Genomic DNA, 55498 nt, shown 5'->3' on the forward strand with positions numbered 1-55498 from the left:
CCTCTGCCACCCGCCCTCCTCGAAACACCCTGGGACCTTTTCCCCCTCGAAACCCTCTACGCCCCTTGGGCCCCCGGCGGTCCCCCCCCCTTTTCGCCCCCCGTCCCTCCTTGCGGCCCCTGCGCCCCCCCGATCCCCGGAACCCCCTGCGGGCCGCTGTTGCCCTGGGGGCCCTGGGGGCCCTGCGCACCGGGGACGCCCTGGGGACCCTGCGGGCCCGGACGCTCGTGGTGATCACGCCCTGGCGGGTCGTCACGCCTGAGCAGCTGCGTCGCGCGGTGGGCGATGTCGGCGCTCAGGGCGCCGTTCGGGCCCGGCACCACGTGAGTGTGGTGGACACCGGGCTTTTCGATCGCCTCGGCCACAGCGATCGTCGTCGAGGCCAGGTTGACCACCATCGCCAGCGCACTCGCCGCCGACACCATGGTGGCGGCCCTGATATGAGATCTGCGGAGCGAATTCTTCTTCATTCCGTGCCTTCCTGCAGAGCTGAGAGTGAACACGCAGGCCACGCATAAAAGTTCACGACCGCGCACGGGCACTGCGGTGCTTGCCGAGCAAGGAAATTATGTGTGCGCACCACCGACCCGCGGTGGCACCGGAGCTCCGCCTTTAGTAGATCACCCGGTCAGCCCCGACGGAATTCGCCGACGCGCGCCGGGCCGTGCGGAGAATCACCTTTTTCCCCATCTCGCGGCGACAACGCCCTTGCGTGTCGCGGTGACTGTGGAAGTGTCAGATCCTCAAGGCCCGCCCGTCACGGGAGATGACTGGGCGAAGCCAGGTAGGACCGGCACACCTCGTAGGAGGGCAGCAGTCCGGCCGCCACCGCTTCGGCCATGGTCGGCGCCGCGGCGTCCCTGGCGGAGAGCAGCGGCGTCGTGCCGGGCCACTCGATACCCAGTTCCGCGTCGAACGGATGCACCGCGTGTTCGGCGGCCGGGTTGTACGTCGCCGAGCACAGGTAGCTCAGTGTGGCGACGTCGGTGAGCGCGCAGAACCCATGGCCCAACCCCTCCGGCAGGAAGGCCGCGTGGCGCTCGACGTCATCGAGCCGGACGGCCTCCCAGCGACCGAAGGTGGGCGAACCGACCCGCAGGTCGACCACCACGTCCAGCACCGCACCGCGCACGCAGGTCACGTACTTCGCCTGCCCTGGCGGCGTGTCGGCGAAGTGGATACCGCGCACCACGCCGCGGGAGGACACCGAGAGGTTGGCCTGGGCGAGTCGCAGCGACCGGCCCGCCGCCTCGGCCAGCCGATCGAACCTGTACCACTCGGTGAACAGTCCCCGCTGGTCGCCGTGGAGTTGCGGGACGACCTCGAAGGCGCCCTCGATGGTCAGCTCACGGATGCGCACTGCTTGTCCTCCTCCAGCAGGTCGAGCAGATACCGGCCATATCCGCTCTTGAGCAACGGCTCGGCCAACAGCTGTAGCTGAGCGTCGCCGATCAGCCCGGCCCGCCAGGCCGCCTCCTCGACGCAGCCGACCTTGAAGCCCTGACGCTCCTCGATCACCCGGACGAATTCCGAGGCCTGGACCATGGAGACGAAGGTGCCGGTGTCGAGCCAGGCCGTGCCCCGGTCGAGCCGGGTGACGTACAGCTCACCCAGTTCCAGGTACCTGCGATTGATGTCGGTGATCTCCAGCTCCCCACGGGGGCTGGGGCGGAGACCCCGGGCGATGTCGACCACCCGGTTGTCGTAGAAGTACAGCCCGGGGACCGCGTACCTGGACCTCGGCCGGCTCGGCTTCTCCTCGATGGAGAGCACCTGGCCCGCCTCGTCGAACTCCACCACGCCGTACGCCGAGGGGTCGGCAACCGGGTACGCGAAGACCCGACCACCCTTCAGGTCCGCTTGCCGGGCCAGCCGGGTGCCGAGCCCGCTGCCATGGAAGATGTTGTCGCCCAGGATGAGGGCGACCGCCTCGCCGCCGATGAACTCCGCGGCGAGCAGGAACGCCTGGGCGATGCCCCCCGGGCTCCCCTGTACGACGTACTCGAGGCGGAGGCCGAACTGTCCGCCGTCGCCGAGCAGTCGGCGGAACTGGGGCCGGTCCTCGGGCGTGGTGACGATCAGGACTTCACTGATTCCGGCCATCACCAGAGTAGCAAGTGGATAGTATACTATCGGTTTGTCGAAGACCGGCAGCAGTTGCTTGGACACCGATCGGGTCACCGGCCAGAGTCGCGAGCCGGTGCCACCGGCCAGCAGGATTCCTCGCATGGCAGGGCAGCGTAGTGCGCCGACGGTCGATCGGAAATCTTCTGACGGAGATTCATGTCGGCTATCCAGAGCCGAGCTAGACTTCGCCACCATGCGCATCCTGGTCACCGGCGGTGCCGGTTTCATCGGTTCCGAGTTCGTCCGACACCTACTGAAAGCAGACCCCAGGGCCGGCATTACCGTCCTGGACAAAATCACCTATTCGGGCGTCAGGGAGAACCTGGCGCCGGTGGCCGATCTCCCCGGATACGCCTTCGTTCATGGCGACATCTGCGACGTGCGGACGGTGAACGACGTGATGTCGGGTCACGACGCGGTGGTCCACTTCGCCGCCGAGACGCACGTCGACCGCTCGATCTCCGGAGCGGCACCGTTCGTGCGGACCAACGTGGTCGGCACCCAGGTGCTGCTGGACGCCGCCGTCCGGCATCGCGTCAGCAGGTTCGTCCAGGTCTCCACCGACGAGGTCTACGGCTCCATCGACGACGGTTCCTGGACCGAGGAGTCGCCACTCGCCCCCAACTCGCCGTACGCCGCCTCGAAGGCCGGATCCGACCTGCTGGCCCTGGCCTACCACCGCACCCACGGCCTCGACGTGTCGGTCACCCGCTGCTCCAACAACTACGGTCACCACCAGTTCCCGGAGAAACTGATCCCGCTGTTCATCACGAACCTGATCGACGGCAGGCAGGTACCGCTGTACGGTGACGGCGGCAACGTGCGCGACTGGCTGCACGTCTCCGACCACTGCCGTGGCATCGAGCTGGTGCTGCGCGGCGGCCGGGCCGGCGAGGTGTACCACATCGGCGGCGGCACCGAGATCACCAACAAGGAGCTCACCGGCCTGCTGCTGGAGGCCACCGGGCACGGCTGGCAGATGGTCCGGCAGGTGCCCGACCGCAAGGGGCACGACCGGCGCTACTCGCTGGACTTCGGCAAGATCCGACAGGAACTCGGCTACCGGCCACAGATCTCCTTCGCGGAGGGCCTGGCCGATACCGTCGCGTGGTACATCGACAACCGCGCCTGGTGGCAGCCGTTGAAGACCCGGGCGGCCCTGTCGTGACCCGCTGGCTGCTGACCGGCGCCGGCGGGATGCTCGGCCGCGAGCTGCGGACCCTGCTGGCGGACGAGCGGACCACCGCACTCGACCGCGCGGCGCTGGACATCACCGATCCGGAGGCCGTCCACCGCGCCGTCGCCGACCACGACGTGGTGATCAACTGTGCCGCCTGGACGGACGTGGACGCCGCCGAGAGTGCCGAGGTCGCGGCAACCGCCGTCAACGGAGGGGGAGTTCGCCAGCTGGCGCTCGCCTGTCGGGCGACCGGAGCCCGCCTGCTGCAGGTGTCCACCGACTACGTGCTGTCCGGCGACGCCATCGAGCCCTATCCCGAGTCGGCCCCCACCAGCCCGATCAACGCGTACGGCCGCGGCAAGCTGGTCGGCGAACGGGCGGTCGCCGAGCTCCTGCCCGACACCGGGTACGTCGTCCGCACCGCCTGGCTGTACGGCGAGCACGGCCGCAACTTCGTCACGACCGTCCTTGGCCTGGCCGCCCGACGTGACACCATCGACGTCGTCGCCGACCAGTACGGACAGCCCACCTGGACACGCGATCTGGCCCGGTTGCTGGTCGCGCTCGGCCGCACCGACCAGGCTCCGCCCGGTGTCTACCACGGTTCGGCGTCCGGTCGCACCACCTGGTACGAGCTGGCCCGCACGGCTTACGAGCTCGCCGGCCTCGACCCCGACCGGGTCCGTCCGACCACCTCGGCGGCCTTCCCCCGCCCTGCCCGGCGGCCCGCGTTCAGCGTCCTCGGCCATGCCCGCTGGGCCACGGTCGGGATCGCCGAACCACCCGACTGGCGCGAATCGCTGACCGAGGCGCTGCACCGGCCGGCGTTCACCACCCCCGTCCGGGGGACGTCGAAGGGCCAAGCCTGAGCGGCCACTTGGCCGCGCCGCCTCGGCCGGCCGAACCGTACCTTCAACATCCCCGGACCGCTGACCATTTCGCGCGAGCTCGGGCCCAATCTCGTATGATATGAGAATTTTCCGGTCAAACGTCGATGCCGAAGTCACACTTGGCGGCATGCGAACGTTTGCAGCTGAGCGCTCACCGCTGCCGAACGCGCCGGAACGGCCGACATGCCGACGCCCGGTGACTGCGCCATGTCCGCCCTACGAAGGGAGAACCATGCGGTTCACGAACCGGATCGTGATGCTGACCGCCGCGTTTCTGCTCGTCCTCGCGTTCCCCGGTCGCGCCGGCGCCGCGGCCACCATCACCCAGGACAGCCTCGCGCCGATCGGTGTCGCGCCGAACACCCCGGTCACCGCCACCTTGACCGTGCACTCCTCCGCCTGCGAGACGGTCCTCCAACTCGGCGTCGCGGTAAGGGACTCGGCCGGCAACAACTACGACTACCCGGGCTCGACCGGCGCCGTCACGATCTGCCCGAGCGGCTACACGCTGGTCACCGGCTTGCGCGCCTTCCCTGCCGGCAGCTACACCGAGTTCGGCTACTACCTGGACTCGGCTGGCTACCACGACCTCCCCCCGCTCACGCGGACCGTCTCCTCGGGGGGGCACGCCGGGGACGCCCACGGCGGGGAAGTCCCTGGTCTTCGACGAGGAGTTCACCTCCCCGATCGTCTTCGGCAGCCGGTGGGTGGCCAACAAGACCAGTGCCTACCAGTACGGCAACAGCAACCCGAACGATGACAAGCTCGATCTGCTGACCCCCAGCGCCATCACCTCGGGCAACGGGACCGTCACCTTCACGGCGCAGCCCAGCAGCACCATCCTGGCAAACGGCAAGAAGGCGTGGACCACCGGGCTGCTCACCACCGAGGGGTCGACCCAGGGCTTCCAGGTCCAGACCGGCGACTACATCGAGGGATACGTCCTTATGCCGCCGAGTTACGGCGCCTGGCCCGCCCTGTGGAGCTGGAAGAACGGCGACACTGAGATCGACAAGTTCGAGTACCACCCGGACAACCCGAAGCTCCTGGAGCTGACCAACCACATCAACGCGGCCCACGACTACTACACCAGCCCCAGCTCGGTCTCCGCCAACCAGTGGGTGAAGATCGGCGCGTACTACGGCGCGACCTCGGTCGACTGGTACGTCGACGGCGTCAAGATCTACTCCGACGGGACGGGCGTGGGGACGAACTTCCAGGCGTACATCATCCTCAATCTCTCCATCGACGCCGGCAACTACCACCCGGCACCGCAGAACAACAACCCGATCACCTTCTCCGCCCACTACGTCCAGGTGTGGCGATGAGGACGCCCGCCCACCTCGCCCGGGCACCTCGGCGAACCCGGCACGTCCGCGCCGGGACCCGCGCGATCGAACTATCGGAAAGACAGGTGGTAATCATGACCCGCAGGTCAGGTCCGCTCCGCCGAGCGCTGCTCTGGACGGTACTGACGGCATGTGCGCTGACGGCGGCCCCGGCCGCGGACGCGACCGTGCCGGCGGACGACCGCGCCACGGTTCCACCTCCGGCCCCGGCGAGTGTCCCGGTGGCGCACCTCGCCCCCGTCCCCGACCCCGCACCCGTCGGTGGTGAGCTGATGGTCCACGTGCTGCTGGTCAACCAGGGACCCAACAGGACGCTCTCGCCGACCACCGTCACGGTGAACCTGCCCAGCGGCACCGCCGCCATCGGCCCGTACTTCCCCACCTCGTGTACACCCAACTCGGGCGGCCTCACCGTCACCTGCACGTTTCCCGCAGGCCTCAACCCGCTGAGAAGCGCGGCCGTGCTGATCCCGACGCAGGTCTCACCGAGCGCGCCGGCGCACTCGAAGCTGTCCGGTGGCGTGGCGACGGTCATCAACCCCGACGACCCCCAGGCCAAGATCCGTTCCGTGAATTTCGACCTCAAGACGGCCTGACGCCGCGTCCGCACGTTCCCACCGGGTCCTCCGCCGGGCGCGCACAGGTCACGGCCGACGGCTCGGCGGGGCGCCGGATTATCTCCCGGTAGATCTCGTTTTCATAACGGTCCGGGTCGGCATATGCCATAGATCTTTGCCAGGGTTTCTCATGGTGAGTCATGACGGAACGACGGTAGGGGAGAATGGCAGAGTGCACATTAAATACGACTACTCCTCGGACGATGGCTCGCTGGCCGAGCTGGTCGCGGAAGCCATTCGCCTGGACTACGGAGGTGCTCGGGCACGCTCGACTCTAGCCGCAGGACCGATCCCGGAGGACGGTGATCCACGAAGTCTCCGCCCGCCCGCCGGGGTCTCGCTCGTGGCCCATCGCTATCTGCGAATAATCGGGGGGGCATAGCCTGCCGGAGGCCTGCCGCCCAGAGGGGGCAGGCCGTTTCCGGGATCGCCGGCCACCACCCGCACGGCGACCGCTCCACTTGTCGCGTGCTAGCGCCGCGCCCGATGGGAGCGGCGGCGGCCGATCGGCCTATTCGCCGGCGGTTGGCTACCGGACAGCTGCCGCACCAGCTGATGGAGCGAGATGACTCCGGTGATCGGCGGCAGGCCGGCCACGACGATGTCCGCCGCCGTGCGGTGAACGTCGAAGATGCAGAGGCCGGTGGCGACGCCGGAAAAGACGACGACCACCGCCCAGGATTGGGTGGCGCGGCGCCGGTCCAGGGCGGTGCGCAGGACGGAAAGACAACCGGTGAGCCACGGTCCGTAAACGATTACCGGCCAGAGCTGGGAAAGCCCGCGTGGCGTCCGCGCCGATGCGACGTCCTGCAGGGGGTGATAGGTGAACAGCCAGTCCAGGAGGCAGACCACGGTGACCGTCAGCACCGTCAGCAGACCGAACAGGGATCCGATGACACGAGTCCAGGAAACCCCCGAGAACCAGGCCGGTTGCCGGTGCCGGGGGGACGGTCTCCCAGCCGGATCGAGGTTCGGCCGGTGCTGCGCGGAACGCGCCCCGGACACCTGCTCCGCGAACCAGGACGTCGGAGCCGTTTCGGCACCCGTGGCCTCGCCGGCGGCGCCGGGCCCGGGCGGCGGATCCTCCCGAAGCCGGTCGTCGGTCGCGCGGAACCAGGTGTGGTCGACCTCCCCCCAGGACCAGTCCAGCTGATCGAGGAAGAGCTCCTCCCCCAGCGAGTGGCCGCCCAGCTGGGCGGTGTGGCCGAACCACTCTCTTATGTCGTCCGTCATGTTTGATCGTTCTCCTTTCAGTAGACGCTCACCGGCGGAACGGCGACCGTTCCGTCACCTTCGACCGCGGAGGGGCGCGCACCGCAGCGGACCGCGAATTCCTCTTCCATCTCACGAATTTCTCGCATGAAATCGGCCAGCAGACCCGACGTGTACGGGAGCGGCACTCGCACGCCGTTTCTGCTGAGATATCCGGTACTGACGTCGCCGGCCATGTTCCTGCGATCCGGGACAAAGAGCCACCTGCCACAGCTGGTGACCGGTTCACGATAACGAAGAGTCGGCACGAAAGCCGGTCGAAGTGCGTTCACACCTCACCAACGAGAGCCCTCGACGTTGGTTTCTGAAGCCTGCCCGAGTCGTTTGATATGTGGACCCCGGGCACGCTCACCAAAACTCCGCTGGGGTGGCGCGAGGTGGCGCTCATCCGGGCTTCCTTGTCTGGTATGCCTGGATGCCGTGTCGTTCGATATGCAATACCCGACGCGCTCTACGAAAATACCCCGCCGGGACGACAGGAGAAGCGTTTTTTCACCTTCCAAGCAGATGTCATCCGTGTTACGGTTCGGACCTCCAGCGAAAAGGTCGCACGATTTTTCTGGTGACGATCACGAAAGGGCTGAGGACGGTTACATGCTGACCTTGGACGAGTACCTCGAGCTACTGGCGCTGAATCACCAGGGCTGGTCCATTGCGGAGATCTCCCGCCGACTCGGGCGGGATCGCAAGACGGTTAGCTCCTACGTCAAGGGCAGACGCGTTCCGGAGAAGCGCAGGACCGCCCAGGACGAATCACTGAGATATCTCTCGTACTGCCGCCAGCGGCTGGCGGAGGACCCCCATCTGCCGGCCCGCTGCCTCTACACTGAGATCGTCGAGCTGGGCTACCCGGGGGCGTACTCCACCTTCACGCGCGTCCTGCGCAACCAGGGCCTGCGCCCCCCCTGCCCGGAGTGCGCCGGGCGCACACACGGGGGTGAAGGGGTCGCCTCCGCTCCGTCCGAGGCAACCGTGCGGTTCGACTGGGTCGAGCTTCCGGAGTCGCCGCCGGGCTGGGGCCGGGCCGGTCGGGCCCATCTGCTGGTCGGTCTGCTTCCACACTCCGGCCGGTGGCGGGCGACCCTGGCGGAGGGTGTCGACCTCGCACACCTCGCCGAGGCCATCGACCAGGTCCTGAGACGGTTGGGCGGCACTCCGGGCTGCTGGGTGTTCGACCGGGCCACCGCCGTGTTCTCAGCGGACAGTGCCAAGGTGGCTCCGCCGTTCGCCGCCGTCGCCAGGCACTACGGCGTCCGCGTCCTGGCCGGGCCGCCCGGCGGGGGGCGCTGTGCGGCGTGCGGCGCGATCCGTGCGACCATCCGGCGTTGGTGGTCGGGAACGGTGGCCGCCGGCTGTAGCGTCCAGGCCGCGCAGCGCACCCTCGACCAGCTCGCGGCCTGCATGGACACGGCCGGCAGGCTCGGCAGTCACCTCTGTGTCGCCGGCCAGAAGGTGGCCGGCAACGGACCGCTGCTCACCCTTCCCGACAAACCGGTTCCGCTGTGGGTGTGTTCGACCAGCACCGTCAGCGCCGACGGCCTGGTCCGGTACCAGGGAAACTCCTACGCGGTGCCGGGGCATCTGGCCGGTGCCCGGTTGGAGGTTCGCCGCCGGCTCGACCGACCGTACATCTCGATCGCCACCGCCGGCGGTGCGGTCATCGCCTGCTACGAACTCGCCGCGCCGGCGCGCGGGTTGACCGTGACGAACCGATGCGACGCGATCACGCTCCAGCGTCCGTACAGCTCGGCTCCCCCAGCTGCGGCACGCTGCAAGGCCGCGACCCGGAGCCAGCGCCCCACCGATGCACCGGCCCAGGCCGGCTTCCCGCCACAGCACGAGTGGGCGGCAACACGGTCCTCGGTGTAGCCCTGGATGAGGGAGCGGCGCTGAGGAGCGGGCGGAGCCCACGGCCGACCAGACCCAGGTCGCGACTCCGACGATCGCGGTTCGCAGCCGAGCCGGCCCGGGGTGCGCTTCCACGGTTCCCGGGTGCGGCGACGAAGGACTGGGCCATGGACGGCGAGGAGGCACTGGTCTGCGCGTTCTCCATCCGAAGTTCCGCTGGGGGACGCGGAGTTGGACTCGGCAGAAGCTGGCCTGCGGTGAACTGTCCTACTACTTAACGGCGTTGGCCGTGGAGCGCCGCAACCGACCGAGGAGCGATCCGGTCAGCGCCCTGGTCCGGATGGCGGATCGGGGCGTGGTCCCGCTCAGCGACCACGAGTTGCCGGCCGCCCCGCCGCTGGCCCGGCCGGGACCACGCGGGCCGGCGGCCGACCGGCCCGCCTCCACCGTTTCGTGCCGCGCGGCCACCGGTCGCCGCCGGTGACGCCGCGCCGAGCGCGGGATCCCGTCGCGATCATCCGAAGTTCGGTCACGATCCCGCACCGGCTCCGAGAAAAGCGGAAAATCCCTCAAAAGCCTGGTCGCACGCCTGTTTCATGGCGCCCGGCAGGACGTTTGGATATCCTGCTCGAGACGGAAGCCGCATGGCATGTGGATTCCCCCGGACCGCCGGAATTCCGGCGATTCGCAGTCGATCGTCACAGCTTCCGCGATGGAATCCGAAGGCGGGTCCGATGGATCCAGAGTCACTGTTATTCTCGATCTTCTCCCCGGCCGGCCGGGAGAATCCCTACCACGCGCTGGCCAAGCTGAGACGGATCGAGCCGGTCCACCACAGCAAGACCCTCGACACCTACTGCCTGACCCGGTTCACCGACTGCCAGTCGGTGCTGACCGACCCGCGGTTCCTCGCCCCCGACCTCAACTGGTGTGAGCGCGAGCTGCCCGACTGGCGGGAGCACCCGGCCGCGGACTTCTTCTACTCCTCGATGCTGCGTAGCAACGGCTCCGTGCACGAGCGGCTGCGGCGGCTGGTCGCCGGCGCGTTCAGCGCCCGTCGGGTGACCGCGCTGCGGGCCCGGGTCGAGGAGATCACCACGGGCCTGCTGGACCGCTTCGCCGACGCCACCGCGGCCGGCGGCGCCGCCGACTTCCCCGAGCTGGTGGGCTATCCGCTGCCGGTCGCCGTGATCGGTGAGCTGATCGGCGTGCCGCCCGCCGACCAGGCGCGGTTCCACCGGCTCGGCCAGGACGCCAGCCGGCTGCTCGAGCCGGTCCGCACCGCCGAGGACTGGCACGGCGCGGACCGGGCCGTGCTCGCCCTGCGCGAGTACCTCACCGTCCTGCTGCGCGAACGGCGGCTGCGTCCGGCCGAAGACCTCACCAGCGCGCTGCTGGCGGCCTCCGACGCGGAGGACCTCCCGCTCACCGAGGCGGAGTTGACGGACACCCTGCTGCTGACCTTCGTCGCGGGGTTCGAGACCACCACGGCGATGCTCGGACTGACCGTCTTCGCCCTGCTCTCCCACCCCGGTCAACTGGAACTGGTGCGTGCCCAGCCGCAGTTGGCCGGCGCGGCGGTCGAGGAGTCGCTCCGCTGGGACACCCCGGTGCAGATGACCGAGCGCGTCGCGGCGGAGCCCGTGGAGGTCGGCGGGACGCGGATTCCCCAAGGGGCCAACGTGACCACCGTGCTGGCCGCCGCCAACCGCGATCCGCGGCGGCACCCCGACCCGGACAGCTTCACCGTGCGGCGGCCGGACACCAGGGTGCTCAGCTTCAGCGCCGGCCCGCACTACTGCCTCGGCGCCGCGCTGGCGCGGATCGAAGGGGGCGCGCTGGTGGGCCAGTTGCTGACCAGGTTTCCCCGGCTCACGCTGGCCCGACCGCCGGTGCGGCGCGCCTCGATCAGTCTGCGCTCCTTCGAGGAGCTGGCTCTGCTCGCCAATGGCTGAATCCCGTCCAGGACGTGACCTCCGATTCTGGCCGACTCCCGCGAAGGGACCCGCCCGTGAACTTCCTGCACACAGAGCGCGCCACCCTGGAAGCCCTGCTCCCCGGTCTGGACGAGACCCTCGCGGGTTACCCGCTGGAGGAGCTGGAGGCTTCCCCGAGTCCGGCGATCCGCGCGTTCCGCGAGGCCGGCGGCCCCGCGCTGCTGGTCCCGGCACGGACCGCCGGGATCGGCGCCACCCCGCTGCAGGCCGTCCGGGTACAGCGCGCCGTCGGCGCCCGCTGCCCGTCACTCGCGGTGGCCAGCACCATGCACCACTTCTCGGTCGCCGGGCTGGCCCGGGCCGCCGAGTACGGCACCGGCCTGGAAGGGCTGCTGCTGGAGGCGATCGCCAAGGAGCGGCTGCTGCTCGCCTCCGGCTTCGCCGAGGGCAACACCGGTCAGAACATCCTGCGGCCGCACATCACCGCCGTGCGCCGGGACGGGCGGGTGGTGCTGAACGGCAGCAAGATGCCGTGCAGCCTGGCGCGTTCGATGGACCTGCTGACCGCCTCGGTGGCGCTGGCCGGCGAGGACGGCGTCGACCGGCTCGCCGTCGCGGTGATCCCTGCCGGGACACCCGGCCTCCAGGTGCGGCCGTTCTGGCGGACGCCGATCCTGGCCGGGGCCGAGAGCGAGCAGGTCGTCCTCACCGAGGTCGAGCTGGACGAGCAGATGGTGGTGGTCACCGAGGTCAGCGCCGACGCCGTCCCCGACGACCTGAACATCGCCGGTTTCCTCTGGTTCGAGCTGCTGCTGACCGCGGGCTACCTCGGGGTGGCCAGCGCCCTGGTCGAGCGGGTGCTCGACCGCCCGGGCGGGGCCGGGGACGACCCCACCCCGTTCACCGTGGGCGTCGAGGCGGCGATGCTCTCGGTCGAGGCGGTCGCGCGTGCCATGGCCGACGAAGAGTGGGACGACCGGTTGCTGGTCGCCGCCCTGACGGCGCGCTACGCGGCGCAGGAGGCCATCGCGCGCACCAGCCGGGCCTGCCTGGCGGCCTTGGGCGGCATGGCGTTCATCAGCTCACCCGACGGCGTGTACCTGGCCTCGGCCGCGGCCGCGCTCGGCTTCCACCCACCGTCCCGCAGCCGGATGGGCCCGCCGCTGCGGGAGTTCCTCGACGGGCGGCCGCTACGGATCGGCTGACCGCCGACCGCCCCCTGAGACGCCACCCGACGACCCCGAGCAGGTGATCCCCGTGGAACGAAGTGGCTACCAGGTCGAGGTGCTGTCCGGCATCGACTCGCTGCCGCCGGAGGTCTGGCAGCGGCTGGCCCCCGCCGACGACCCGATGTGGTCCCGCGCGGTCTTCGGCGCCATGGAACGCAGCTCCATCGGCCCCGACGGCTACGCCTACCTGACGGCGCGTCGAGACGGCGAGGTGGCCGCCGTACTGCCGCTCTGCCTCTTCCGCGAGCTGCGGCTCGACGCCGTCGTCGGGCCGCGCGAACGCCGGCTGCTGGCGCCGGTCAGGCGTCTCCTCCCCCGGCTGCTCCGGGTGCCGATGCTGTTCTGTGGGAACCTGCTCGGCCAGGGCCACCTGCTCTCGCCCGACCCGCCGTCCCCGGAGCTGTGCCGGCTGCTGGTAACCGCGACCCTGGGCTTCGCCCGACGGCAGCGGCTGGGCACCGTGGTGTTCAAGGACTTCACTCCCGTGGAGCTCGACCCGCTGCGTCCGGCCCTGGAGAGCTCCGGCTTCTTCTTCCTGCCGAGCCTGCCGGACACCGAGCTCCCTCTGGCACGAGGCTCGTTCGAGGAGTACCTGGCCGCACTGCCGGCCAGGCCCCGACGCAACGCCCGCGCCAAGATCCGCCGCTTCCAGGCCCGGCCGGAGCTGCGGATCGAGGTCCTGGACGACTTCGCGCACCTGCTGCCCGAGGTCCTCGCGCTCTACCGCCAGGTGATGGACCGGGCCGACCAGACCCTGGACGTCCTGGACGGCCCCTTCTTCGCCGCCCTGCACGCCGACCGCGAGCTGCGCCGACAGCTGGTCGCCTGCTTCGAGGGCGAGCGCCTGGTGGCTTTCCTGCTCTGCCTGTTCACCGGCGGCGGGGCCACCGGCGCCCGGATCGGCCTGGACTACCGGATCGCCCACGACGCCCGGCTGTACCACAACGTGCACTACGCGGCGATCAGGCTCGCCATCGCCGCGGGCTGTGAGCGGATCCGGTTCGCCCAGACCGCGTACGAGCCCAAGCTGGAGCTCGGCTGCCACCTGGTCGAGCAGGGCCACGCGATGACCCATCTGCGCCCGGTGCCCCGGGCGATCCTGCGCCGACTGCTCCCGGCCGCGCTCTCCGCCGCGCTGGCCCGGGCGACGAAGGCGGCCCGGACCGGCCGTCCGGAGAAGGAAGGACACCGTCATGCCGTGCGTTGAAGTGGACCTGCGGATCGCCGCGCCGCCCGAGGCCGCCTGGGCCGCGGTGGTGGACGTGGAGAGCTACCCGGACTGCATGGAGAGCGTCGACTCGGTCGTCCTCACCGAGCAGATCGACGAGCTGCGCCGCACCACCGCCTGGTCCGTTCGGCTCAAGGGATCGGTGCTGCGCTGGACCGAGGCGGAGGTGCTCGACCCGGTCGCCCGCCGCTTCGACTTCCGTCAGGTCAGCGGGGACCTGGGCGAGTTCGTCGGGCACTGGGCGGTCAGCCCCGCGCCCGACGGCAGCACCGTCTCACTGCACGTCGAGTTCGACATCGGCATCCCGCTGCTCGCCGAGATGCTCAACCCGGTGGCCGCCGACGCGCTGCGGGAGAACGCCGCCCAGATGCTCTCGGCGCTCGAACAACGGCTGACCGCCGGCCGCCCCCGTTCCGGGGCCACGGCATGACCGCGCCGCCGCTGGACGCCCGCGAGGCCTTCGACCGGTTGCGCCGCCACCTCTCCCCGAAGCTGGCCCTCACCGGGACGTTCGCCGGGCGCGGCGCGGTCGAGGCCTCCGCCGGCGGCTGCCGGGTGGTGCTCTCCGACGGCCGTTCGGTGCTGGACTTCGGGTCCTACGCGGTCACCCTGCTCGGCCACCGCCATCCGGCCGTGCTGGCGGCGGTCCGCCGTCAGCTGGACACCATGCCGACCTCCACCCGGAGTCTGGCCAACCCGGTCGCGGCCGAGGCGGCGGCCCGGCTGGCCGAGCACTTCGGCAACGCGCTGCCGAAGGTGTACTTCGGGCTGAACGGCGCTGACGCCGTGGAGGTGGCGGTCAAGCTGGCGCGGGTGGCCACCGGGCGGGCACGGGTGATCGCGGTCCACGGCGGCTTCCACGGCAAGTCGCTCGGCGCGCTCGCGCTGACCCACAGTCCGCTGTACCGGGTGGGGTTGCTCGGTTGCGCGGTGGACGTGGTCCATGTGGACCCGGCGGATCCCGACGCGGTCCGCCGCGAGATCGCCGCCGGCGAGGTGGCCGCCGTCGTCTTCGAACCCGTCCAGGGCGAGAACGGCGCCGTGCCGCTACCGGTCCCGGTGCTCCGGCAGTGGTGCCAGGACGCCGCCCGGCACGGCGCGTTCGTCATCGCCGACGAGATCCAGTGCGGCCTGCGCCGGTGCGGCGAACGCTCGGTCGCGCTGGCCGAGGACCTGCCGGTGGACGCGGTGCTGCTCGGCAAGCCGCTGGGCGGCGGGGTGGTACCGCTGTCGGCGGTGCTCTGCTCCGAGGAGCTGTACGCGCCGCTGGCGGCCGATCCGTTCCTGCACTCCGCCACCTTCGGCGGCCATCCGCTGAGCTGTGCGGCGCTCCCGGCCGCACTCGGCGTGATCGAGGAACTCGCTTGCCATGGCGCCGAGTTGGCCAAGGCCCTGGAGATCGCACTGGGTGAACTGGGCCGCCGTCACCCGCAGTTGGTCGGCGAGGTGCGGGGCCGTGGACTGCTCTGGGGGGTCGACTTCCGCACGCCGCAGGCCGCCGGCTCGGTGGTGGTCGAACTGGCCGGCGCCGGGCTGCTGGTCTCGCCCTGTCTGGGGCGGCCGACCACCGTCCGGCTGCTGCCGCCGCTGGTCGCCACCGAGGCGGAGGTCGCGGAGGCGGTCGGGATCCTGGACGCCGCGCTCGCGGTCGCGGCCCGCACCACACCCGACACGCCGGTTCCCGTGCGCCCCCAGCGGAAGGAGTGACCGCCATGCCCACCCGCGAGCAACTCGCCATCGCCGTCCGGAAGACCATCTCCGATGTGCTCGGCACCGAGATGGCCGAGGTACAGGAGCAGACCAGCCTGGAGACCGACTACGGCATCGACAGCCTGGAGTTGATGGAGATCGGCGCCCGCCTGGAGCGCACGCTCAACCTGCGGATCGAGGTCGAGGACCTGACCCGGGCCCGGACCGTCGGCCACGCCATCGACCTGCTCGACGCCCGTCTGGCCGGGCGACCTTGAGCGGCCGCGACGCCCGCGGCCGGCAACGCGTCGCGGTCACCGGCATCGGGGTGAAGTCGCCGGCCGGCAACAGCGTCGAGGAGGCGTTCGCCGCCGTGCTGGCGGCGCGGTCCGCCGCGGCGCTCGTGCCGCAGCTGGCCGGGCGGGACCTCCCGGTGCGGTTCGGCTGCCTGGTACCGCCGTTCGACACCGGCGACTACGTCAGCCGGCGCGAGGCGCACCAGATCGACCGCGTGACCGAGCTCCTGCTCTGCGCGGCGGCGGACGCGCTGGGCGGGGCCCCGCCGCCGACCGCTCTGCCGCCGGAGCGGATCGGCGTGCAGATCGGCACCGGGATCGGCGGCCTGCCGAGCATGGAGGCCACCACCCGGGACCACGACGCCGACCCGATGGGCATGCCGGTGCACACCGTCCCGAAGACCATGGCCAACTCGGCGGCCTGCCGGATCGCCCTGCGCCACGGCTTCCAGGGCGAGTGCACCACCTACTCGACCGCCTGCGCCAGCGGCACCACCGCCATCGGGGAGGCCGCGCGCCGGATCCGGTACGGCGAACTCGACCTGGCGGTGGCCGGCGGCGTGGACGCGGCCGTCACTCCGGTGATCATGGGCGGCTTCGCCCGGCTGCGGGCGCTGTCCACCCGTACCACCGCCCCCGAGCTGGCCAGCCGTCCGTTCGACGCGGACCGGGACGGATTCGTGCTGGGCGAGGGCGCCGCCGTGCTGTTGCTGGAGCGCTGGGACTCGGCACGAGCCCGCGGCGCGCGGATCCTCGGCGAGGTCACGGGCTACGCGAACACCTGCGACGCGTTCCACATCGTCGCCCCGCACCGCGACGGCGAGGTCGCCGAGCGCTGTATGCGCCTCGCCATCGCCGACGCCGACCTGACACCGTCCGACATCGGCCAGATCAACGCGCACGGCACCTCGACGGTGCTCAACGACCGCGCGGAGGCGCACGCGATCGAGCGGTGCTTCGGCGGCCAGTCGCCGCCGGTGACCGCGACCAAGGGCGTCACCGGCCATCTGATCGGCGGCTCGGGGGCCTTGGAGGCCGCCATCGCGCTGCTCTGTGCCGCGCGGGGCGTGGTCCCGCCGATCGCCAATCTCGCCGCCAGCCCGGAGGGCGACCTGGTGGACCTGGTGGCGGGCACGCCCCGCACCGTCGCCTCCGCTCCGGTGCTCTCCAACTCCTTCGGCTTCGGCGGCCAGAACGCCTGCCTGGTGCTGGCCGCGCCGCCGTGAACCCCCAGCAGCCCACGGTCCACCCCTTCGACCCTTCGAACCGGAAACGAAGCCCATGCGAACCCTTGTCACCGGTGCCACCGGCGTGGTCGGCGTCGAGCTGGTGGACCAGCTGGGTGGTGCGGACGGCGGACCCACCGTCGTCCGCACCGCCCGGCGGCCGACCGACCCCGCCCTGGTGAGCTGGCGGATCGGACACGAGCCACCGCCCGCCGAGCTGTCCGGGCACTGGGACGTCATCGTGCACGCGGCGGCCTCCACCCGCTGGACGCTCAGCCGCTCGGAGGCCGTCGCCGCCAACATCGAGCCGCTGCGGGCGGTGCTCGCCCTGGCCGACGCCGACACCCACCTCGTCCAGGTGTCCACCGCCTACGTCGGCGGGGTCCGCAACCCGGAGGACCCGCGCGGCGAGGAGTTCGCCGGCTACCGCAACGGCTACGAGTGGTCCAAGGCGGTCTGCGAGGAGATCGTGCGCGAGGAGCACCGGGGACCGCTGACCGTGGTCCGGCCGCCGCTGATCGTGGGACGGCGGACGGACGGCGGGATCTCCCGCTTCTCCGGCCCGTACACGCTGTTGCAGGCGCTGGTCTCCGGCCTGGCCGCCGTGGTGGTCGGGGATCCCGGCGGCCGTGCGGAGATCAGCCCCGTGGACCAGGTCGCCGCCGTGATCGCCGGCGCCGTGCGCGGCACGCCGCCGTCGTCCCCGCGCACCGAGGTGATCGCCGGCGGGCAACGGAGCCTGCGACTGGACACCCTGCTCGACGTCGCCTGCCGGACCATCAACGAGTGCCGGGCGGCGCACGGCGCGGCGCCGATCGAACGGCCGCCGATCGTCCCGGTGGACGGCTGGAACCGGTTCTTCCTGCCGCTCGCGGAACGGTACCTCTCGCCGCTGCAGACCCAGGCGGTCAAGCTGCTGGCGATGTTCCAGAGCTACACCAGCATGGGTGAGCCCTTCGAGCCCACCCACGCCGTCGCGGACCCGGCCGCCGTGATGGCCGGCGCGGTCCGCTACTGGGCCGCCCGCCGGCCCCGGCTGGCGCTGGCCCGGCCCACCCCGTGGACGCTGATCGCCGCCGACTGAGCGGCTCCGGGCCACCGCACCGCTCACCGGGTGCGCCCCGAGGACCGGGCAAGTCCCGCTGGTGGTGCGCTGCTTGGCGCCGGTCGACCGGTAACCGGCCGGCGTGGTGGGCGCGTTGTCCACGCCGGCGAGGTCCAGCTCGCTCCGGGCGCCGTCGCGAACCGCCACGACGCCCACCACGCCCGGCCGGACGACGGAAGCCGGACCAACAAGGATTGCATACGCACCAGTTCCATTGGCTTCAGTATTTCTTGGGTTAACTTTTATGATTCTCCCGGCACTTCTGCGGCTTTTCACCCGGGCGATGGCACTCCGGTTTCCGTCGTGACGGCCCGAGTCGCATGGTGGGCAAATGGCAACTGATATCACGTCACAGCAAATTCACGGCCAGCCACTGGACCGGGCCGTGGACCGGACCCAGGCGCGTTCGGGTTCACCGAACCTCTCCCGCGTCACGGTCGCGGCACTGGCCGGAACGGCCGTCGAACACTACGACTTCCATCTCTACGGGATGGCCGCGGCATTGGTCTTCGGCCACCAGTTCTTCCCCAAGCTCGGCGTGGCGAACTCCCTGCTGGCGTCCTTCTCGGTCTCGGTGGTGGCGTTCGTGGCCCGTCCGGTCGGAGCCGTGGTCTTCGGGCACTTCGGGGACCGCCTCGGGCGCAAGGGCGTCCTGGTGATCTCGCTGCTGCTGATGGGCCTCTCCACGGCGGCCGTCGGCGCGCTGCCCGGCTACCGCAGCTGGGGAGTCTGGGCCCCGGCGACCCTGGTCCTGCTGCGGTTCTGCCAGGGTCTGGGCCTGGGCGGCGAGTGGGGCGGCGCGGCACTGCTGGTGGCCGAGCACGCCCCGCACGGCCGGCGCGGCCGGTACGCGGGCTACCTCCAGCTCGGCAGCTTCGCCGGGTCGGTGCTCGCCACCGCGGTCTTCGTCACGCTCTCCGCCGGCCTGAGCGGGGCCGAGTTCGCCTCGTGGGGGTGGCGGCTTCCGTTCCTGGGCTCGATCCTCCTGGTGGGGCTGGGGCTGTTCGTCCGGCTGCGGATCGACGAGACCCCGGCCTTCGCCCGGCAGACGACCACCGGGCGGCCGGCGGTGCCCGTGTTCGAGGTGCTGCGCGATCACTGGCGGGGCGTGCTGCTCGGCACCGGCATGCTCGCCTTCGGCTATGCCTTCTTCTACCTCAGCAGCTCGTACGTCCTCGCCTACGCGACCGCGGAGTTGCGGGTGGACCGGACCCTGATGCTGGTCCTCCAGCTGCTGGTCGCGCCGGTGGGCGCGCTGGCCGTCTGGTACGGCACCGGACGGTCCGACCGCTGGGGGCGCCGTCGGGTCCTGCTGATCGGCATCGTGCTGGCGGCCGGCTGGTCGCTGGCGATCTTCCCGCTGCTGGAGAGCCTGCGGCCCGCGCTGATCCTGCTCGCGATGCTCGGCTCGGCGCTGGCACTCGGCGTGCTGCACGGCCCGACCGGCGCCTACCTGCCCGAGCTGTTCCCCACCCGGGTCCGCTACACCGGCGCCGCGCTCACCTACAACCTCGGCGGGGTGATCGGCGGTGCCACCGCCCCGCTGCTGGCCACCCGGATGACGGCGCACTACGGAACGGCCGCCCCGATGGGCTGGTACCTGGTGGGTCTCGGCGTCGTCTCGGTGCTCTGCCTGCGCGCGCTGCCCGAGACGATCGGCCGGGACCTGGCGGTGGACGTCAGCCCGGCGTGAGCGCCCCTCAGGTGCTCGGAGTGGGTCGCTCAGAGCAGGTCGGGGGCCTGGTTGCCGACGGCCTCGATCGCCCGGCGGACCGGGACCCGCACCAGCAGCGCGAAGCCGATGGCGAAGAAGATCAGCAGCGAGATGATCGCCACCCGGTAGCTTCCGGTGATCTGGAAGGCCAGGCCGAAGACCAGCGGGCCCATCCAGCTGGTCCCGCGGTCGCTGATCTTGTAGAGGCTGAAGTACTCGGCCTCCCGGCCCGCCGGGATCAGGTGCGAGAAGAGCGAACGCGACAGCGCCTGGCTGCCGCCGAGGACCAGGCCGATGGCGGCGGCCAGCGCGTAGAACCAGACGGGCTGGTTCGCCGGCATCACGTAGCCGAAGGCCAGTGTCACCACCCAGGCGACCAGCGAGCCGAGGATGGTCCGCTTGGCGCCGTGGCGCCGGGCGATCCGACCGAGCAGCAGCGCGCCGCCGATCGCCACGACCTGCACCAGCAGCACGCCGGCGATCAGCGTGGTCTGGCCCATGTGCAGCTCTTCGCTGCCGAAGAGGGAGGCCTGCGAGATGACGGTCTGGATGCCGTCGTTGTAGCAGAGGAACGCGGCCAGGAAGAGCAGGGTGAGCGGGAAGCGGCGCATCCCGCGCAGCGTGCCGGCGAGTTCGCGCAGGGTGCCGCCGGCGTGCTCGTCCAGCGGCTGCTCGTCCGCCTGCCCCGCGGGCGCGGTGGCCGGGCGGTGGGGCAGGCGGCGCATCGGGAACACCGTGAAGCCGGCCCACCACAGACCCGCCGAGGCGAGGCAGAGCCGCACCGCCGTCCCCGAGGACAGCCCCAGCGCGCCGTGGCCGAGGAAGAGCGCGAGGTTGAGCACGAGCAGCAGCCCGCCGCCCGCGTAACCGAAGGCCCAGCCCTTGGACGAGACCGCGTCCCGCTCCGCCGGCGCGGCCAGTCCGGGCAGGAAGGAGTTGGCCAGCGCCGCCGAGACCGCGTAGCAGATGTTCGCGACCACCAGCAGCGCGCCGCCGAGCAGGTAGCGGTCGCCGTCGAGGAAGAACATCCCGACCGTCGCCGCCGCGCCCACGTAGGCGAACGCGCCCAGCAACGTCCGGTGCCGTCCGGTCCGGTCGGCCGTGGCCCCCGCCAGCAGCATCACGACGACCGAGAGCAGCACGGACGCGGAGACGGTGTAGGGGAAGAACGAGCCGGCCCGCACCGGGATGCCCAGCGGGTGGACGTCGCCGTGGGCATCCGCGGCCCTGGTGGCGACGTCCGTGAGGTAGGGCCCCAGGAAGACGGTGAGGACGGTCGCCGAGAAGGCCGCGTTGGCCCAGTCGTTGAGGTACCAGCCGCGCTGGACACGCCGAAGGTCGGCCGGGGCGGCCGTGCCGCGAACAGAGGTGAGCAAAAGTCGGACTCCGCGCTCGATCAGGACATCGCGCAGGACGCCGATGCGATGCGCCATGATGCCATCCACCCGCGGGTTGGGGTAGTGCGGGCCGGCAACTCGGGGGCGGCGGTGTCAGCCGGCAGGAATGTTCGTCCACCCCCTTGTCAGCGGGCCAGAAGCGAGTAGCGTTAGTAACAGCCTGCAGGGCGAGCGAGGGAGCCTGGCCGCAGCAGCCCCGAGATGACGAACGGGCCATCGCGAGACAGCGTTCAACGACCAGCCTGAGAGGCCGGACGGTGCATGCAAGACCTGACGGCGACCTCCATCACCTGATCCGGACAATACCGGCGTAGGAAGCCCACCTTGCAGGTTCCTGATGGAGTGACGAGGGTCGGTGCGCTGTTCGCACCGGCCCTTTCGTGCCTGCTGGACCACGATCCCGGCTCGGCGGCCGTGGCCTCACCCACGGCGTCGGAGCGGCTACTCCTCGGGCGACCACTCGTCCGGAACCACCGCCACCGGGCAGCGCGCGTGCTGGACGACCGCCTGGCTCACCGAGCCGAGGCGCCCGAGCAGCCCCTCCGGCCGTCCGCGCCGACCGACCACCACCAGCCGGTGCCGCTCCGAGAGTGCCACCAGGCGCTTCGCCGGCCCGGCGCGGACCGCCTCGACCGAGACCTCGACCTCCGGGTACCGCTCCCGCCACGCCGCCAGGCGCTCGGCCACCAACCGCTCCTCCTCCGCCGCCACGTGCTGCGCCTCGTACACGGGCGGGAAGTCGTGCCCGGGCCCCAGCACCGGCGGAAAGCTCCAGGCGTGCAGCACGTGCAGCGCGGCCCCGCGCCGCCGAGCGCTGTCGAAGGCGAACGTCAGCAGGTGCTGGTCCGGCTCCCGTCCCTGTAGTCCCACCACGACACCGCCCGCCTCCCCCGCGTGGCCGTCGTGGACGACGACCACCGGGCCGACCGCGTGCGCGGCGACGTACAGGCCGGTCGAGCCGACCAGCAGGCCGGGAAAGCCGCCCGTACCGCGCGCGCCGACCACCAGCACCCCCGCCGCGGCGCTCAGCGCGACCAGCGCCTCGCGGGCGTCGGAGGCCACCACGCCACTGCTGATCTCCAGGCCCGGATGGCGCGCCCTCGCCCGCTCCGCGAGCGAGGCCAGCGCCTCCTCCCCCGCCCGCCGGGCCCGCACCGCGTCCAGCGACTCCGGCGCCTGGTGCGGCTCCCAGAGCCAGGCGTGCACCAGGTGCAGCCGCTCCCCGCGCAGCCGCGCCTCCCCCGCCGCCCAATCCACCGCGTCGCCGGCCGTGCGCGGATCGTCGACTCCGACGATGACCGGACGTGCCATGACCTGCTCCTCTGCTCCGACCTCGGCGGGCCGCCCGGTCCCCCGGCCGCGGCCTGGCGTTCCCCTCCAGCCTGCGCCCCGGCACGCCGCGCCGCACGGGCCGACCGGCCCCGGATCACGCGTCCGTCGGGTCCACGGCCAGATGGGCGAAGGTGCTGCGCCAGGTCGCGAACCACTGGCGGAACCACGGATGGGCCTGCGCCAGCGGGACGACGGCGCGGACCGTCTCCCGGTAGTAGGCGCCGCGCTTCTCCGGCCGGGGATGCGTGTCCAGGCGCTGCACGTTGCTCAGCCGGTCCGCCAGCTTGAGTAGCAGCGCCTCGGCCGGCGCGTCCCGCAGCCGGGCCAGGTACGCCGTGCGCGCCTCCTCGCGCGTCCGGCCCTCGACCGGGGCGGGCTTGGTCACCCACTCGACCAGGACCGCGACCCGGTCCCCGAAGCGCTGCCGCACCTCGTCCAGCGAGCAGTCGGTGTCCTCGACCACGTCGTGCAGGACGGCCGCCCGCAGCACGTCCCGGTCGGTCGTACCGACCGCCTCGACCAGCACGGACACGGCCTCGAACAGGTGCTCCGCGTACGGCTCACCCGCCGGTCGCCGCTGGTCGGCATGCCAGTGCGTCGCGAGGGCGACGGCTTCGTCCAGCAGGACGAGGTCCCGCTCCGGGAGACGGTCGGCCAGCCGCGCGCGCAGGGCAGGCCATCCGTCCTTCACCTCGAACGTCCGAAGCGCGACGACCACGCTCCCACCCCCTGTCCTCTCGTCCGTGCGCGCTACACCCAATCACGGGCCGTCGGCCCGCTCAACGGTCGTCCGACCGGTCGCGCCTCCGGCCATGGCCGCCCCGCCACCGCCGGTGGTGGTGGTGCCGATGGTGCCGGTGGTGCCGCCGCCCGTGGTGCCGCCGCCCGCCGTCCGACCGACCGTCGGAGGCCTCGTCCGACCGGTCGCCGGGATCCACCGGCGAGCCGGCCGGCAGGACGTCGATCCGGCCCATCTGACCGTGCGAGGAGTGCACCAGGTGGTGGCAGTGGTAGACGTACTCGCCGGGGTAGTCCGCCCAGGTCATGGCGATCCGGACGGTCTCACCGGGGTGGATCGCGACGGTGTCCTTCAGCCCCGCCTCGGTGGGCCCGACCGGATGCCCGTCGCGGTCCAGCACCCGGAAGTGCACCAGGTGGGTGTGGAAGGAGTGGGGGGCGTGGAAGACACCCGCGGGCTTGCGGGTGTGGATGTTGCGGATCGTCCAGATCTCGCTGGTGCCCAGGGCGGTCCGCACGTCGACCCGGTTCGGGTCGTACTTGCGCCCGTTGATCCTGGTGTCGGGGAAGGTCGCCATGTCGAACTCCCGCCGCACCGTGGCCTGCGGGATCGGCGGCAGGGTGGCCAGCACGGCCGGCACCCGGCTCGGGTCCTGGGCCGGCCGGGTGATGTCGAAGCGCAGCACCTCGGGCCGCTCGGAGGGCAGCGCGGCCGTGTTCTCCAGCACCACCGAGGAGCCCACCGGATAGCGGGAGAAGTCGACGATGATCTCGGCCCGTTCGGCACCCGTCAGCGGCAGTTCGCTCACCACCACCGACGCGGCGAGCAGGCCGGCGTCGGAGGCTATCTGCTTGAACGGCGCGCCGTCGGCGAAGCGCAGCGAGATGTGGCGGTTGGGGGACACGTTGTAGACGCGCAGCCGGTACCGGCGGGCCGCCACCGCGAAGTGGGGCCGCTCCTTGCCGTTGACCAGCATGTGCGGACAGTCGTACGGCCGGACGTAGTGCAGCGTGCCGTCGACGCCGATCAGCGCGTCCCGGATCAGCAACGGTATGTCGAACTCGCCGTCGGGCAGCCCGAGTCCGCTCTCGTGCGGGTCGCTGAGCAGGTAGGCGCCGCTCAGCCCGCGGTAGACGTTCTCGGCCTCCAGGCCGTGCGCGTGGTCGTGGTACCAGAGCGGGGCGGCCACCTGCTGGTTGGGGTAGCGGTACTCGCGGGTGTCCCCCGGCTTGATGAGGGCCATCGGCAGACCGTCGGAGTCGGACGGGACATGACCGCCGTGCAGGTGGACGGAGGTGTGCACGGTGAGGCCGTTGGTCTGCCGGACCACCACCTCCCGGCCGCTGCGGGCCCGGATGGTCGGCCCCGGGAAAGTGCCGCCGTAGGTCCGTACCGTGGTCATCAGCCCCTTGACGACCTCCACCCGGGTCTCGGTCATCCGCAGCTGGTACAGGTCCGAGGACGCCGTCGTCGACACCGGGCGCAGCACCGCGGGCACCGGCATGGGCTGGGCGAACGGGACGGCCCGGGCGGCGGCCGGCCCTTCGGCCGTCGCTGCCGGCGCGGTGCTCGCCAGGGCCCGTACCGGGTCGCCCAACAACGGGTACAGGGCCGCCACGCCGCCGACGGTGGCGGCTCGTAGGAGATCTCGTCGGTTCAGCATCCCGCGTCCGCTCTCCCTCTTCTCAGGCGTCCGGATGTCGCCAGGTTCGGTGGTTGATGCGCCGTGACGCTCGACGGCGACGCTCCGGGATCGTTCCATCACCACCTGTCGCCCCCATCATCGGAGCCGATCGCGCCACGTGCACCACGAAGGGACTCCGGGGCCCGGCCGAGGAATGGACACCTCTTGACGGAAATGTCCGTCTCCGCGAGCATTGCGCCCTATTGGTGCCCCGGGGGGTTCCGACGGTGAACCGCACGAGGAAGATCCGCAGGTGGGCAGCTCGAACCTTCCTTGACACTAAGGCTAGCCTTACCTAAGGATTGCTGTTATGCCCCAGACCCCCGCCGACCCCGTTGGCCCCATCGGCCCAGCCGAGCGGTCCGAGCTCGTCGACTTCGACCTCGACCTCACCCCCGACGAGACCCGCCGCCGCGCCCAGGTCCTCGCCGCCCTCGGGCCCGACTGGGATCCGATAGCCGTCATCCGCGGTGAGGACGAGGCCTACGCCCTGCTCTACTCGGGCCTCGACCCGCAGCAGCAGGCGACGTACGACAGCCTCGTCGAGGCCGGCGTGCTGCCCCGGGGGGAGCACGGCCATGCTGCCCCTTGACCCCGACGCCGACCTCGGCCGCCGCGCCTGGGTGGCCTGCCCCAACTGCAACGACGCCCACGGTTGCACCGCCTGTGACGAGCACCGCAACTGCGCCGACCACTGGCGCTACCTGCTCGCCAACACCGGCACCGTGCTCCACCTCCAGTGCCCCGGCTGCACCCACGTCTGGGACCACCAGACCCTGTTCGGCGCCGCCCGCCGACACCCCAGGCGCGCTGACACCGTCGACCCCACCGCCTGACCTCGGCCGCACCCCGGGGCGGGTCTCCGTGTAGCGGGCCAGGAGCCGGGCATCAGAGGGCCATGAAAAAGCTCCTGGAACTCCTCCTCTGCCTGATCCACCCGCTCGCCGTGGTCCTGATCTGGATCAACCTGGCAGGACGCCGTGACCTCGGCACCACCCACAAGATCGCCTGGGGCTTCCTGTCGCTGATCCCGCTGGTCCCCTTCGTCTACGTCCTGACCGGCGGCAACCTGTTCTAGCGGGCTCCCGCCCCGGACCCCTGTCAGATCTCCTCGGTAGCGTGCGCCGTATGAGTGATCTGTTCGAGCTGGTGGTGACGGTCGACCTGGGGGACGAGCTCTCCGAACAGGAGATCGCCGAGCTGCGTTGGCACCTGGGGCTGGGGCCGCAGCCGGAGCGCCTGACCATCGTGACCGCGTTCCCGTTCGTGGTGGAGGACGACGCGGGGAACCCGGTCGTCGAGGACGAGCCCTATCCGCTGCTGGCCGAGAGTGGCGCGGCCGCACGGGTGGGCGGGGCACTCTGCTCGGCCCTGGCCAGCCGCGCGGACCTGCCGCGCAGGGGCTGGTCGCTCACCTCCCGGCAGGAGGTCCACCCGGACGACTTCGAGAAGGTCGGCGAGCTGCTCTGCTGGCTGGCCGCTCGAGCCCACGACACCCACCTGCTGGTGGACGACGCGGTCTGGATCGGGTACCTCCGGTTCCACGAGGACCTGATGCCGGATGTGCTCGAGATCAAGAACCGGCAGGTCAACTGGCCGGCCTAGGCGCTCGCGCCGGGCGCGTCCCGGGTTCGGGTCCTGGCGCGGGACCAGCGCCGACGCTTCCGAGAGGCCAAGTGCGCCGATCGCAGATGACACTGAATGCCTGTCATACATAGCGACTAGTCACGGGTTTCGATCCAATCGGTACGCGCCGCCCCCCGATGCGCTTCCATGGTCCCGTGGCGGACACACCAGCCGGCGCGAAGGGCCGGCGCCGCCACCGGATCCACCGGATTGGGGACCCACGCGACATGTCACACACCGCCCGGCCGTACCGCGGCCAGCACCGGGGAGGGCGCACCATGGACGACCGAGGCGAGGCCCTCCCCGGCGGCGCGCTGCGACTGACGTTCGACGCCTTCTGCCAGACCCACGAACGTGCCTGGACCGGCTACGCCCGCACCCAGGTCGGCAGTGTCCAGGACGCCGCCCGGGTGGTCGAGGCCACCAAGGGGCACCTGGCCCGCAACTGGCCGCTCGTACTGCGCCAGGAGATCCCGGCCGCCTACGCCTGGCGGCTGCTCAAGGAACACGTCGCCGCCTGGATCACCGCGTTCGGTCGGCCCAGCGCGCTGGCGGAGACCGCGGCGTTCGACTACGTCGTCAGTCGGTTCGGGGGCCGTACCGACGAGAGCCTGCGGACGCTGCCCGAGCAGATCGGCCTGTGCGCCGCGATCTCCGAACTGCCCGAGCGCCAGCACGACATGGTGGTGCTCAAGTACCTGCTGGACACGGACGACCAGGAGATCGCGGACTACCTGGGCATGAGCACCGCCACCATGCGCTCCCACCTGCGCCAGGCCCGCCGGCGGCTGGCGAAGGCCCTGGGACGCCTGCCCGAACAGGAGGACGGGGAATGAGCGCCCGCCGCGAGAGCCTGCTGGAGTGGGTGCGCTCGGCACCCACCCCGGCGGCCCGGCCGGTCAACGACCCGGACCAGCACCACACCGGGCCGGTGGAGCTGCCTACCCAGGGGGTCGCCCGGATCGCGGCGGCCCCGGCCCACATGCCCTCCGAACACGAGCAGGCCGGCCACGAACTGCACCTGGCCACCTCTCTGGTCCTCGGTGCCTCCCAGGCGGCCGCCGCGCTGGACCGGTTCGCCGACGGTGATGAGCTCCGCCCCGACGGCGCGCTGGTCTTCGCCAGCCTGCTCCACATCACCGGCCGGCGGGAAGCCGCCCAGTTCTGGTGGCAGTTCGCCGCCGGCTGCGGCAGCGCCACCGCGGCCATGCTCCTGCACCTGCTCCACCTCCACCTCGGCGAGACCCGCGACGCCGCCTTCTGGCTGGCCGAGGCCGACTTCCTCACCACCACCCCCAAACCGGCGGGACGCCCACTGAAGGCCGCCCGCTCGCTGCTGCCCGACGAGGTCCGCCGGGACATCCTCGCCCGCAGCCACCACGGCCTCTCCCCCCGGCTCCCGGCCGCCATGGAGGCCGTGATCAACCGCCTGCCCGTCGACAGCGACGATGACGACTTCGGCGAGATCCCCCGGCCCGATCCGTTGCTCACCACCCGGCTCGGGTGCCGCCGCACCTGAACCGCCGGCCCGGTGGCCGCCACGACGGGTCCGACCGTTCACCCTGCTCGGCACGGGTTGACGAACACCGCGGCGGCCGGGTCGTGGGTGACCATGATCACGGTTCAGCCGGAGAAGACCGCGATCCCGTTGGGGACGGGGCGTTCCTCCTCGCGGTCGAGGTTGTTGCGGACGGTAATGCGGTGGGTGGTGGGGCTGCGGGTGACCAGGGTGGCGGAGGCGCCGCCGTCCAGGTAGACGGCGTCCGCGCAGCCCAGGGCGTTCAGGACGTCGGCGAGTTCGGCGATGGTCAGGCCACTGGAGGTGCCCTCGCGGCCGTCCGTGGAGAGCAGCCACAGCAGGCGTCCGCCGGACGCGAGGCCCACGGCGGTGCGGGGGTCGGCGACCGCGGTGTCCAGGCCGGGCCGGGGCCGGCCGTGGTCGAGCAACGGGTAGCCGCCCAGGGCGAAGGTGAACGGCACCGGCGGGCTGGACACGAGCCGGTAGTCGACGTCGACGGGGGTGCCCGGGGGCAGGGTCCGCAGCGCGTGGGCGCCGGCCTCGCGGCCCAGCAGGACGGTCGTGTCCGGCCGGATCTGTCCGCTGCCCGCGGTGGCGGCGGCCGACTCCACCCGGCCGTGCCGGACCGTCACCTCGAAGGCGTCACCGGTGCAGGGCGCGGCCCGGTCGTCGTCGGTTCCGCAGACGGCGCGCTCACGCGAGGGTGTGCCCCACTGCGCCGTGAAGGCGCCGATCGAACCCTCGGGGAGGGCGTACTGGTTGAGGCCGCCCAGTGGCAGCACGCCCCACGGCGTACGGACCAGGCCGCGCAGGGTGAGCCGTGCGGTGCGGGCCAGGCCGTCGGTGGCGACCCCGATGACGTCCTCGCTGGTGTCACCGGGGGGCGGGGTCCAGCCGAACCGCTGTCCCTGCGGGACGGCCGCCTTGAGCGGCTGCCCGTCCCTGATCACGGGACCGGAGGCGGCACCGGTGGCCTGGACGCCGGGGTGCTGGACCTCGTTGATGTCGAAGAAGTCGCCGTTGACGGCGGCGACGGCCCCTTGGGCCTCGGCCATCCGGGAGACCGGTGCCCGGGCGGCCACCGCGCCGGGGTACAGCAGGTCGGCTCGGACACCGGGGTGGCCCAGGTCCACCGTCAGGACGTGCAGCCGGGCGCTGCCGTGCGAGGTGGGCACGGTGAACGCCCGGTACGCCACGCCGGGCGCGACCGCCTCCTCCACCCGGAGCGTGGCCTCGGCGGGATAGGACGAGGAGGGGTCGGCGCCGGACGGGCTCGCGGCGGCGGTGAGGCAGACGAGCGCGAAGGCGGCGACGGTCGTCCTGGACGGTCCGAGCGGTCTCGGTGGCCGTTCGGGAGGGTCGTCCGGTGTGACATCAGATGTGATGGTAGGCGTGGTACCAGGTGTCATTCGGCCACCATGCAGGCGCGGCCGTGCTGCCGGACAGCCGCCGGCCGGGTGAACGTGGCACGTCCCACCGGGAGCGGAAAACCGGTGGCCGCGGCCCGGGTCCACCGGCTACGGTCCGGGCATGACCGAGCGCACCTTCCGTATCACCGTTCGCGGTGCCTTCGACGGGCTCAGCACCGAGCAGCGCGAGCGGCTGCAGGCCGAAGCCGCCGAGCACGACGTGCTGTACGCCGCCTACACCCCCGAGGGCCACCTCAGCTACGAGATCACGGCGCGGGCGTCGTTCACCTTCCGCTTCCTGGATTCGGGCGAGGCGGAGGAGGACATCGTGCCCGCCTCCGACCGGGCCCTCGCCGCGGCCGAGGCCTGGCTGACCGAGCACGAGTACGGCTTCAAGAACCTCCGCGTCCAGGCGGAGGACCTTTCCCAGGCCGCGCTCGGCAAGCGCCAGCGTCGCGCCCTCGCCGCGGGGTGACTGCCGTGGCCCGGACCGACCGGTCTCGGACCGACCGGTCTTAGGCGGACAGGTCGGCCAGCGGCACGTCGGGGTCGGCCAGCGCCGCCGGGTCCACCGGGCGGCGGGAGCGGATCAGGTCCTGGATCGGTTCCACCACGTCCCAGACGTTGACGTTCATCCCGGCCAGCACCCGGCCGTCCGCGAGCCAGAAGGCGATGAACTCCCGCCCCTTGACGTCGCCCCGGAACACCACCCGGTCGTACTCACCGGGCTCGACCAGGCCGGAGTACTCCATGCCGAGGTCGTACTGGTCGGTGAAGAAGTACGGCAGCCGGTCGTAGGCCGCGTCCCGGCCGAGCATCGAGCGTGCCGCCACCGGGGCCTGGTTCAGCGCGTTGGCCCAGTGCTCGACGCGGACCCGGCGGTCCAGCAGCGGGTGGATGGCGTTGGCCACGTCGCCGGCCGCGAAGACGTCCGGGTCGCTGCTGCGCAGCCGCTCGTCCACGCAGACGCCGTCGTCCACCACCAGGCCTGCGGCGCGGGCCAGTTGGTCGTTGGGTGCGGCGCCGACGCCCACCACCACGACGTCCGTGGGGACTTCGGTGCCGTCGTCCAGTCGCACCGCGGTGACCCGGCCGCCGGAGCCGACGAACTCGGCCACCTTGGCCCCGAATCGCAGCCGCACGCCGTGCTGCCGGTGCAGCTCGGCGAAGACCTCGGCGGCTTCCCGGCCCAACACCCGCAGCAGCGGCAGCTCCAGCACCTCCAGCACGGTGACCTCGGCGCCCGCCGTGCGCGCCGCGGCGGCGACCTCCAGTCCGATCCAGCCCGCCCCGATCACGGCCACCCGCACTCCCGGAGCGAACACCGCGCGCAGCGCCTCACTGTCGGCGATCCGGCGCAGCGTGAACACGCCGTCCAGATCCGCGCCGGGCAGCGGCAGTCGGCGGGGGGCGGCACCGGTCGCCAGGAGCAGCCGGCGGTAGCCGAGCCGGTCACCGGTGGAGAGGGTCAACTCGTGGGTGGCGACGTCCAGTTCGGTGGCCGCGACGCCGAGCCGCAGCTCGACGTCGTGCTCGGCGTACCACTCGGGCGAGTGCACGAAGAGCTCCTCGCGCTCCGAGGCGCCCAGCAGGTACCTCTTCGAGAGCGGCGGCCGCTCGTAGGGACGCTCGTCCTCCTCGGTGACCAGGACCAGCGGGCCGTCGTACCCCTCCGCGCGGAGCGTCTCGACCGCCCGCCCGCCGGCCAGGCCTCCCCCGACAACGACGAACGCGGCGTTCCCGGCCATCCTCGGCTCCTCCCACGGCAGCGGCCCGACCGGCCGCCCAGGACCTCTACCCATACCCATCGGACCGCCGACCAGGCCACCTGGCACGCCGCCCGGGGGCGAAAGTGGTGCCGGCGACGCGACACAATGGTCCTCATGTCCAGACGCCGCACCCAGCGACCCAAGCCCCAGTCCGCGCCCCGGCCCGAGCAGCTGTCTCCCACCGCGCCCTGCCCGTGCGGCCTGCCCGCCTCGTACGCCGACTGCTGCGGCCGCTTCCACCGGGGCGAGCTCGCGGCCCCGACCGCCGAGCTGCTGATGCGGTCGCGGTACAGCGCCTTCGCCCTGCGCGACGAGGCGTACCTGCTGCGGAGCTGGGACCCGGTCACCCGCCCGGAGCGGATCGACTTCGATCCCCGGATCACCTGGACCGGTCTGGAGGTGCTCGGCCACACCGACGGCGGCCCGTTCCACACCGAGGGGACCGTCACCTTCCGCGCCCACTACCGCGAGCAGGGGGATCCGGGCCTCATGACCGAGCGGAGCCACTTCGTCCGGCACGGGGGAGCCTGGGTCTACCACGCGGAGCTCAGCGACTGAGGCCGCGCTCCGGGCCGGGAGGCCGGCCCGGAGCCGCCGCTGGGTGCGGTGGTCGCCGCGGCGCGGGACGAGGTACGGCGAGCGGTGCGCGTGTGCCGACTACGCGAGGCGGCAGGGCACTTCGAGGTCCTCGGAGAGGTAGTAGATGGCGCAGACCCGGTGGTAGCCGTCGGCGATGACGAGCGGCCGGCCGCGGAGCAGCAGGACCGGGCTGAGCCGTTCGCCGTTCTGGACCTTGCGGATGTTCTCGGCGACGTGCCGGTTCTCCTGCGGCAGCAGCGGGAGGTCGCTCGACCGGAGGATGTCCTTGGCCTTCTTGACCACGGTCGGCGCCTGCTTCAGGCGGGCGACGGCCTCCCCGGCCTCCTGCGGTGACAGCAGCAGGTCGAGGTAGTCCAACGCCGCCGGGAAGTCGTGGGATTCCGGGTGGTCCTTCCAGACGGGTGCGGGCATCGCTGTCTCCTTCGGTGCAGCTGCGGCCGAGGTCACTCCTTACCTATTCCCGCCGACGGGCCGATCGACCGTCGGCCGAGCCCCCGGCCGTGGACGGCCGGGGGCTCGACTGAGGGGCACTCAGGCCCGCGTGGGAGCCGGGTGGTGCTCCGGGCTCGCGGCCCGCGGGCGCGGCAGCCGGGCGCCCTCGACGTCGAGGTCGGGCAGCACCCGGTCGAGGCGGGCCGGGAGCCACCAGGCGCGCGGTCCGACCAGGGCCAGCACGGCGGGCACCAGGGTCAGCCGGACCGCGAAGGCGTCGATCAGGATGCCGACGGCCAGCGAGAACGCGATCGGCTTGATGATCGCGTCGTCGGCGGGGAAGAACCCGGCGAAGACCGTGAACATGATCAGCGCAGCGGCGGTCACCACCCGGGTGTTCTGCCGGGCGCCCGCGACGATCGACTCGTGTGCCCGACCGGTGTGGATCCACTGCTCGCGCATCCCGGAGACCAGGAAGACCTCGTAGTCCATGGCGAGGCCGAAGAGCACCCCGATCAGGATGATCGGCAGGAAGCTGACGACCGGCCCGGTGCGGGCCACCCCGAGGACGTCAGCGAGCCAACCCCATTGGAAGAGCGCGACCACCAGCCCCAGCGAGGCGGCGACCGAGAGCAGGAACCCGGCGGTCGCCTTGACCGGCACCACGAACGAGCGGAAGACCACCATCAGGAGCAGCAGGCTCAACCCGACCACGATGGCGACGAAGGGGAGCAGCGATCCGGCCAAGCGGTCGGAGACGTCGATGTTGACCGCGGTGGTGCCGGTGACGGACACCTCGGCGCCGGTGGTGGCCTCCAGGTCGGCGGCCCGGTCGCGGATGGCGCGGGCGAGGTCGGCGGTCCGCTGGTCCTCCGGACCGGTGCGCGGGACGACCTGGATCACGGCCTGCCCCGGCGCACGGGTGGCCTGCGGCGGTGCCACGGCCGCCACGCCGGGCAGCGTGCCCAGGGTCCGGGCGACCTGACCGGCGGCCCGCGGGCCGTCGGCGGGGTCGGGGGTGTCGGTGAGGACGAGCAGCGGTCCGTTGAACCCGGGGCCGAAGCGGGCGCTGATGGTGTCGTAGGCCTGACGCTCGGTGGAGCTCTTGGCAGCCGACCCGTTGTCGGGCAGGCCCAGCCGCAGGCTGGCGGCGGGCAGCGCGGCGATGATCAGCAGCGCGGCGACGGCGAGCACGGTGAGCAGCGGACGGGCGGTGGCCAGCCGGGCCCAGCGGGCGCCGGCGGTGTCGGCGGCGTCGGCGACACCGGGGCCGGCCGCGGCGTCCCGCTCCCGGGCGGCGGCGGCCCGGCGGGCGGCGCGGGAGGTCGGAGCGGGAGCCAGCCGGGCGCCGGCGAAGCCGGCCAGCGCGGGCAGCAGGGTGACCGCGACCAGCACGGCGATCAGCACCGCGCCGGCGGCGCCGAGCCCCATCACGGTCAGGAACGGGATCCCGATCACGCTCAGGGCCGCCAGCGCGATGATCACCGTGGAGCCGGCGAAGACCACGGCGCTGCCCGCCGTGCCGTTGGCGAGCGCGGCCGACTCCTCGGGAGCCAGGCCGTCGGCGAGTTGGGCGCGGTGGCGGGAGAGGATGAAGAGCGCGTAGTCGATGCCGACCGCCAGGCCCAGCATCAGCGCCAGCGTGATCGCGGTGGAGGAGACCTGGACCAGCGGAGTGAGGGCCAGCAGGCCGGTCAGCGCGATGCCGACCCCGATCAGCGCGGAGACCAGCGGCATGCCGGCGGCGAGCAGCGAGCCGAAGGTCACCACCAGGACGAGCAGCGCGACCACGACGCCGACCAGCTCCGTCCCGCCGACCGCGACTCCCCGGCTGCCGTAGGCGGAGCCGCCCACCGAGACGGTCAGGCCGGACTGCTCGGCGCTCCTGGCGGCCGACTCCACCGCGTCCAGCGAGGACGGCTTCACCTCGGAGCGCTGGACCGGGTACAGCACCTGGGCCACCGCCGTCGAGTGGTCCCGGGAGACCGTGCCGGCCTGCTCCGGGGTGATCACCGCGACCACCTGCGGGCCGTGCGCCGCGGTTGCCAGGCTCCGGTCGATCGCCGCCGCGTAGGGGCCGGTGGTCACGTCCTGGCCGGGCGGGGCGGTGAAGACGAGCTGCGCGCTGGTGCCGGCGGCCGGCGGGAAGGTCTTCGCCAGGGTGTCCAGCGCGCGCTGCGACTCGGCACCGGGGACGGTGAAGCGGTCGTCCAGCTTGCCGCCGAAGGCGGCGACGCAGGCTATCAGGCCGGCCAGGACGGCCAGCCAGATGGCCAGCACCAGCTTGCGGCGCCGGTAGGCGCCGTGCCCGAGGCGGTAGAGAAGGGTCGCCATCTCGAATTCCTTGCTCGGATGATTCCTTGGGGGTGCGGGGGGCGGTCGTCAGCCGGCCGCGGGGTGGGCCGGGTCCTGCTGGGTCAGCAGCAGGCCGGCCACCAGCATCGACACGCCGTGGTCCAGGCGGCGCAGCGGCAGGTCGGCGCCCACGTCCTTCTCCAGGCCGCGGACGAGGGCCAGCAGCAGCTCGGCGAACTCGGCGGCGTCGGCGCGCGGCAGCTCCTGGTGCACGGCGGCGGCGAGCTCCTGGCGCAGCGTCGCGTCGAACTCCTGCAGCAGGTCGGCGGTCAGCTGGGCGCTCTCGCCGAGCAACTCCTCGGCGTGCGGCGGGCTCTCCCGGTAGATCCGCAGGACCAGGCCGAGCTTGCAGCCGAGCGCCGCGGCCAGCCGCCGTGCCAGCGGGCCCTCGGCGGCGAGTTCGGCGCGGAAACCGGCCAGGGTCGAGCGCAACAGCCGGTCGGCCAGCCGGTAGAAGGCGTCCTCCTTGTTGCGCACGTACTGGTAGACCGCCGGACGCGACATGCCGGCCCGCCGGGCGATGTCGTCCATGGTGGTGCGCCGGATCCCGTGGACCCGGAAGCACTCGTAGGCCGCTTGGAGGATGGCCTCGATCCGCTCGTCTTCGGACATGCTGACAATAATTGCACAAGATGTCAGAACGTCCAGAAGGGGGTGGTCAGCCGACCGGGGTGAGGACGGCGGCGAAGGCGTCCGGCAGCGCCCGCCAGCCGGGCTCACCGACCACGAGCTCGGCGTCGGTCAGCAGGCAGGAGTCGAGCAGCGCGACGATCCCGGCGACGTCCAGGCCCCGCGCGGTGAAGCTGAGCCGCTGGTTACGGTCGCCGCGCGGCGGGCACGGATCCGGGACGGCACCGGCGGACCAGTGCTCCCAGGCGGCGTCGGGCAGCACGGCGGGCCACGGGCCGCACTCCTCCACGGCCAGGCTCGCACCGGCGGCATCCCAGGCCAGCAGCAGCTCGGGACGGTTGGCCAGCCAGAACCGGCCACGGCTGCGCTGCGCCGCCGGGACCAGCACCTCCAGTGCGCGGTGCAGCCGTTGCGGATGCAGCGGGCGCCGCCGCTGCCAGACCAGGGTGCTGACGCCCGCCTCGTGGCGCTCCTTCGGCAACGCGGCCAGTGCCGGGTTGACCCGATGGCGGGCCGCGCCGAGGTCGAAGCCGGCCAGCGCGGCCCGGATCAGCGCACCGCCGCCGATGGTCACCAGCCGTGCGGTGGAGTGGAGTTGGCGGAGCATGGCGATCCCGGCCCGGAACTCCGAGTCGTCACCGGTGGGGCGACCCAGCGGCGCGCGCGGCACGGCCAAGACGGTGGCGTACTCGATCTGGTGAGCCAACGCCTCGGCCCGGGTCCGGGTGTCCCGGACGCAGCCACCCGGATGACACGCCACCAAGGTCTCCGGCACCGAGAGTTCACCGATCACCCGGAGCGGGTCGACCGCGGTGACCACCCCGGCCAGCTCGATCGACTCGGCCACCCGGCGCCCGCCGACCACGCCCCCGGCGATCAACTCGACCAGCGGGTGCGGATCGCCGCCGCCCCACAACTCGACCACGACTAGCCCGTACTGACCGGCGTCGGCGATCGCCAGCAGCTCGGGCAGCAGGTCCTCGCGCACGGTGCACCCGGCACAGCCGGTGGCCGAGTGCAGCACGGTGGGCGCGAACTCCCCCTCGGCGTCGTGGACCCGACGGGTGACCAGGCCGCCGGCGGCGTCCCACAGCTCGTGGTGGAGCACCACGGCGTCGATGCAACCGGCCAGCAACTCCCCCACCACCCGCCGACGTTCGACCTGATGCAAGCCGGACACCAGCACCACCGGCAGCCTGATCTGCTCGAACACGGACCCCTCCTCGGCTCTCTCGTCGACCGGGGCCACCCTACACTAAATGAAAACGACTTTCATTAGCGATGACTTGCCCCTTACGCGGACCACAGCCCGCCGACGCGATGATGGCCGCGACACGGGTGCGTGGACGCGCGCCGTCGGCCGTGAACCAGGAGGAACGGTGGGGGATTCGGGCGTGGGGGACGTGCTGGGCGGCGGCCGCCCGGGACTGGACGGACCCAAGGAGCGAGGTGAGCGCGGGCGGCGGCGCCCGTTCTGGCAGGAGCTGCCGATCCTCGTCGCGATCGCCCTGGTCCTGGCGCTGGTGATCAAGACCTTCCTGGTGCAGGCCTTCGTCATCCCCTCCGGGTCGATGATGAACACCCTGCGGATCGGCGACCGGGTGCTGGTCGACAAGCTGACCCCGACCTTCGGCGCCGAGCCCTCGCGCGGCGAGGTCGTCGTCTTCCACGACCCGAGCGACTGGCTCAGCGGGGAGCCCGGCGAACAGCCGAGCGGCGACAGCCTGGTGCGCGGCCTGCAGGACGCGCTCGGCTGGATCGGCCTGATGCCGTCACCCAACGAGAAGGACCTGATCAAGCGGGTCATCGCGGTCGGCGGCGACACCATCAGCTGTCATGGCACCGGGCCGGTGTACGTCAACGGCAAGCCGTTGAACGAGCCCTACCTCTACCCCGGCGCGACGCCGTGCGGCGACCGGAACTTCGGGCCGCTCACGGTGCCCGCCAACTCGATCTGGGTGATGGGCGACCACCGCAACGACTCGTGCGACTCCCGCTACCACATGGACGAGCCGGGCGGCGGCGCGGTGCCGGACAGCAAGGTGATCGGACGGGCGATCGTGGTCGCCTGGCCGGTCACGCACTGGAAGACGCTCCCGCTGCCCGCCACCTTCGCTCAGCCCGGGATCGGCGCCCGGGCCACCGGAGCGGTGCCGACCAGCCCCGCGACGCCCCCGCCGCCGGGGGAATGCTGACCGGCCCCACGGCGGCCGGCCTGGTCGGCGCCGTCCCGCCCACCCTGGTGCACCGGCGGCGAGCGCGTTGGCGCGCAGCGCGGCGAGCAGCGGCGGCACGTGGTCCTCGCCGCCGATCGTGAAGTCGAGGATCGCGTCGACGACGGCGCGGGCGATCTCCCCGGCCGTGCCGTCGGTCGCGGTGGCGGCCCAGGCCCTCAGGGTCCGGCCGGCCGCGGCGCACACCCGCATGGTCACCTCGTCCTCCGGACGCTCGGTCAGCTCCAACCGCTCGGCCGGACCCACCCGGGCCTCGAAACCGGTGGCACGGGCGGCGCGAGCCGGACCGATCCACCGCCGGGGGACGGCTACCCGGTGGCGATGCGGATCGGAGGGCGTTCACCGGGGGCGGTGGGCGTGTGGATCGGGCCCTCGGTCCGAGTCAGCCGGTGGCCGGTGCCGCCCCAGCGGGCGGCGATGATCTCGGCGGCGATGGAGACCGCGGTCTCCGCCGGGGTGCGGGCACCGAGGTCGAGGCCGGCGGGGGCGGCGAGCCGCGCCAACTCCTCCTCGCCCAGGCCGGCTTCGCGCAGCCGGGCGAGCCGGTCGCGATGGGTGCGGCGGGAGCCGAGCGCGCCGACGTAGGCGAGCTGCGGCAGCCGCAGCGCGGTGGTCAGCAACGGCACGTCGAACTTGGGGTCGTGGGTCAGCACGGTCACCACCGTGCGATCGTCGAGCCGGCCCGCCGCCGCCTCCTCGGCCAGGTAGTCGTGCGGCCAGCGCACCACGACCTCGTCGGCATGCGGGAAGCGCGCGGCGGTGGCGAACACCGGGCGGGCGTCGCAGACCGTGACCCGGTAGCCGAGGAACGCCCCCAACTCGGCGACGGACGCCGCGAAGTCGATCGCGCCGAAGACCAGCATCCTCGGCGGCGGAACGAACGACCCGACGAACACCGTGACTTCCTCACCCCGGCGCTCACCGGCCGTGCCGTAGCGGCGCGTTGTGGTGGTGCCGTGGTCGAGCAGGCCGCGCACGTCGACGGTGACCGCGCTGTCCAGGGCGGCCGACCCCAGGGTGCCGGCGACGCGGTCCGGCCAGACCACCAGCCGGCGGCCGGGCGTGCCCGGGCCGGACGCCGGGCCGGCCACCGCGGTGGCCACCGCGACCGGCTCGTCCGCCGCCAACGAGGCCATCACGTCCGGGAGTTCGGGGAAGGTCCGGCGGGAGACCGGCTCGACGAAGACCTCCAGGACACCGCCGCAGGTCAGCCCGACCTCGAAAGCGGCCTCGTCGCTCACTCCGTACCTGCGCAGCACCGGGCGGCCGGTGCTCCGGGCCGCCCGCGCCTCCTCGTACACGTCCCCCTCGACGCAGCCGCCCGACACGCTGCCGACCACGACGCCGGACTCCGACACCGCCATCGCCGCCCCGGGCGGGCGCGGCGCGCTGCGGAAGGTGCGGACCACGGTGGCGAGTCCGAAGCTCTCGCCCGCCCGGTACCACGGATACACCTCCGCCAGCACGTCACGCACGACGTCCCCCGCGGGCGCCGCAGCCGGGGCGCCCCCGGCGGCGCAGCCAGCACGCGAGGCCGAGCGCCAGGAGCGCGCCGGCGGCCACCGGAACGAGCCGGCGGAGCAGCGCGCCACGGGCGGCGCCGAGCAGGTCCAGCGGCTCCTGGTCGGCCGGGACGGCCGGCGGCACCACCGCCGCCGGTACCCCGCTCTCGGTCCCGGGCGCTTCCTCGGCCCTCCGGGCCACCGGCCCGCGTTCCGCGGCCAGCCGCTGCTCCAGGCAGTCGACGAACTGGCCCAGCAGCTTCCCGCTGACGTCCTCGACGACCCCCTTGCCGAACTGGGCCGCCTTCCCGGTGACGCTGAGCCGGGTCCCCACCGTCACCCGGGTGCCGTCGCCGTCCGGCGCGAGCCGCGCGGTGATGTGCGCGTCGGCGTTGCCCTGGCCGCGGGTCTCCCGACCGGCGGCCTTGACCCGCACCGTGCGCGCCGCCTCGTCGCGCTCCTCGAAGGAGGCGACGCCCTTGTACTGGACCGTGACCGGCCCGACCCTGACCTTGACGGTCCCGTGGAAGCGCTCCCCCTCGACCTCGGTCAGCTCCGCCCCCGGCATGCAGGGCGCCAGCCGTTCGAGATCGGTGAAGAGCTCCCAGGCCGGTTCCACCGGCAGGCTCACGCGGAACTCGTGGGTGAAGTCCATCCGGACGAGCCTCCTCGCCCCGGAACGCGGATCAGCGCCCCGGATCGCAGCTGAGCCCACCATCGGCGCACCGTCGTTGATCGTCAACGGGAACTTCACCGATCGCTTAAGACCGACCGGCAGATGGCGGGCCGGTCAGCTCCACAGGCTCACGTGCACGGTAGGCCGGAAGTGGCCGACCGGCACGCCGGCCGTCCCGGTCAGCAGACCCTGCACGGCGGCCGGCGTGGTCACGAACCGGCAGAGCGCGGACGCGGTCGGCGAGCGTCGCTCGCCACGCAGCGCGCTGGCCCGCAGCACGCCGTTGACCGGGGTGCCGGGGATGTCCAGCACGGTGAGCGTACCGTGCCGCAGCTGGTCGCGGACCAGGTAGAGCGGCGCGATGGAGAGCCCGTCCCCGGCCGCGGCGGCGTTCAGCGCCGCGGTGGCGCTGGGGAAGATCGACGCGGCGGCGGCGCCGACGCCGTGCCGGGTCAGGAAGGCACCGCCGGGCGTGCCGGGGTCGAGTTCGCCCGGGCCGAGCAGCCAGCGTTCCCGGGACAGCCGGCCGACCGGCAGGTGCAGCCGGCCACCGGCCAGCCGGTCCAGCCCGGGGCCGGCGTGCTGCGGCGAGGCCACCACCACCAGCTGGACGCGCAGGAACGGGATGTGCTCGACCGCCTCCGAGCCGCCGTTCGCCCCCGGGCCGCCGTTCGGTTCGGCGCTCGCGGGACCGATCGCGACGTCGGCCCGCCGGTCCAGCAGCAGCTCGGTGAGGACGGCCGAGGGCACCGCGAGCGTGGTGGTGTCCACGTCCGGCTGCCGGCGGACGAAGGCCTCCAGCAGCGGTGGGACGATCTGCTCGGCGCTCGGCTCGGTGGCGGCCACCCGCAGGTAGGAGGTCTCCGCCCCGGCCTCGCGGACCCGCCGGCGGGTCTCCTCGGCCAGCTCGACGATCTCCGCCGCGCCCGCCGCCAGCCGCCGCCCGCCCGGCGTCAGGGCGATCCCTCCCCTGGCCCGGACGAAGAGCGGGTCGCCCAGCTCCCGGCGGAGCGCACCGATCGCGCCGGAGACCGCGGGCTCACTGACCCGCAGCGACAGCGCCGCCGCCTTGACCGAGCCGAGTCGCGCCACCGCCACGAAGGCCTTGAGTTGCGTGAGGGTCATCGCCACCGCCTCCTGCGGTCACGGGTCCACTCCGATCAGCGGCGGGCGGCTCTTAACCATTCCCTTCAGTCGCCGTTGACCCGGGCGACCACCGGGGCGACAGTGCGCTCGTGCCTCGGTACCGCCCGGCACCGACAGCGGGCCGCGATCCTTCAGGAGGCCGCCGTGCAGGTTCCCGCGTCATTCGAGTACCGGCGCGCCGAGAGCGTGGAGGACGCGCTCGCGCTGCTGGAGCGGTTCGGGGAGGAGGCCCGGGTCATCGCCGGCGGACACAGCCTGCTGCCGATGATGAAGCTGCGGCTGGCCCGGCCCGAGTTGTTGATCGACATCAACGACCTGCACGAGCTGGACTACCTGCGGCTGGAGGGCGGCGAGCTGCGGATCGGCGCGCTGACCCGGCACCGCGACCTGCTGGAGTCCGAGCTGGTCGGCCGGCACTTCCCGATCTTCCACGACGCCGAACGGGTGATCGCCGACCCTCCGGTCCGCAACCGCGGCACCATCGGCGGCTCGCTCTGCCAGGCCGACCCGGCGGAGGACCTCGCCGCGGTCTGCGCCGCGGTGCGCGCGCTCGCCGTGGTGCTCGGCCGGGGCGGGCGGCGCGCGGTGCCGATGGACGAGTTCTACCGCGGCCCGTACGAGACCGTGGTGGGGGCCGGCGAGATGCTGGTGGAGGTCCGGGTGCCGATCCGGGCGAACGCCGGCAGCGCCTACCGCAAGGTCGAGCGCAAGGCCGGGGACTGGGCCGTGGCGGCGGCGGGCGCCGCGCTCGCACTGGACGACGGCGGCCGGATCGGCTGGGCGGGCATCGGGCTCGCCGCGGTCAGCACGTCGATGGTCGGCTACCGACGGGCCGAGCAGGCGCTACTCGGCCGGGAGCCGTCCGAGCCGGCCTTCGCCGAGGCCGGCCGGATCGCCGCCGAGGACTGCGATCCGCTCACCGACACCCGGGGCACCGAGGCGTACAAGCGGCACCTGGCCGGCGAGCTCACCCTGCGGGCGCTGACCAGGGCCGCCGAGCGGGCCGCCGCGGCAGTTGGAGAGGACGGCTGACGATGCAGGTCACCATCAACGTCAACGGCGAGGACCGGACCGCCGAGGTGGAGGCCCGGCACCTGCTGGTGCGCTTCCTCCGTGACGACCTCGGCCTGACCGGCACCCACTGGGGTTGCGACACCAGCAACTGCGGCACCTGCGTGGTGCTCTTCGACGACGAGCCGGTCAAGAGCTGCACCGTGCTGGCCGCCATGGCGGACGGCCACCAGGTACGCACCGTGGAGAGCCTGGAGACGGCCGACGGCCTCGACCCGGTCCAGCAGGGGTTCATCGAGCAGCACGGGCTGCAGTGCGGCTTCTGCACACCGGGCATGCTGCTGACCGCCCGCGCGCTACTGGACCGCGATCCCGACCCGTCGGAGCAGCGGATCCGCGAGGCGATCTCCGGTCAACTCTGCCGATGCACCGGCTACTTGAACATTGTCCGGGCCGTCCAGTGGGCCGCCCGCCACCCGAAGCCGGCCGGCACCACCCAGGCCGCGGGGAGCACACCGTGAGCACCGTTCGGCGGACCGCGCCGGACGTTGACCGGGCCGAGGCCGAACGCCCCATCGGCTACGGGCGGTTGAAGCGCAAGGAGGATCCGCGGTTCGTCCGCGGCAAGGGCCACTACGTCGACGACGTGCGGCTGCCCGGGATGCTGCACGGCGCCGTGCTGCGCAGCCCGCTCGCGCACGCCCGGATCGTCTCGATCGACACCTCGGCCGCCGAGTCGCACCCGAAGGTCCGCGCGGTGATCACCGGCGCGACCCTGGAGGGGCTCGGCCTGGCCTGGATGCCGACCCTGTCGATGGACACCCAGGCCGTGCTGGCCACCGACAAGGTGCGCTTCCAGGGCCAGGAGGTGGCCTTCGTGGTGGCCGACGACCACTACGCGGCGCGCGACGCGATCGAGCTGATCGACGTCGAGTACGAGCCCCTGCCGCCGGTGATCAACGCCCGGCACGCGCTGGACACCGACGCCCCGGTGATCCGGGACGACCAGGAGGGCCGCACCGACAACCACATCTTCGACTGGGAGGCGGGCGACGAGGAGGCCACCAACGCGGCCTTCTCCCGGGCCGAAGTGGTGGTCGCGCAGGACATGCTCTACCCGCGGGTGCACCCCGCGCCGCTGGAGACCTGCGGCTGCGTCGCGGACCTGGACCCGGTCGACGGCAAGCTCACGCTCTGGTCCACCACCCAGGCGCCGCACGCCCACCGCACCCTGTACGCGATGGTCGCGGGGTTGCCGGAGCACAAGATCCGGGTGATCTCGCCGGACATCGGCGGCGGCTTCGGCAACAAGGTCGGCATCTACCCGGGCTACGTCTGCGCGGTGGTGGGCTCGATCCTCACCGGGAAGCCGGTGAAGTGGGTGGAGGACCGCTCCGAGAACCTGATGAGCACCTCCTTCGCCCGCGACTACCACATGCACGGCGAGATCGCCGCGACCGCGGACGGCCGGATCCTCGCCGTCCGGGTCAAGGTGCTGGCCGACCACGGCGCGTTCAACGGGACCGCCCAGCCCACCAGGTACCCGGCCGGCTTCTTCCACATCTTCACCGGCTCCTACGACATCGAGGCCGCGCACTGCGGGGTCACCGGCGTCTACACCAACAAGGCGCCCGGCGGGGTCGCGTACGCCTGCTCGTTCCGGGTCACCGAGGCGGTCTACCTGATCGAGCGGATGGTGGACTGCCTGGCCGACGAACTGGCCATGGACCCAGCCGAGTTGAGGATGAGGAACCTGCTTCGCCCGGAGCAGTTCCCGTACCTGAACAAGACCGGCTGGGAGTACGACTCCGGCGACTACCCGACCTGCCTGCGCAAGGCGCTGGACCTGGCCGGGTACGAGGCGCTGCGGCGCGAGCAGGCCGAGCGGCGGGCCCGCGGCGAACTCATGGGCGTCGGGCTGTCGTTCTTCACCGAGACGGTCGGTGCCGGGCCGCGCGAGCAGATGGACATCCTCGGCCTGGGCATGGCCGACGGCTGCGAACTGCGGGTCCATCCGACCGGCAAGGCGGTGGTGCGGCTGAGCGTGCAGACCCAGGGGCAGGGCCACGAGACGACCTTCGCCCAGATCGTCGCCGAGGAGCTGGGCATCCCGCCGGAGGACATCGAGGTGGTGCACGGCGACACCGACCAGACGCCGTTCGGGCTCGGAACCTACGGCAGCCGCTCGACGCCGGTCTCCGGCGCCGCGGCGGCGGTGGTGGCCCGCAAGGTCCGGGACAAGGCGCGGCTGATCGCGGGTGCCATGCTGGAGGTGGCCCCGGACGACCTGGAGTGGGAGAAGGGCCGCTGGTTCGTCAGGGGCGACCCCACCGCGGCGAGGACCATCCAGGAGATCGCGCTCGCCGCGCACGGCTCGCTGCAGCTGCCCGAGGGCGTGGAGGGCCACCTGGAGGCCACCACGGTCTACAACCCGCCCAACCTCACCTACCCGTACGGGGCGTACGTCTGCGTGGTCGACGTCGACCCGGGCACCGGCGAGGTCAAGGTGCGCCGGTTCATCGCGGTCGACGACTGCGGCACCCGGATCAATCCGATGATCATCGAGGGGCAGGTGCACGGCGGCCTCGCCGACGGGGTCGGCATGGCGCTGATGGAGATCATCAGCTTCGACGAGGACGGCAACTGCCTCTCCGGATCCTTCATGGACTACCTGCTGCCCACCGCGCTGGAGGTGCCCGCCTGGGAGCTGGACCACACCGTCACGCCCTCGCCGCACCACCCGATCGGCGCCAAGGGCATCGGCGAGTCCGCGACGGTCGGCTCGCCCGCCGCGGTGGTCAACGCGGTGCTGGATGCCATCGGGGTCCGGCACGCCGACATGCCGCTCACCCCCGGACGGGTCTGGCAGGCGATGCACGGAGGTGTGGAGGCACCGCAGTGAGCGAGCACACCGCGCTGGAGCAGCGGATGGCCGACCTGAGCGCGGCTCAGGTGCCCTTCGTCAAGGCCACCGTGGTGCGCGCGCTGCATCCGACCAGCGCGCACCCCGGGGATCTCGCGCTGGTGCTGGAGGACGGCCGGATCGAGGGCTTCGTCGGCGGGGTCTGCGCCGAGTCGACGGTCCGGCTGCAGGCGCTGCGGGTGCTGCGCAGCGGGGAGTCGCTGCTGCTGCGGATCTCTCCCGACGCGCCGGAAGCGCGGGCGTCGGGGGGCGGGGACGGGACCCTGCTGGTGGCCAACCCCTGCCTGTCCGGTGGGGAGTTGGAGATCTTCCTGGAGCCGCGGCGGCCCGCGCCGGTGGTCCTGGTGCTCGGTGACACGCCCATCGGCCGGGCATTGGTCGCGCTGGGCGGCGGGCTCGGCTACGACGTCCGCGCCGTCGCCCCCGAGGAGGTCGCGCCGGAGGGGCTGGCCGAGGTCGCGGCGGTCGTGGTCGCCTCGCACGGGCGGCACGAGGAGCCGGTGCTGACCGTCGCCACGCGGGCCAAGGTGCCGTACGTGGCGCTGGTGGCCAGCCGGCGCCGCGGCGCCGCGGTGCTGGCCGGCCTGCGCCTCACGGACGAGGAGCGGGCCCGCGTCCACACGCCGGCCGGCCTGTGGATCGGCGCCCGGACGCCCGGGGAGATCGCGGTGTCGATCCTGGCCGAACTGGTGGCCTCGCGGCACGCCGTCGCGGTGCACGGCGGGGTCGCCGCGCGACCGGTCGGATCCGTCGAGCCGGCCACGGCCCTCGACCCCGTGTGCGGGATGGCCGTGGCGATCGTGCCGGACACCCCGTCCTCCGACGCCGGCGGCCACCGGCACTGGTTCTGCTCCACCGGCTGCCGCGACCGCTTCGAGGCGGCGGCGCCCCGCGTCGCGCCGGCGTCGCCTTGGGGGTACCCCCGGCCGAAGGCTGGGGGAGGGTACCCCCGGCCGAAGGCCGAGGGAGCGTCGTGACCGAGGACGTCCGGGTCGAAGCGGCGGAGGCCGCCCGTGCGGCCGTCGTCCGGGCCGCGCCGGATCCGCGGACCCTGCACGCGGCCCTGGACACCACCGGCTACCTCACCGACACCGGCCTGACCACCGCGCTCTACCTCGCGCTGCGGCTGCCCCAACCGCTGCTGCTGGAGGGAGAACCGGGCGTCGGCAAGACCGAGGCGGCCCGGGCCCTGGCCACCGTGCTCGGCAGCCCGCTGATCCGGCTGCAGTGCTACGACGGGCTGGACGCGGCGGAAGCGCTGTACGAGTGGAACTACCCCCGCCAGCTGCTCAGCATCCGGCTCGCCGAGAGCCGTGGGGTGACGCTGGCCGAGGCCGACCTCTTCTCCGACGACTTCCTGCTGCGTCGCCCGGTGCTGGCCGCGCTGACCCATCCGGGGCCGGCCCCCGCGGTGCTGCTGATCGACGAGATCGACCGGGCCGACGACGACTTCGAGGCCTTCCTGCTGGAGGTGCTGGCGGAGGCCAGCGTCACCATCCCCGAGCTGGGGACGGTCCGCGCCGCCGTGGCGCCGGTGGTCGTGCTCACCTCCAACCGGACCCGGGACCTGCACGACGCGCTCAAGCGTCGCTGCCTCTACCACTGGATCGACTACCCCGACACCGAGCGGGTGGTGGAGATCGTGCGCCGCCGGGTCCCCGGCACGGCGCCCTCGCTGGCGGCCGAGGTGGCGGCCGCCGTGCGGCGGCTGCGGACGCTGGAGGTCCAGAAGCCGCCCGGGATCGCCGAGAGCATCGACTGGGTGTCGGCGCTCACCCTGCTCGGGGTGGAGCGACTGGACCCCGAGGCCGCGGACCAGACCCTCGGCGTCCTGGTGAAGTACCGGGAGGACCACGACCTGGTCCGGGACCGCGGCCTGGCCTGGCTGGTCGGGAAGCCCGAGGACTGAACCGCCGATGTCCGAGCCGTCCCCGCCGCCGTCCTTCGACCGGCCCGCGTTCGCCGCCCGGTTCGGCGCTGCGCTGCACCGGGCGGGCGTGCCGGTCACCCCCGAACGCTCGGCGCGTTTCCTCGACGCGCTGCGGCTGCTGCCACCGGTGGATCTGGCGACGCTGTACTGGGCCGCCCGGCTGGCCTTCGTCACCGGCCGGGAGCAGATCGAGCCGTTCGACCGGGTCTTCGGCCTGGTCTTCGGCGGCGCGGCCGACCCGGCCGACCGCCGGGGCTCCCCCGACAACCCACCGCTGCCCGGCCTGGCACCGAGCCCGGGCGCGCCCCCGGCCACCTCCCCGTCGTCCTCGCGGTCGTCCTCGCGGTCGTCCACCCCGCCGCGGCCGAGCGGCGGCGCGCGGCCGGAGACCGTGGACGAGCCGGGCGAGCGACCGAGCGGCACCGGCACCCGGCGGCTGGCCGGCAGCAGCGCCGAGGTCCTCGCCCACCGGGACTTCGGCAGCTTCGGGCCCGGCGAGCTGGCCGAGCTGGACCGGCTGCTCGACACCCTGGTGATCAGCGTTCCGCTGCGCCGCACCCGCCGCCGCGAGGCCGACCCCGGGGGCCGTCGCATCGACCTGCGCCGGAGCCTGCGGCGCAGCCTGCGCACCGGCGGGGAGACCGTCCGGCTGGCCCGCTCGCACGGCCGGCTGCGGTGCCGGCCGCTGGTGCTGCTGTGCGACATCTCCGGCTCGATGGAGCCGTACACCCGGGTCTACCTGCGGTTCTTCGCCCGGCTCTGTTCACGGCCGGGCGGTGGCGACCTCCCCGGCCGAAGGCTGCGGAAGGGGGGCACAGAGATCTTCGTCTTCGCCACCCGACTCACCCGGCTGACGCCCGTGTTGCGGCACACGGCCCCGGACGCGGCGCTGCGCCGGGCCGGGCGGACCGCGCCGGACTGGTCCGGCGGCACCCTGATCGGCCGCTCGCTGGCGGAGTTCACCAACCGGTACGGGCGGCGCGGGATGGCCCGGGGGGCGGTGGTGGTGATCTTCTCCGACGGCTGGGAGGGCGCGGACCCGGCGGCCGTGGGCCGGGAGACCGCCCGGCTGGGCCGGCTCGCACACCGGGTGGTCTGGGTCAACCCGCGCAAGGCCGCGCCCGGTTACGCCCCGCTCGCCGGCGGGATCGCGGCTGCGCTGCCGCACTGCGACGCGTTCGTGAGCGGGCACAGCCTGGCGGCGATGAGCGAGGTCTTCGAGGCGATCGGCGGGTCGGCCGGCAGGCGCCGCTGACCGGTCGCCGGTCGCTACGGCTGCCGGGCGGGCGGGGGTCCCGGCTTGGGCCACCGAGCCGGCGACCGGGCGCGCACCTCCCCGGCCGCGCGACGGGGGGCGGGCAGCTCGTCCCGGCCGTGCTCAACTCGCCGACCGCACCGGGGTGGTGGACCGGTCACTCGCGTGCGGTGCTCGCCCTTGGAGCAACCTGCGTGACCGGCAGGAGAGTTACGACTCCCGGCCCGCCAGCCCCGCGCCCTCAGCCCCGCGGACGCCCAACTGGCCCCAAGTGGCGGCGAGTCAGGGCATCAGGTGCGGGATCACCGGACCAGCAGGGCGATCGTCAGGAACAACCCCACGAAGAGGGCCAGGAGCAGCAGACCGAGCCGGGACCCACCGCCGACCCGACCGCCGCAGCCGAGGGTCCAGCCGGAGCCGCCGTCGCCGGCCTGGTCCTGGTGGTGATGGCCACCGTGATGGCCGTGGTGGCCGCCGTAGTCGCCGCCGTGGTGGCCGCCACCGAAGCCGCCGCCGCTGTGACCGTCCATCACGTACCCCCGTGGATAGGTTCGGTGTGAACAGCTTCTCACGGGCCGGCCCGGCCGTACCTCAGGAGAACCTCTGGCGGTGGCGTTCCGCCCTCGGGGCCCGCCGGTGCCTATGCTGCCCCGAGGAGCGGCGGGGCGGTGTCCGGGCGAGCGGCCCCGCCGGGCGGGGGCCGGGACGGCGATCAGGGCAACGGATCCGCACGACGGAGCAGGAGGTGACCAGGGTGAGCCTCGCCACCCTTTCGAAGACCGCTTGGCAGCATGTCCGGTCCGCCGGCGAGACGGTCTGGCGCCGGGGCCGGGAAATCGAACTGCTGCACCGGTCGATGGCGTTCGCCGCGCTCTGCTTCGTCACGCTGATCCCCCTGCTGGTCGTGATCGCCGCCGCCTCGCCCGCCCGCGGCGGCGGCATCGCCGACTGGATCGCCGACGGCCTGGGCCTGCCCAAGAACTCCGCCCGGGCGGTGCGCCAGCTGTTCGCCTCCCGGCACGAGATCGTCAGCACCACCACCGGCTTCAGCCTGGCGGTGCTCGCGGTCTTCGGTCTCTCGCTGATCGCCGCCGTACAGAACGCCTACGAGCGGATCTGGCAGCTGCGGGCCGGTCCCTGGCACACCGTCTGGCGCCAGGCGATCGCGCTGGCCGGGGTGATCGGGTACATCCTGGTGGTCGCCTGGAGCGGCCTGCCCTGGGAGCACACCCCCGTGCAGCCCGCCCTGCGCGCGTTCGCCGCGTTGATCGGCGGCGTGCTGCTGTTCTGGTGGCTGCAACGGTTCCTGCTCGGCTCGCGCATCCCGTGGCACCGGATACTGCCCGGCGCGTTGGCCACCGTGCTGGCCCTGGCCGGCCTGCGGTTCTTCTCCGAGCTGGTGTTCGCGCCGCTGATCGTCTCCGACGCCGTCACCTACGGGCCGGTGGGCACGGTCCTGATCGTCCAGTCCTGGCTGATCGGCGTCGGGTACTGCGTCTACGGCGGGGCACTGGCCGGCCACGGGGTGGACGCGGCGGCGGAGCACCGGCGTCGGGCGGCCCATCCGGAGGAGCCCCCCGCGGAGTTCTGACCGCCGGCGGGGTCAGAACTCCGCGTCGCGGGCCAGCAGTGCGGCCTGCACCCGGTTCTCGCACTCCAGCTTGGCCAGGATCCGGCTCACGTAGGTCTTCACCGTGCCCTCGCTCATGTGCAGCCGGCCGCCCACGTCGGCGTTGGAGAGACCCTCGCCGAGCAGGTCGAGGACCTCGCGCTCGCGGCCCGTGAGCGCGGCCAGCCGCCGCCTGGCCTGCTCGCCGCGGCCGGTGGCCGGACCGGCCGCGAGGCTGTCCACGACGTGCCGGGTCGCGGCGGGCGACAGGAAGGCGTGGCCCTCGGCCGCCGCCCGGACCGCCTGGATCAGCTCGCCGGGCGCGCTGTCCTTGAGCAGGAAGCCCGCCCCGCCCGCGGTGACCGCGCGCAGCACGTTCTCCCGCTCGCCGAAGGTGGTCAGGATCAGCGCCCGCGCGCCGGGGACCACCCGCGGCAGCTCGACGAGCGCCGCCAGGCCGTCCAGCACCGGCATCTGGATGTCCAGCAGCACCACGTCCACCGCGTGCACCCGGGCCAGGTCGAGCGCCTCCCGGCCGTTGGCGGCCTCGGCCACCACGTCGATGTCGTCGGCCGAGGTGAGGATGAGCCGGATCCCGGCGCGGATCAGCGGCTCGTCGTCGGCGACGAGGACTCGGATCACTGCTCGGCCTCCTGGCTGTGCTTTCGTACGGATGCACCGGAGCCTGTCTGACAGTCCGAGCGCCGGGCGCTGATCCGACGCGAATTGTCAGACAGGCCCTAGGCACGATAGTGCACCTTTTCGACCAGCACGCCGTCGCGGAAGCAGAGCCGGTCCGCGTAGTCGCCGTCGGCCGGCTCGCCGGCGAAGGGCTCCGAGGAGTACCACCGGCAGGAGGCCCCGGCCGGGATCGCGGGCCCCTGGTCGCGGTAGCCGCTGGTGACGAAGTCGCTGCCGCGCGGCAGCCGGGCTCGCACCTCCGCCTCCGGCCGGCCCACCTCCAGCGAGTCGTACACGCCACGTCCCAGCGTCGCGTCGTCGATCGACCGCACCAGCGTGTACCCGCCGAAGCCGAGCAGCACCAGCAGGGCCACCCCCACCGTGCCGACCACCACCGCGCAGCCGAGCGCCGGGCTGCGCCGGGCCGGGACGGGCGGTGGCGGCGGCTGCGGGAGGTCGGGGTCGTCGCCGGGCGGGCGGCCACTCCCCTGGTACGGCAGCACGCCGGCGAGCCGGAAGCCGCCGTCCGGGGTGGGGCCGCTGTGCACCATGCCGCCGAGCAGCCGGGCCCGCTCACGCAGGCCGGTCAGCCCCTGGCCGCCGCTGACCACCGGTCCCGGCCCGGGTTCCGCGGCCGGCGCGTTGACCACCTCGACCAGCAGCGCGTCCGGCTCGTAGCGCAGCGCGACGCTGATCGGGGCGGTCGGGGCGTGCTTGTGGGCGTTGGTGAGGGCCTCCTGGACGATCCGGTACGCGGCGTGGCCGGTGGCGGCGGCCAGCGGGCGGACGTCGCCGGAGCGGGTCAGCTCGACGGCGGTCCCGGCGGCCCGGGAGGCGTCGGTGAGCCGTTCGATCGCCGCCACACCGCCGGCCACCCCGGTGTCGGCCGACGCCGCGTTGAGCCCGCCCGGCTCCGGTCCGACCGCGCCCTTCGCCCCGGCCAGGCCGACCGCGCTGTCGTCGCGCAGCAGACCCACCGTCTCGCGCAGCTCACGCATCGCGGTCACCGCGCTCTGCCGCAGCACGGCCACCCCTTCGCGCTGGCGGTCGGTCAGCGTGCGGTCCACCTCCAGCGCGCCGGTGTGCACGGCGATCAGCGCGAGCTGGTGGCCGAGGCTGTCGTGCATGTCCTGGGCGATCCGGTGACGCTCCCGCAGCCGGGCCTGGTGGGTGATCATGGCGCGCTCGCGCAGCAGCTGCTCGTTGCGCTCCCGCAGGGTGGTGAGCAGGGTCTGGCGCTGTGCGCGGTAGCGGCCGAGCACGGCCGGCAGCACGACGGACAGCAGGAAGAAGGCCAGGTTGAGGGTGAGGACGCCGGTGACCGGCAGGTGGTCGAGGTTGCGGAAGAGCGCGGTCAGCACGGTCAGCCCGAAGGTGCCGAGGCCGGCCAGGACCAACCGCCAGGTCCGCTCCGTCCGGTAGCCGGCCGACCAGGCGGCCAGCAGGACGACCGGGCCGATGCCGCCGAAGGCACCGGCGGCGGCCGCGGCGACCAGCAGCGTGGTCAGCGGCAGCCCGCGCCGGAGCAGCTGGAGCAGGGCGGCGGCCGTGCCGACGGTGAGCGCGCCGGCCAGGCCGACCTGGTCGGTCAGTCCGATCAGACCGCCCAGCACACCGATCCCGAGTGCCGCCGCGCCCTCGCGCAGGCAGGCCCGCCTGTCCCAGGGGCCGGGCAGCGCCCGCTCCCGGATCGCCGTCCACGCCTCCGCCGTCCTCACCATTCGGGCGAGGCTATCCGGAGGCGTCCCGCCGGCACCGCTGCCTTTGGTCGCGAACCGGTACGACGAAAGTCCCTGAATCGCCCGGAGTGATCGTCGTCAGGGACGGCGGCCGGGCGCTGCCCCGTAGAGAAGGCCGACAGGACCTCCCGGCGCTCTCGCCGTCACTCCTTCGAGTGGCCACGGCGAGGCGTGCCACCGCCGCTGGCACTGTGAGCCGGAAGGTGCACCGAAGTGCGCTGTGGACAACGGACCCTCAGGAGCCCCATGAAGCCGTCCCCTACTCCGGTGTGGAGGTCCCGGCGGTCCGGGTTCCCCCTCACGCCGGCCGCCCTGCTGCTCTGCGTCGCCGGGGTCAGCTACAACGACTGGGTCCTGGAGTACTTCCTGCCCACCGGCCTGGACCCGCGGCACTCGTACGTCAGCGAGCTGTACGCGGCGGACCAGCCGTTGCGTGGGCTGTTCGGCGCGATCGAGATCAGCACCGCGACCGCGGTGATCCTGGGCGCGCTGCTCGCCCGGCGCACGGCACCGGGTCGGCTCGCCGCGCTCGGGTGGTGGGCGCTGGTGGGGTTCGGCGCCTGCTCGGTGGCCGACGTGCTGCTGCCGATGAGCTGCGCGCCCTCGATCGAACGCGGCTGCGAGGCCGTGCACCCGTGGCACACGGCGACCAGTGCGCTGGTCCACTTCATGCTCTTCGCCTCGATGGCCCTGCTGATCCGCGCGTCGACCGCCCCCGCGCGCTACCTGCCGCCGGTCGCCCGCTGGGGTCGCTGGGTACTGCCGACCGCCATGGTGTCCGCCATCGCCACGGTGGGTCCGTTGCTCGGCCACCCGGGCTGGCAGGGCGTCCCGCAGCGGATCCACCTGCTGCTGGCGGGATCCTGGCTGGTCCTGCTGGGCACCGGCCTGCCACGCCCGGCCGCGCTGCCGGCGGCCACGCGGGCGCCGTCGGGGTAGTGCGGCCGGGGTGGTGCCGCCGGGGCTCAGCGCGCGGGGCCGTCCGAGCGGCGCCGCTGGTCCGCGGCAACGTCATCCGCGACACCGTCACCTCGTACAACTTCGGGCTCTACACCGACTTCGGAGCCGCCTGGGTGACCGTGCGGGACAACATCGTCCTCCGCGGCGACACCCCGGTCGTGCTGCGGGTGACGCCGCCGCTGGAGAACGTCGCCTTCCTCGGCAACTTCTGGGACGACCGCCCGGCCGACTACGACAACCCGCCGAGCGGAGTCCGTCTGGAGGGGAACACCGTGCTGCCGAAGGACGACTTCGAGCGGGTACTGGCCGCCGACCCCGCTGCCGCGCGCATCCTGGCCGGCGCCGGCCGGGGCACCGCCCCCGGGGAGCGCTGGCCGGGGGGCGTGATCCTCTCAGCCGACCGGGGCCAGCAGCTCCACCAACTCGGCGTGCCGGCCGGCCGCGGCGGCCAGGAAGCCGGTCGCGGACGGGGTCCAGGGGGCACCGCTCGGGTCGGTCACCAGGGCGCCGGCCTCGGCGGCGACCAGGGCGCCGGGCAGCAGGTTGGCCGCGTCCAGGCCGTACTCCCAGAAGGCGTCCAGGTGGCCCGAGCCGACCTGGGCGAGTTGCAGCGCGGCAGGCCCCAGGTTGCGGACCGCCAGGGCCGCACCCATCACCAGTGGCAGCGAGGCCCCGAAGCGACGCAGCGCGGCGGGGTCGCCGGCGGCGGACGGGGGCTGGCCCTGGGCGACCACGGCGGCCGACAGCGCGCGCTCGGAAGGCCGGATCGGCCGCCCGTTCAGCCGGGCGCCGGCGCCGCGCACCGCGCTGAAGGTGTGGCCGACGGTGGGCGCGTGCACCACCGCGAGCACCGCCTCGCCGCCCCGCAGCAGGGTCGCGGTGACCGCCCAGTGCGGCAGCCCGAGCAGGTACTGCACGGCGCCGTCGGTGGCGTCGCAGAGCCACCACTCGCCGCTCCGCGGCAGCTCGGTGTCCAACTCGTCGGTCACCCAGCCCGCCTCGGGGCGCAGCGCGGAGAGCCGTTCGCGAAGCAGGGCCGAGACCGGTCCGTCGAGGGCCGCGAAGGCGGCCATCGCCTCCGCGCGGGTGCGGGCGGCCAGCGGCTGGTCGCTCTGCCGCCGGCTCAGGTGGTCGCCGGCCGCGCGGACGGCCGCGACGACGCCGGCCAGCAGCTCGGCCTGCCCGCCCGCCCAGGCGTACGACTCGTGAGTGGTCTCCATGATGATCCCGGTCCTTCCGTTGGTTCGGTGCTGACGTGCACAGGAGTACCGTGCGGCGAGGGATTCACGTCGAGGGAGCCGCTCTTGTGGCGGAGATCGGACAACCATGCGGATCGGGACGGCGGATTCGGCCGTACTGCTGGACCTGTTGGACCGCCGACTGGTCTGCGCGCTGCAGGTGGACGGGCGGGCCGAACCGGGGCGGCTCGCCGAGGTGCTGGGGGTCTCGGTGCGGACGGTCACCCGGCGCCTCGCCCGGCTGCGGGAGACCGGGGTGCTGAAGGTGGTGCTGATGGACCGGGTGGCGGACGAGGCGGTGGGGGCGCTGCTGCTGCGGGTGCGGGTGCTGCGCGGGCGGGTGGAGACCATCGCGGACGCGCTGGCGGCCCGCCCGGACATCCCGTTCGTCGACATCATGCTCGGCGGGGAGGAGGTCAGCGCGGTCGCGCTGACCGACCGCGACGGGCGGGACCGGCTGCTGCACCGTCAGCTGCCGGGCACCACCGCGGTGGTGGAGACCACCGTGCACTCGGTGCTGCACCTGTTCGCGGACGCCGGCCAGTGGCGCGGCGGCTGGCTGACCGAGCAGGAGGCGGCGGCGCTCGCACCCGCGCCGCCGAGCACCCCGCCGCCGCCGCCGGACGAGCTGGACCAGCGGCTGCTGGCCCGGCTGGCCGGTGACGCCCGGCTGTCCGCGGCGGCGCTGGCGGCGGAGACGGACGCGCCGGAGTCGACCGTCCGGCGCCGGCTGCACCGGCTGGCCGCGGGCGGGCTGCTGCGCACCCACGCGACGGTCGATCCACGGCTGTTGGGCATGCCGGTGGACGCGAACCTGTGGCTGGAGGTGCCGCCGGGGCGGCTGGCCGAGGCCGGGCGGGTGCTGGCGGCGGATCCGCGGGTGCACGGGGTGGTGGCCTGCAGTGGGCCGGCGAACCTGATGGCCGCGGTCTTCTGCGTGGACTACGAGGAGCTCTACCGGTTCACCACCGAGCTGCTCGGCCCGCTCGGGGTGCACCGGGTGGAGACCGCGATCGTGGGACGGGCGGTGAAACGGGCCGGCACCCGGCTCGTCGCGCCCGGCGCCGCCCGAACGGGCGGCCGACCGCCTCGCGAGGGTCGGTCGGGCACGGCCTGGGCTGGGGCCCGTGCAGGAGAGTGAACGCGAAGACGGCGCGCTGCGGGTGCTCGTGGTGGAGGACGACCCCGGGGATCGCCTGTTCCCTGGTGCGCGGGCTGGAGCGGGCGGGCTACCGGGCGCTGTGCGTGGCGAGCGGCCGGACGGCACTGCCCGTCTCCCCGCCGCCGGCGGTCGTGCTGCTGGACCTGGGGCTGCCCGACATGGACGGGGCGGAGGTCTGCCGGCTGCTGCGCCACCGCTCCGACATGGTGATCATCGTGGTGACCGCCCGAGGC

Annotated in this window: 55 protein-coding genes (1 of these 55 cut by a window edge); 34 read left to right on the forward strand and 21 right to left on the reverse strand. The window is 73.0% G+C overall.

Annotated elements, in window-relative coordinates; all coding sequences use genetic code 11:
- Positions 1-757 precede the first annotated feature (757 nt).
- Positions 758-1354: a dTDP-4-dehydrorhamnose 3,5-epimerase gene (rfbC, locus tag ACZ38L_RS18720; RefSeq protein WP_465694448.1), complete on the reverse strand. Its 597-nt coding sequence runs from the start codon at positions 1352-1354 to the stop codon at positions 758-760.
- Positions 1342-2229, reverse strand: coding sequence for a glucose-1-phosphate thymidylyltransferase RfbA (gene rfbA, locus ACZ38L_RS18725; protein WP_465694241.1), 888 nt, complete (start codon positions 2227-2229; stop codon positions 1342-1344). The genes rfbC and rfbA overlap by 13 nt, the downstream gene beginning before the upstream one ends.
- A 91-nt stretch (positions 2230-2320) precedes the next feature.
- Here rfbA and rfbB point away from each other — a divergent pair, with 91 nt between their 5' ends.
- From rfbB to ACZ38L_RS18750, 5 genes are all read left to right on the forward strand, one after another.
- Positions 2321-3295: a dTDP-glucose 4,6-dehydratase gene (gene rfbB, locus ACZ38L_RS18730; protein WP_465694242.1), complete on the forward strand. Its 975-nt coding sequence runs from the start codon at positions 2321-2323 to the stop codon at positions 3293-3295.
- Positions 3259-4176: a dTDP-4-dehydrorhamnose reductase gene (gene rfbD / locus ACZ38L_RS18735; RefSeq protein ID WP_465694243.1), complete on the forward strand. Its 918-nt coding sequence runs from the start codon at positions 3259-3261 to the stop codon at positions 4174-4176. The genes rfbB and rfbD overlap by 37 nt, the downstream gene beginning before the upstream one ends.
- Positions 4177-4429: 253 nt before the next feature.
- Entirely contained in the window at positions 4430-4957 is a 528-nt protein-coding gene (locus tag ACZ38L_RS18740) for a hypothetical protein (protein ID WP_465694244.1), read from the forward strand.
- Positions 4905-5525, forward strand: coding sequence for a beta-glucanase (locus ACZ38L_RS18745; protein ID WP_465694245.1), 621 nt, complete (start codon positions 4905-4907; stop codon positions 5523-5525). Before ACZ38L_RS18740 ends, ACZ38L_RS18745 begins: the two co-directional genes overlap by 53 nt.
- A 95-nt stretch (positions 5526-5620) precedes the next feature.
- Positions 5621-6142 (forward strand): hypothetical protein, encoded by a 522-nt coding sequence (locus ACZ38L_RS18750; protein WP_465694246.1) that lies wholly within the window; start codon positions 5621-5623, stop codon positions 6140-6142.
- 492 nt (positions 6143-6634) lie between these two features.
- Here the strand turns inward: ACZ38L_RS18750 and ACZ38L_RS18755 are convergent, their stop codons facing one another.
- Complete coding sequence (locus tag ACZ38L_RS18755) at positions 6635-7396, reverse strand: hypothetical protein (protein WP_465694247.1); 762 nt, start codon at positions 7394-7396, stop codon at positions 6635-6637.
- Positions 7397-7413: 17 nt separating this feature from the next.
- Positions 7414-7611: a hypothetical protein gene (locus tag ACZ38L_RS18760; protein ID WP_465694248.1), complete on the reverse strand. Its 198-nt coding sequence runs from the start codon at positions 7609-7611 to the stop codon at positions 7414-7416.
- Positions 7612-8029: 418 nt separating this feature from the next.
- Between ACZ38L_RS18760 and ACZ38L_RS18765 the strand changes: the two genes are divergently transcribed.
- The 10 genes from ACZ38L_RS18765 to ACZ38L_RS18810 all read left to right on the forward strand — a co-directional run bounded on the left by ACZ38L_RS18765 (position 8030) and on the right by ACZ38L_RS18810 (position 19686).
- Entirely contained in the window at positions 8030-9304 is a 1275-nt protein-coding gene (locus ACZ38L_RS18765; RefSeq protein WP_465694249.1) for a Mu transposase domain-containing protein, read from the forward strand.
- Between the two features lie 713 nt (positions 9305-10017).
- A complete protein-coding gene (locus ACZ38L_RS18770; protein ID WP_465694250.1) occupies positions 10018-11238 on the forward strand; it encodes a cytochrome P450 in 1221 nt (406 codons plus the stop codon).
- Between the two features lie 56 nt (positions 11239-11294).
- Positions 11295-12425 (forward strand): acyl-CoA dehydrogenase family protein, encoded by a 1131-nt coding sequence (locus ACZ38L_RS18775; protein ID WP_465694251.1) that lies wholly within the window; start codon positions 11295-11297, stop codon positions 12423-12425.
- A 52-nt stretch (positions 12426-12477) separates the two neighbouring features.
- Entirely contained in the window at positions 12478-13656 is a 1179-nt protein-coding gene (locus ACZ38L_RS18780; protein WP_465694252.1) for a GNAT family N-acetyltransferase, read from the forward strand.
- On the forward strand, positions 13643-14107 hold the full coding sequence (locus ACZ38L_RS18785) for a type II toxin-antitoxin system RatA family toxin (RefSeq protein WP_465694253.1): 465 nt from the start codon (positions 13643-13645) through the stop codon (positions 14105-14107). Before ACZ38L_RS18780 ends, ACZ38L_RS18785 begins: the two co-directional genes overlap by 14 nt.
- The gene (locus tag ACZ38L_RS18790) at positions 14104-15384 is read left to right on the forward strand and encodes an aspartate aminotransferase family protein (protein ID WP_465694254.1); all 1281 of its coding nucleotides are present in this window, start codon (positions 14104-14106) and stop codon (positions 15382-15384) included. The genes ACZ38L_RS18785 and ACZ38L_RS18790 overlap by 4 nt, the downstream gene beginning before the upstream one ends.
- 5 nt (positions 15385-15389) lie before the next feature.
- Positions 15390-15644: an acyl carrier protein gene (locus ACZ38L_RS18795; RefSeq protein WP_465694255.1), complete on the forward strand. Its 255-nt coding sequence runs from the start codon at positions 15390-15392 to the stop codon at positions 15642-15644.
- Positions 15641-16888 (forward strand): beta-ketoacyl-[acyl-carrier-protein] synthase family protein, encoded by a 1248-nt coding sequence (locus ACZ38L_RS18800; RefSeq protein ID WP_465694256.1) that lies wholly within the window; start codon positions 15641-15643, stop codon positions 16886-16888. The genes ACZ38L_RS18795 and ACZ38L_RS18800 overlap by 4 nt, the downstream gene beginning before the upstream one ends.
- Positions 16889-16943: 55 nt before the next feature.
- Entirely contained in the window at positions 16944-17972 is a 1029-nt protein-coding gene (locus ACZ38L_RS18805) for an SDR family oxidoreductase (protein WP_465694257.1), read from the forward strand.
- A gap of 352 nt (positions 17973-18324) precedes the next feature.
- Positions 18325-19686 (forward strand): MFS transporter, encoded by a 1362-nt coding sequence (locus ACZ38L_RS18810; protein WP_465694258.1) that lies wholly within the window; start codon positions 18325-18327, stop codon positions 19684-19686.
- Between the two features lie 29 nt (positions 19687-19715).
- Here the strand turns inward: ACZ38L_RS18810 and ACZ38L_RS18815 are convergent, their stop codons facing one another.
- The 4 genes from ACZ38L_RS18815 to ACZ38L_RS18830 all read right to left on the reverse strand — a co-directional run bounded on the left by ACZ38L_RS18815 (position 19716) and on the right by ACZ38L_RS18830 (position 24838).
- Positions 19716-21140: an MFS transporter gene (locus ACZ38L_RS18815; protein WP_465694259.1), complete on the reverse strand. Its 1425-nt coding sequence runs from the start codon at positions 21138-21140 to the stop codon at positions 19716-19718.
- Positions 21141-21545: 405 nt separating this feature from the next.
- On the reverse strand, positions 21546-22415 hold the full coding sequence (locus tag ACZ38L_RS18820) for a universal stress protein (RefSeq protein WP_465694260.1): 870 nt from the start codon (positions 22413-22415) through the stop codon (positions 21546-21548).
- A 115-nt stretch (positions 22416-22530) separates the two neighbouring features.
- Positions 22531-23154 (reverse strand): HD domain-containing protein, encoded by a 624-nt coding sequence (locus ACZ38L_RS18825; protein ID WP_465694261.1) that lies wholly within the window; start codon positions 23152-23154, stop codon positions 22531-22533.
- Between the two features lie 61 nt (positions 23155-23215).
- On the reverse strand, positions 23216-24838 hold the full coding sequence (locus ACZ38L_RS18830) for a multicopper oxidase family protein (protein ID WP_465694262.1): 1623 nt from the start codon (positions 24836-24838) through the stop codon (positions 23216-23218).
- A gap of 331 nt (positions 24839-25169) precedes the next feature.
- On the opposite strand from ACZ38L_RS18830, the gene ACZ38L_RS18835 reads away from it, so the two are divergent.
- The 6 genes from ACZ38L_RS18835 (at position 25170) to ACZ38L_RS18860 (ending at position 28004) form a co-directional block, all read left to right on the forward strand.
- Positions 25170-25451: a DUF6400 family protein gene (locus ACZ38L_RS18835; RefSeq protein ID WP_465694263.1), complete on the forward strand. Its 282-nt coding sequence runs from the start codon at positions 25170-25172 to the stop codon at positions 25449-25451.
- Positions 25438-25695, forward strand: coding sequence for a hypothetical protein (locus tag ACZ38L_RS18840; RefSeq protein WP_465694264.1), 258 nt, complete (start codon positions 25438-25440; stop codon positions 25693-25695). Before ACZ38L_RS18835 ends, ACZ38L_RS18840 begins: the two co-directional genes overlap by 14 nt.
- Before the next feature lie 62 nt (positions 25696-25757).
- Positions 25758-25937, forward strand: a complete 180-nt coding sequence (locus ACZ38L_RS18845) for a hypothetical protein (protein ID WP_465694265.1) — start codon at positions 25758-25760, stop codon at positions 25935-25937.
- 50 nt (positions 25938-25987) lie between these two features.
- Positions 25988-26464 carry a hypothetical protein gene (locus ACZ38L_RS18850; protein WP_465694266.1) on the forward strand — a complete coding sequence of 159 codons (477 nt, stop codon included), beginning with the start codon at positions 25988-25990 and terminating at the stop codon, positions 26462-26464.
- Positions 26465-26763: 299 nt separating this feature from the next.
- Complete coding sequence (locus ACZ38L_RS18855; protein WP_465694267.1) at positions 26764-27321, forward strand: sigma-70 family RNA polymerase sigma factor; 558 nt, start codon at positions 26764-26766, stop codon at positions 27319-27321.
- A complete protein-coding gene (locus ACZ38L_RS18860) occupies positions 27318-28004 on the forward strand; it encodes a hypothetical protein (RefSeq protein ID WP_465694268.1) in 687 nt (228 codons plus the stop codon). The genes ACZ38L_RS18855 and ACZ38L_RS18860 overlap by 4 nt, the downstream gene beginning before the upstream one ends.
- A gap of 104 nt (positions 28005-28108) precedes the next feature.
- Here ACZ38L_RS18860 and ACZ38L_RS18865 read toward each other — a convergent pair whose 3' ends face one another.
- Entirely contained in the window at positions 28109-29413 is a 1305-nt protein-coding gene (locus tag ACZ38L_RS18865; protein WP_465694269.1) for a phosphodiester glycosidase family protein, read from the reverse strand.
- Positions 29414-29534: 121 nt separating this feature from the next.
- Between ACZ38L_RS18865 and ACZ38L_RS18870 the strand changes: the two genes are divergently transcribed.
- A complete protein-coding gene (locus ACZ38L_RS18870; protein ID WP_465694270.1) occupies positions 29535-29888 on the forward strand; it encodes a DUF6204 family protein in 354 nt (117 codons plus the stop codon).
- Positions 29889-29928: 40 nt separating this feature from the next.
- On the opposite strand, the gene ACZ38L_RS18875 is transcribed toward ACZ38L_RS18870, so the two are convergent.
- The gene (locus ACZ38L_RS18875; protein WP_465694271.1) at positions 29929-31161 is read right to left on the reverse strand and encodes an NAD(P)/FAD-dependent oxidoreductase; all 1233 of its coding nucleotides are present in this window, start codon (positions 31159-31161) and stop codon (positions 29929-29931) included.
- Between the two features lie 135 nt (positions 31162-31296).
- Here ACZ38L_RS18875 and ACZ38L_RS18880 point away from each other — a divergent pair, with 135 nt between their 5' ends.
- The gene (locus ACZ38L_RS18880) at positions 31297-31740 is read left to right on the forward strand and encodes a YchJ family protein (protein WP_465694272.1); all 444 of its coding nucleotides are present in this window, start codon (positions 31297-31299) and stop codon (positions 31738-31740) included.
- Positions 31741-31839: 99 nt separating this feature from the next.
- Here ACZ38L_RS18880 and ACZ38L_RS18885 read toward each other — a convergent pair whose 3' ends face one another.
- The 4 genes from ACZ38L_RS18885 to ACZ38L_RS18900 all read right to left on the reverse strand — a co-directional run bounded on the left by ACZ38L_RS18885 (position 31840) and on the right by ACZ38L_RS18900 (position 36412).
- Positions 31840-32193: a hypothetical protein gene (locus ACZ38L_RS18885; protein ID WP_465694273.1), complete on the reverse strand. Its 354-nt coding sequence runs from the start codon at positions 32191-32193 to the stop codon at positions 31840-31842.
- A gap of 120 nt (positions 32194-32313) precedes the next feature.
- Positions 32314-34548, reverse strand: a complete 2235-nt coding sequence (locus ACZ38L_RS18890; RefSeq protein WP_465694274.1) for an MMPL family transporter — start codon at positions 34546-34548, stop codon at positions 32314-32316.
- Positions 34549-34596: 48 nt separating this feature from the next.
- Complete coding sequence (locus ACZ38L_RS18895) at positions 34597-35181, reverse strand: TetR/AcrR family transcriptional regulator (protein ID WP_465694275.1); 585 nt, start codon at positions 35179-35181, stop codon at positions 34597-34599.
- Positions 35182-35227: 46 nt separating this feature from the next.
- A complete protein-coding gene (locus ACZ38L_RS18900; protein WP_465694276.1) occupies positions 35228-36412 on the reverse strand; it encodes a CobW family GTP-binding protein in 1185 nt (394 codons plus the stop codon).
- A 181-nt stretch (positions 36413-36593) separates the two neighbouring features.
- Between ACZ38L_RS18900 and lepB the strand changes: the two genes are divergently transcribed.
- On the forward strand, positions 36594-37394 hold the full coding sequence (gene lepB / locus ACZ38L_RS18905; RefSeq protein ID WP_465694277.1) for a signal peptidase I: 801 nt from the start codon (positions 36594-36596) through the stop codon (positions 37392-37394).
- 347 nt (positions 37395-37741) lie between these two features.
- Here the strand turns inward: lepB and ACZ38L_RS18910 are convergent, their stop codons facing one another.
- From ACZ38L_RS18910 to ACZ38L_RS18920, 3 genes are all read right to left on the reverse strand, one after another.
- Positions 37742-38908, reverse strand: coding sequence for an XdhC family protein (locus tag ACZ38L_RS18910; protein ID WP_465694278.1), 1167 nt, complete (start codon positions 38906-38908; stop codon positions 37742-37744).
- Positions 38901-39590 carry an SRPBCC family protein gene (locus ACZ38L_RS18915; RefSeq protein WP_465694279.1) on the reverse strand — a complete coding sequence of 230 codons (690 nt, stop codon included), beginning with the start codon at positions 39588-39590 and terminating at the stop codon, positions 38901-38903. The genes ACZ38L_RS18910 and ACZ38L_RS18915 overlap by 8 nt, the downstream gene beginning before the upstream one ends.
- A 135-nt stretch (positions 39591-39725) precedes the next feature.
- Positions 39726-40736 carry a LysR family transcriptional regulator gene (locus ACZ38L_RS18920; RefSeq protein WP_465694280.1) on the reverse strand — a complete coding sequence of 337 codons (1011 nt, stop codon included), beginning with the start codon at positions 40734-40736 and terminating at the stop codon, positions 39726-39728.
- A gap of 165 nt (positions 40737-40901) precedes the next feature.
- Between ACZ38L_RS18920 and ACZ38L_RS18925 the strand changes: the two genes are divergently transcribed.
- Genes ACZ38L_RS18925 through ACZ38L_RS18950 form a run of 6 tightly spaced genes read left to right on the forward strand, consistent with a single transcriptional unit; the run spans position 40902 to position 47876 of the window.
- Positions 40902-41789 (forward strand): FAD binding domain-containing protein, encoded by an 888-nt coding sequence (locus ACZ38L_RS18925; protein ID WP_465694281.1) that lies wholly within the window; start codon positions 40902-40904, stop codon positions 41787-41789.
- A gap of 2 nt (positions 41790-41791) precedes the next feature.
- Complete coding sequence (locus tag ACZ38L_RS18930) at positions 41792-42289, forward strand: (2Fe-2S)-binding protein (protein WP_465694282.1); 498 nt, start codon at positions 41792-41794, stop codon at positions 42287-42289.
- On the forward strand, positions 42286-44670 hold the full coding sequence (locus tag ACZ38L_RS18935; protein WP_465694284.1) for an aerobic carbon-monoxide dehydrogenase large subunit: 2385 nt from the start codon (positions 42286-42288) through the stop codon (positions 44668-44670). The genes ACZ38L_RS18930 and ACZ38L_RS18935 overlap by 4 nt, the downstream gene beginning before the upstream one ends.
- Positions 44667-45668, forward strand: coding sequence for an XdhC family protein (locus ACZ38L_RS18940; RefSeq protein WP_465694289.1), 1002 nt, complete (start codon positions 44667-44669; stop codon positions 45666-45668). The genes ACZ38L_RS18935 and ACZ38L_RS18940 overlap by 4 nt, the downstream gene beginning before the upstream one ends.
- Positions 45665-46600 carry an AAA family ATPase gene (locus ACZ38L_RS18945; protein ID WP_465694294.1) on the forward strand — a complete coding sequence of 312 codons (936 nt, stop codon included), beginning with the start codon at positions 45665-45667 and terminating at the stop codon, positions 46598-46600. The genes ACZ38L_RS18940 and ACZ38L_RS18945 overlap by 4 nt, the downstream gene beginning before the upstream one ends.
- Positions 46601-46607: 7 nt before the next feature.
- The gene (locus ACZ38L_RS18950) at positions 46608-47876 is read left to right on the forward strand and encodes a vWA domain-containing protein (RefSeq protein WP_465694298.1); all 1269 of its coding nucleotides are present in this window, start codon (positions 46608-46610) and stop codon (positions 47874-47876) included.
- A 302-nt stretch (positions 47877-48178) separates the two neighbouring features.
- Here ACZ38L_RS18950 and ACZ38L_RS18955 read toward each other — a convergent pair whose 3' ends face one another.
- Positions 48179-48406 carry a hypothetical protein gene (locus ACZ38L_RS18955; RefSeq protein ID WP_465694303.1) on the reverse strand — a complete coding sequence of 76 codons (228 nt, stop codon included), beginning with the start codon at positions 48404-48406 and terminating at the stop codon, positions 48179-48181.
- Positions 48407-48621: 215 nt separating this feature from the next.
- Here ACZ38L_RS18955 and ACZ38L_RS18960 point away from each other — a divergent pair, with 215 nt between their 5' ends.
- On the forward strand, positions 48622-49467 hold the full coding sequence (locus ACZ38L_RS18960; RefSeq protein WP_465694305.1) for a YhjD/YihY/BrkB family envelope integrity protein: 846 nt from the start codon (positions 48622-48624) through the stop codon (positions 49465-49467).
- Positions 49468-49479: 12 nt separating this feature from the next.
- Here ACZ38L_RS18960 and ACZ38L_RS18965 read toward each other — a convergent pair whose 3' ends face one another.
- Positions 49480-50127, reverse strand: coding sequence for a response regulator (locus ACZ38L_RS18965; RefSeq protein WP_465694310.1), 648 nt, complete (start codon positions 50125-50127; stop codon positions 49480-49482).
- A gap of 98 nt (positions 50128-50225) precedes the next feature.
- Positions 50226-51887 carry a sensor histidine kinase gene (locus ACZ38L_RS18970; RefSeq protein ID WP_465694314.1) on the reverse strand — a complete coding sequence of 554 codons (1662 nt, stop codon included), beginning with the start codon at positions 51885-51887 and terminating at the stop codon, positions 50226-50228.
- 264 nt (positions 51888-52151) lie between these two features.
- Between ACZ38L_RS18970 and ACZ38L_RS18975 the strand changes: the two genes are divergently transcribed.
- Positions 52152-52844: a DUF998 domain-containing protein gene (locus ACZ38L_RS18975; protein WP_465694316.1), complete on the forward strand. Its 693-nt coding sequence runs from the start codon at positions 52152-52154 to the stop codon at positions 52842-52844.
- A 413-nt stretch (positions 52845-53257) separates the two neighbouring features.
- On the opposite strand, the gene ACZ38L_RS18980 is transcribed toward ACZ38L_RS18975, so the two are convergent.
- Positions 53258-54085, reverse strand: a complete 828-nt coding sequence (locus ACZ38L_RS18980; RefSeq protein WP_465694320.1) for an inositol monophosphatase family protein — start codon at positions 54083-54085, stop codon at positions 53258-53260.
- Positions 54086-54191: 106 nt separating this feature from the next.
- Between ACZ38L_RS18980 and ACZ38L_RS18985 the strand changes: the two genes are divergently transcribed.
- Positions 54192-55244, forward strand: a complete 1053-nt coding sequence (locus ACZ38L_RS18985) for an Lrp/AsnC family transcriptional regulator (RefSeq protein WP_465694323.1) — start codon at positions 54192-54194, stop codon at positions 55242-55244.
- On the forward strand, positions 55241-55498 hold the beginning of the coding sequence (locus ACZ38L_RS18990) for a response regulator transcription factor (protein WP_465694326.1). The gene runs 267 nt beyond the window's last position; the window shows 258 of its 525 coding nt (coding positions 1-258); the start codon lies at positions 55241-55243; its stop codon lies beyond the right edge, outside the window. Before ACZ38L_RS18985 ends, ACZ38L_RS18990 begins: the two co-directional genes overlap by 4 nt.

It is taken from the genome of Kitasatospora sp. NPDC024654 (genome assembly GCF_055559155.1).

Bases quoted from the DNA above. Each gene is read 5' to 3' on its own strand.
- rfbA (WP_465694241.1), bottom strand. From the start codon at position 2,229: ATGCGAGGAATCCTGCTGGCCGGTGGCACCGGCTCGCGACTCTGGCCG.
- rfbB (WP_465694242.1), top strand. From the start codon at position 2,321: ATGCGCATCCTGGTCACCGGCGGTGCCGGTTTCATCGGTTCCGAGTTC.
- ACZ38L_RS18740 (WP_465694244.1), top strand. From the start codon at position 4,430: ATGCGGTTCACGAACCGGATCGTGATGCTGACCGCCGCGTTTCTGCTC.
- ACZ38L_RS18750 (WP_465694246.1), top strand. From the start codon at position 5,621: ATGACCCGCAGGTCAGGTCCGCTCCGCCGAGCGCTGCTCTGGACGGTA.
- ACZ38L_RS18755 (WP_465694247.1), bottom strand. From the start codon at position 7,396: ATGACGGACGACATAAGAGAGTGGTTCGGCCACACCGCCCAGCTGGGC.
- ACZ38L_RS18760 (WP_465694248.1), bottom strand. From the start codon at position 7,611: ATGGCCGGCGACGTCAGTACCGGATATCTCAGCAGAAACGGCGTGCGA.
- ACZ38L_RS18765 (WP_465694249.1), top strand. From the start codon at position 8,030: ATGCTGACCTTGGACGAGTACCTCGAGCTACTGGCGCTGAATCACCAG.
- ACZ38L_RS18770 (WP_465694250.1), top strand. From the start codon at position 10,018: ATGGATCCAGAGTCACTGTTATTCTCGATCTTCTCCCCGGCCGGCCGG.
- ACZ38L_RS18785 (WP_465694253.1), top strand. From the start codon at position 13,643: ATGCCGTGCGTTGAAGTGGACCTGCGGATCGCCGCGCCGCCCGAGGCC.
- ACZ38L_RS18790 (WP_465694254.1), top strand. From the start codon at position 14,104: ATGACCGCGCCGCCGCTGGACGCCCGCGAGGCCTTCGACCGGTTGCGC.
- ACZ38L_RS18795 (WP_465694255.1), top strand. From the start codon at position 15,390: ATGCCCACCCGCGAGCAACTCGCCATCGCCGTCCGGAAGACCATCTCC.
- ACZ38L_RS18805 (WP_465694257.1), top strand. From the start codon at position 16,944: ATGCGAACCCTTGTCACCGGTGCCACCGGCGTGGTCGGCGTCGAGCTG.
- ACZ38L_RS18810 (WP_465694258.1), top strand. From the start codon at position 18,325: ATGGCAACTGATATCACGTCACAGCAAATTCACGGCCAGCCACTGGAC.
- ACZ38L_RS18815 (WP_465694259.1), bottom strand. From the start codon at position 21,140: ATGGCGCATCGCATCGGCGTCCTGCGCGATGTCCTGATCGAGCGCGGA.
- ACZ38L_RS18820 (WP_465694260.1), bottom strand. From the start codon at position 22,415: ATGGCACGTCCGGTCATCGTCGGAGTCGACGATCCGCGCACGGCCGGC.
- ACZ38L_RS18830 (WP_465694262.1), bottom strand. From the start codon at position 24,838: ATGCTGAACCGACGAGATCTCCTACGAGCCGCCACCGTCGGCGGCGTG.
- ACZ38L_RS18835 (WP_465694263.1), top strand. From the start codon at position 25,170: ATGCCCCAGACCCCCGCCGACCCCGTTGGCCCCATCGGCCCAGCCGAG.
- ACZ38L_RS18840 (WP_465694264.1), top strand. From the start codon at position 25,438: ATGCTGCCCCTTGACCCCGACGCCGACCTCGGCCGCCGCGCCTGGGTG.
- ACZ38L_RS18845 (WP_465694265.1), top strand. From the start codon at position 25,758: ATGAAAAAGCTCCTGGAACTCCTCCTCTGCCTGATCCACCCGCTCGCC.
- ACZ38L_RS18850 (WP_465694266.1), top strand. From the start codon at position 25,988: ATGAGTGATCTGTTCGAGCTGGTGGTGACGGTCGACCTGGGGGACGAG.
- ACZ38L_RS18855 (WP_465694267.1), top strand. From the start codon at position 26,764: ATGGACGACCGAGGCGAGGCCCTCCCCGGCGGCGCGCTGCGACTGACG.
- ACZ38L_RS18860 (WP_465694268.1), top strand. From the start codon at position 27,318: ATGAGCGCCCGCCGCGAGAGCCTGCTGGAGTGGGTGCGCTCGGCACCC.
- ACZ38L_RS18865 (WP_465694269.1), bottom strand. From the start codon at position 29,413: ATGACACCTGGTACCACGCCTACCATCACATCTGATGTCACACCGGAC.
- ACZ38L_RS18870 (WP_465694270.1), top strand. From the start codon at position 29,535: ATGACCGAGCGCACCTTCCGTATCACCGTTCGCGGTGCCTTCGACGGG.
- ACZ38L_RS18875 (WP_465694271.1), bottom strand. From the start codon at position 31,161: ATGGCCGGGAACGCCGCGTTCGTCGTTGTCGGGGGAGGCCTGGCCGGC.
- ACZ38L_RS18880 (WP_465694272.1), top strand. From the start codon at position 31,297: ATGTCCAGACGCCGCACCCAGCGACCCAAGCCCCAGTCCGCGCCCCGG.
- ACZ38L_RS18885 (WP_465694273.1), bottom strand. From the start codon at position 32,193: ATGCCCGCACCCGTCTGGAAGGACCACCCGGAATCCCACGACTTCCCG.
- ACZ38L_RS18890 (WP_465694274.1), bottom strand. From the start codon at position 34,548: ATGGCGACCCTTCTCTACCGCCTCGGGCACGGCGCCTACCGGCGCCGC.
- ACZ38L_RS18895 (WP_465694275.1), bottom strand. From the start codon at position 35,181: ATGTCCGAAGACGAGCGGATCGAGGCCATCCTCCAAGCGGCCTACGAG.
- ACZ38L_RS18915 (WP_465694279.1), bottom strand. From the start codon at position 39,590: ATGGACTTCACCCACGAGTTCCGCGTGAGCCTGCCGGTGGAACCGGCC.
- ACZ38L_RS18920 (WP_465694280.1), bottom strand. From the start codon at position 40,736: ATGACCCTCACGCAACTCAAGGCCTTCGTGGCGGTGGCGCGACTCGGC.
- ACZ38L_RS18930 (WP_465694282.1), top strand. From the start codon at position 41,792: ATGCAGGTCACCATCAACGTCAACGGCGAGGACCGGACCGCCGAGGTG.
- ACZ38L_RS18950 (WP_465694298.1), top strand. From the start codon at position 46,608: ATGTCCGAGCCGTCCCCGCCGCCGTCCTTCGACCGGCCCGCGTTCGCC.
- ACZ38L_RS18955 (WP_465694303.1), bottom strand. From the start codon at position 48,406: ATGGACGGTCACAGCGGCGGCGGCTTCGGTGGCGGCCACCACGGCGGC.
- ACZ38L_RS18970 (WP_465694314.1), bottom strand. From the start codon at position 51,887: ATGGTGAGGACGGCGGAGGCGTGGACGGCGATCCGGGAGCGGGCGCTG.
- ACZ38L_RS18975 (WP_465694316.1), top strand. From the start codon at position 52,152: ATGAAGCCGTCCCCTACTCCGGTGTGGAGGTCCCGGCGGTCCGGGTTC.
- ACZ38L_RS18980 (WP_465694320.1), bottom strand. From the start codon at position 54,085: ATGGAGACCACTCACGAGTCGTACGCCTGGGCGGGCGGGCAGGCCGAG.
- ACZ38L_RS18985 (WP_465694323.1), top strand. From the start codon at position 54,192: ATGCGGATCGGGACGGCGGATTCGGCCGTACTGCTGGACCTGTTGGAC.